Below are 57,671 nucleotides of genomic sequence, written 5' to 3' on the forward strand. Positions count from 1 at the left end.
CCGTGTTACTAATCTGACCGTTATTAATGTCTGATTGCGTCAATACATAAGTAGCTGTAGCCGTTCCGATAGCGCCCGGTGCTAATGTAGCCGGCGTTACCGCTAAGTTGGTTACACCTAATAGTGCGTCGTTGATCACAAGACCGTTAACCGTTACGTTACCCGTATTGGTTACGGTAAACGTATAGGTAATCGTTTCACCTACCTGGGCAAAAGTATCCGCATTGGTATCGTTAAACACCGCTGTTTTTACTAAGGCAATCGCTGGGTTTTGTGGTAAGGTTGTTACTGTTGGCGTATCATTCGTTGTACTGGTTCCTGAGGTATCCTGAACCGGATTACCCTGTGGCGATGTACCGCTTGCAATAGCCGTGTTACTAATCTGACCATTATTAATGTCTGATTGCGTCAATACATAAGTAGCTGTAGCCGTTCCGGTAGCGCCCGGTGCTAATGTAGCCGGCGTTACCGCTAAGTTCGTTACACCTAATAGTGCGTCGTTGATCACAAGACCGTTAACCGTTACGTTACCCGTGTTGGTTACGGTAAACGTATAGGTAATTGTCTCACCTACCTGTGCAAAAGTATCCGCATTGGTATCGTTAAACACCGCTGTTTTTACTAAGGCAATCGCAGGGTTTTGTGGTAAGGTTGTTACGGTTGGCGTATCATTCGTTGTACTGGTTCCTGAGGTATCCTGAACCGGATTACCCTGTGGCGATGTACCACTTGCAATAGCCGTGTTACTAATCTGACCATTATTGATATCAGATTGTGTTAACGTATACATAGCTGTAGCCGTTCCGATAGCGCCAGGTGCTAATGTAGCCGGCGTTACCGCTAAGTTCGTTACACCTAATAGTGCGTCGTTGATCACAAGACCGTTAACCGTTACGTTACCCGTGTTGGTTACGGTAAACGTATAGGTAATTGTCTCACCTACCTGTGCAAAAGTATCCGCATTGGTATCGTTAAACACCGCTGTTTTTACTAAGGCAATCGCAGGGTTTTGTGTCAATGTTGTTACCGTACATTTCGGACAACCAGAATCATATCCGTTATCTCCAGGTTGTGAAGGATTCGTCGGATCTTCTGATTCGTCGGTAACCGGACCTCCTGTTGGATCCTGACCGGTAACAGTCGCTAAGTTTCGAACAAATCCACTATTCAGATCCGCCTGTGTGATCGTATGGGTTGCCGTAACTGTTACACTTTGCCCTTGTGCCAAAGTCGCAATAGTTGCCGGGGAAATACTACCCGTATCCGCATTAGTATCCGTTACCGTAATATTGGTAACTGTTACATTTCCGGTATTGGTTACTACCAAAGTATAGTTGATCACATCACCAACGCTGTCATATGTTCCGTTGGCTGCGTCTTTTGTTAACGTTAATTCCGGTTCCATTACAAAAACCGTTACTACCGCTGTATCACAATTCGTTGGGTTTAACACCTGACAAATCTGATAGGTCAGCGTATAGGTTCCACCAGGTGTTCCCGGAATTACGTCTACGTTTCCATTCGGATTTAAAACTAAATTCGGGTTTGGTACCGTAGTCGTTAAGATTACTTCCGATGGCACTACTGCCGTTCCGTTTAACGTATCATTCGTATATACATTCACAACATTCGTGGCACCTGTGGTTCCGTTGATGTTGGTAGCCGAGTCATTCACTGCGTCGATCGCAGGTGGTACTACCGTTACACTTACAACAGCCGTATCACAATTGGTTGGGTTTAATACCTCACAAATCTGGTACGTCAATGTATAGGTTCCTGCCGGAGTTCCCGGAATTACATCTACGTTTCCATTCGGATTTAAAACTAAATTCGGGTTTGGTACCGTAGTGGTTAAGATAACTTCCGATGGCACTACTGCCGTTCCGTTTAACGTATCATTCGTATATACATTCACCACATTTGTCGCGCCTGTGGTTCCGTTGATGTTGGTAGCCGAGTCATTCACTGCGTCGATCGCCGGTGGTACTACCGTTACACTTACAACAGCCGTATCACAATTCGTAGGGTTTAACACCTGACAAATCTGATAGGTCAGCGTATAGGTTCCTGCCGGAGTTCCCGGAATTACGTCTACGTTTCCATTCGGATTTAAAACTAAATTCGGGTTTGGTACCGTAGTCGTTAAGATTACTTCCGATGGCACTACTGCCGTTCCGTTTAACGTATCATTCGTATATACATTCACAACATTCGTGGCACCTGTGGTTCCGTTGATGTTGGTAGCGGAGTCATTTACTGCGTCAATCGCTGGTGGTACTACCGTTACACTTACCACTGCCGTATCACAATTGGTTGGGTTTAATACCTCACAAATCTGGTACGTCAATGTATAGGTTCCTGCCGGAGTTCCCGGAATTACATCTACGTTTCCATTCGGATTTAAAACTAAATTCGGATTTGGTACCGTAGTGGTTAAGATAACTTCCGATGGCACTACTACCGTTCCGTTTAACGTATCATTCGTATATACATTCACAACATTCGTTGCGCCTGTAGTTCCATTGATGTTGGTAGCCGAGTCATTCACTGCGTCGATCGCAGGTGGTACTACCGTTACACTTACAACAGCCGTATCACAATTCGTTGGGTTTAACACCTCACAAATCTGGTACGTCAATGTATAGGTTCCTGCCGGAGTTCCCGGAATTACATCTACGTTTCCATTCGGATTTAAAACTAAATTCGGGTTTGGTACCGTAGTCGTTAAGATTACTTCCGATGGCACTACTGCCGTTCCGTTTAACGTATCGTTCGTATAAACATTTACAACATTCGTGGCACCTGTGGTTCCGTTGATGTTGGTAGCGGAATCATTCACTGCGTCAATCGCAGGTGGTACTACCGTTACACTTACCACTGCCGTATCACAATTCGTTGGGTTTAACACCTCACAAATCTGATAGGTCAAGGTATACGTTCCACCAGGTGTTCCTGGAATTACATCTACGCTTCCATTCGGATTTAAAACTAAATTCGGGTTTGGTACCGTAGTCGTTAAGATTACTTCCGATGGCACTACTGCCGTTCCGTTTAACGTATCATTCGTATAAACATTTACAACATTCGTGGCACCTGTGGTTCCGTTGATGTTGGTAGCCGAATCATTCACTGCGTCGATCGCAGGTGGTACTACCGTTACACTTACAACAGCCGTATCACAATTCGTTGGGTTTAACACCTCACAAATCTGATACGTCAAGGTATACGTTCCACCAGGTGTTCCTGGAATCACATCTACGCTTCCATTCGGATTTAAAACTAAATTCGGGTTTGGTACCGTAGTCGTTAAGATCACTTCCGATGGCACTACTGCCGTTCCGTTTAACGTATCGTTCGTATAAACATTTACAACATTCGTGGCACCTGTGGTTCCGTTGATGTTGGTAGCGGAATCATTCACTGCGTCAATCGCAGGTGGTACTACCGTTACACTTACCACTGCCGTATCACAATTCGTTGGGTTTAACACCTCACAAATCTGATAGGTCAAGGTATACGTTCCACCAGGTGTTCCTGGAATTACATCTACGCTTCCATTCGGATTTAAAACTAAATTCGGGTTTGGTACCGTAGTCGTTAAGATTACTTCCGATGGCACTACTGCCGTTCCGTTTAACGTATCATTCGTATAAACATTTACAACATTCGTGACACCTGTGGTTCCGTTGATGTTGGTAGCCGAATCATTCACTGCGTCGATCGCAGGTGGTACTACCGTTACACTTACCACTGCCGTATCACAATTCGTTGGGTTTAACACCTCACAAATCTGATACGTCAAGGTATACGTTCCACCAGGTGTTCCTGGAATCACATCTACGCTTCCATTCGGATTTAAAACTAAATTCGGGTTTGGTACCGTAGTAGTTAAGATCACTTCCGATGGCACTACTGCCGTTCCGTTTAACGTATCGTTCGTATACACATTTACAACATTCGTGGCACCTGTGGTTCCGTTGATGTTGGTAGCAGAATCATTCGCTGCGTCGATCGCCGCTGGCACTACCGTTACACTCACAACAGCCGTATCACAGTTGGTTGGGTTTAATACCTGACAAATCTGATAGGTTAATGTATAGGTTCCTGCCGGAGTTCCCGGAATTACGTCTACGTTTCCATTCGGATTTAAAACTAAATTCGGGTTTGGTACCGTAGTCGTTAAGATTACTTCCGATGGCACTACTGCCGTTCCGTTTAACGTATCGTTCGTATACACATTCAACACATTTGTCGCGCCTGTCGTTCCGTTGATGTTGGTAGCCGAATCGTTATTAGCATCGATCACACTAGTTGCGCGTGTTGGCGTAATTGTGGACGTATTGTTAGCTGGATTCGGATCATTTTCAATACCCGAAATCACCGCGCTATTGGTATACGTTCCTGTTGCGTTTACCGTAGCTGTAAGCGTTAAGGTATACGACTGCCCATTGGCCATATTACCAATCGTCCATAATCCGGTTACATTATTAAATGTTCCTCCGGTGGTTGTTGCAGATACATATGTATAACCAGTTGGCAACTGTTCTACAACCTGAACACCGGTAGCATTTCCGGCTCCGTTGTTTGTAGCAACAATGGTAAAGACAATCTGATCCCCTACCGATGGTGTCATGGTAGCGGTCGTTTTGCTCACTGCCAAGTCGGCCGAAACTGTTGGTGTAATGGTATTGTATTTAATATTATTACAATTCTCCACAGCCGTACCATTTAAACACTCCAAATGCGGATCCGTAGGTGGATTCGTTCCCGGGTTGGTTGCATCCGGATCGGTAACGTCTGCCGGTCGTATAATACTGGCTTCTACTGTTAAGGCTTGTCCGCCTGCAGCTGCACCAACAGTTCCGTTAATGGTAAACACCACTTGTCCGCCATTGGTCATATTCAGATTCGCCGAATAGTTACCGGTAACCGGATCGATTGTTCCGTTTACCACGACAACCGTTCCCTGGCTGTTGACATAGGTTACCGAGCTAATGGTAAAACCGGCCGGTACAATAAAGTTAAAACCGGCACCGGTTACGGCACTCGGTCCGTTGTTGGATACGGTTACTGTATAGTGCATATTTTGTCCGGCAATAACTGTAGTCGTCGACGGTACGATGCTCACTACTTCCAGATCGGCAGCAGCAACGACAAGATCCAGATTTTTTACAACAACGGCACCCGGCACAAAACTCCAGGTATCCATTGATTTTTCGTTTCCGAAACTCGATGATCCGGTTCCACTATTTCCACTTCCGCTACTTCCGGAGGTGTATAATCCCCATTTATGACCGTTAGTATTACTTGAAATTCCGTTGCTTCCGGAAGCTGTAGGGTTCGACTTGTGTGTTGCCATTCCTCCCGTCACATCGCTATCATCCCAATATACCAGATCTTTAGTTGGCGAGAATAAATTGTAGCTGCTATCCAGCTGCTCTATAATAATTCCTCCCGGGTTAATTTCCATATCGATAAACGGAAAGTGTACTTCTGCCCCAAATAATTGTACACGGATTTCCCCGATATTCGTTCCCGCCGGAAGGATGTTTCCATTTCCGTCTTTACCGTCCCAAAATACGGTATTGGTTCCTACGATACAGTTTCCTGTGATAGTCCTTGTTGGAAAACCTCCCAGAATCTCAATTTTGTAAGTCCCTGCCAGATTCGAATCAAAACCGATATAAGCGCCTTTATTACCCGATAAATCCGGTGTTCCTTCCACTCCGGTATAGGTAATATTGGATGCTGTTGGCGTTAAAACCGAATTTTTTAACCAGGTAGTGGTTCCGCCACTCATACTGGCACTTGTTGGTAAATCCAACGCCGGTTTTGAGTAGAAAATTTTATGAGTTACATTCGACCCGGAATCCGCGCTTCTCGGATCATGAATCCGGAATTGTGCATCGGTTGGATCCGAAATATTCAAACTTTTATATGAAGAGCTACCCGAAGCGGTCAGGAATCCTTTATTATTTACGAAGAAGGTAAATCCTACCCCATTCGAACCATTGTTCGTAACACGATACGCAATACCATCGCGTGTTAATACATACATATTCCCGTAAAAAGCCTTATTAGCCAAAAACGAAGAACCCGAGATATGCAGGTTTAGGATATTGGTATATACCCTCCCGTTAACCCAGGCCGAATTGGCACTGTTCCGTACCGATACATCCCAGGCGGCAATAAGCTCGGTATTGGTTCCCTGTGTCCAGTTGGCATCGGCAGCAATATCGGTTACACTCGGTGATGACGAGCTGACATCCGATCCAGACGGTAGAAATTCTACCTTCCAGATTCCTTCGTTTCCAGATGTTACTACGGTATTAAAAGGCTGGTAGCGGTTAGCTCCCGTTGCCTGTCCCGAGTATAAAGGACCAGCTAACTCTTCGGCTCTGCTGGCGATTCTACCAATGGCATTATTTGCCGAAAGATAAACCGTACCATCCGGTGCTGTTAGTCGGATTCTACCATTTCCCAACCCCTGTGCACTGGAAGCAGCCGCAATCGTTTCACCGACTTTAGCATACACATAATGTGTTCCCAATGTTTTAAAAGGCCAGGATCGCAGGGTTGTCCCCCCCGTTGATTCATACTGATTACTGTATAAAAATGCACGGTTTCCGGTGGCACCCGAAGGATAAAAATCCCTACTACCATCGGCAAACATTACATTCCATAAACCGGTAATCATAAAAATAAAGAACAAGAAGCTGTATTTTCTCATGTTGGAAAGCAACAATGAAACACTACTACCTCGCTGTCGATAGGACAAATTCTTGTCGCTATAACTGTAATTTTCGTTCATTTTTCTGGTTTTTAATTTTACTCTCTTGTAAGATTTTGCAAGTGCGAAATTCTAAAAACCGAAAGGCTAAAACGTTTCAATCGTGTGGCATGACGTACTTCCCACACGATTGAAACGTTTAAAAATTTTCATAAAAAACTGTAAGACAAATAGTTAAAAATAAACCGTAAAAAAACAGGTAAAAATACGGGCACAAAAAAACCGGATTTTCGATCCGGTTTTTAGTTATTGTTTTGCGTTATTTTTTTAGGGTTATCGGTATTCTGATGGTGTACATCCCATTTGATTTTTAAAATAACGGTTGAAGGTTACTTTGGAATTAAATCCGCTTTTAAATGCAATTTCTTCCAGATTCGTTTCCGGTTCTTCCAATAGTAATTTGCAGGAATGATTTATCCTATACATATTGATGTATTGATAGAACGTCTGATTGATTTTGGTATTAAACAATTGCGTCAGGTGGTGTTTTGGAATTTTGACTTTTCGGGACAAACTTTCTAAAGAGAGTTCGGTATCGAGAAAAACCTGTTCCGTTTCCATGATCGTGTTGAGCTTTTGTTCGTATTCCCGTAATATCTCAACGGTAAGCGCCGATTTTTGATATTGTCGCGGAGCCGAAATTGGGACTGATTCTTCCGATTCTTCATCCACACCGGCTTTTACCAAAAGGTTATTGATCGAATATTTAAAAATCAGAAAAGAAACAAACAACATCGCTCCATATATTATCATTCCCGGTAATAATGACCCGATGTCTTCTTTTCGGAGTATTTTCGAAACAATAATACTGGCAAGCAAACTGGCAATTAACAATAACCAGGTCGCTCCTGAGTTGATCAACTTACGGATGCGGTTATCGGAGATAGCCTTTTTATGGTTTAAGAAAACATACAAAACATAACCAACCATTGATACCACCACCCCGGAATAGAGAACTTCAAAATAATACAATCCGTAATTGCGTCGCCATTCCGGAGAAATCAAAAAAATCACATAACCAATCGTTGCCACTAAAAACGGACTTCCATGTTTTATGACGTTGCTTCGACCTAACCGCTTTTCGTGATTCGAAAACGATAAAAAATACAACATGGGCCCATAAAGCAATCCAAACGGTGCAGCTCGATCGATAAATGGCAACTCTTCAAAATAATAGCGGGATAAAAAGGCGTAAGCCGAATGGAATAACGAAATCCATACTACATAACGGATAACTTTATCAAATAATTTATCAGATTTGGTTTTCAGGAGCACATATAAGGTAAGAGCATTACAGCCAAACACCAGTGCTAACAACAAAAAGAGCATACGATGTCCTATTTATAAATGTTGTACTTTTATTTTATAATAAGACGGTAAATAGCCGGTATATTCTTTAAAATAGCGGTTAAAGGAGGTTTTGGAATTAAATCCGCAATCATACGCCAGCGATTCAATTTTAATTCCGGAATCTTTTTTCAGACAGGAAATGGCATACTCAATGCGCAATTCCGCTATATATTGATAGAAATTTTTCCCAAAACAACCGTTTAACAATTGCGACAAATGATGTTTCGGAATCGTCGTTTCGATCGAAAGCATTTCGAGTGAAATATCGGGATTTCGGTATATATTCGTTTCACGAATGCATTTTTCGAGCGTCTCTCTATACATCAAAGATGTTGCTACATCGATACCCGGCAGTACTACAGGATTCTTTTTTAGTATCCGTCTTCCTTTTTCTTTTTTTCCGTAGAAAACCAGAAATATCAGAATCAACACGCTAAAAATACCCAATTGAAAAAAGAGCATTGAAACCGGATCAAAGCCAAAATCCAGTATACCAAACCCAACACGAAGCGCAAGCAGGACCACTAATAAAGCGGCAAAATAACAACCGTATGCTAATACTTGTAAAAATTCTTTTTCGAAAACAGTTACCAAATGTTCTTTTTTGCATACAACCGTTACCGCCACGGCATACGAACACAGTGAAACCGCCAATGCAAATAAGTAGATGGTATGATACAATTGCCAGTCACCAAAGGCAACAGCATCGACTTTAAAAACAAGATACAGTCCGCTAAAAAGAAAAAAGGGTAATGTGTGCATCCAAAGCGTAACCCGTTCCATTTCACGGACAATCAACAGCAATAGTGGTCCGTATAACAGCCCGAGCGGCACACGTTGATTCCAATAGAAACTGGCAACATGTACAACCGATACTATTAAAATAAGCTTTAAAACACCTTTCAATCGGGCATTGTCAAACAATATTTTGATATACATAATGTTGTATTTAGGATTGACTTTAACATAGACATCGCATTAGTATCAATTCTAAAATTTGGGGAATACAAATATCAGTAGTTCAAAACAATTCCTTTGTACGGATTATTAATCATTTCTGTAGAATTATTTCTACAAAAACAGTTGTTAAATCTTGTATATTTTTTTGTAATATTGGATCTTTCCCGACAACCCTCAGATGATCAGTTTGTCAAAATCGTTCCTATGTCTCTTTTTTCACGTTTTTTAGTACTATTTATAATCAGCGTTATACCGGTATTCGGGCAACAGGATCCTCCCTACAAATGGTATACTTCCGATAATGGACAATTGCCACAAAATAGTGTTAAATCGATTGTTCCGGACGAACTTGGTTTTATCTGGCTGGCAACCGAAGACGGTCTGGTTCGTTTCGACGGACAACAATTTAAAGTATACAATAGTGAAAATATAAAAGGACTGAAATCCAATCGGATGAAGTTTATCAAAAAAAACTACAAAGGCAAAGGCCACTATGTAGCGAATGATCTCGGTCAGATTTTAAAAATTGAAACCAATCCGAAACTATACTATAAAAACGGAAAAGATATTCACCCTTTAAACGAAACCGGACGTTTGTTTGGCAACAATATCAAAATATCCACTTCTTTTTTCAAATACTACCATCGTTATGATGTTCTGATTAAGGATCAAGTATTTCAGTTTTACCCGGATAGTATCCGCTATTATTCCATTACCAATAAAAAACGGATCAGCGGTTACCCGCATAAACTGGCTCTCGATTCGGAGTTCTTTATTCTAAACAATACGCTCTATCTAAAAAGTAAAAAGCAGTATTTTGAAGTCACCCCGCAAAAGCTGATTCCTATAGAAATGGATCAACCAACAAAAGAAGACGGTAGCATCTATATCAACAATGCAATTGATCAGGCTTTTTTGTATGCCGACGGAAATCTGTATTATCTGACAGCCGATCAAAACGGTTTGCATAAAAAACGGGTATTGGATCATTTTGATGTCCTTCAAAATAAGATTTGTGCTTTGTATTATGACGTCAAATTAAACATTCTCTATCTGGGCAGTCTTACCAAAGGTTTTCTAATTGTCCGCCCAAAATATTTTAAAAGTTATATTGACAAGCAGGATCCGGTTACGTATTCCAACATCTTATTGGATTCGACTCATGTACTCACCGGACAAGGACAGATAATTGATTATAAAGGGAACATTACCCATTTAAAGTCACCTTTACAAGGCGAAAAATATTCTTCCCTGATCGACAATAACGGCGATATCTGGACATTAGATATCCGCAACCTGTACCGGTATAAAAAAAGTACGAATTATACCACATCCGACCGTTGGACACTTCAGTATTTTATGAGCGCGGTTTATAAAGACGAAAAAGGCCGGATCTGGATTGGAACCACCGACAGTAAGACGTATAAAAAAGGACAACTGTATACTATTGATCCAAGTGTTGCAGCGCCCAAACTCACGCCGGTTGCCAATCTTGATTTTTCGCCCAACAACATCTATAAAGACGGAAATTCGCGAATGTTGATCGGATCGCCTTCCGGGTTGTACCATATGGATCTGAACACCAAATACATCACGCGAAACAGCGTTATCGACGAATCGTATGTTCGTGGCATTCATTGCTCTGATGGAAATAATATTTGGGTATATACCTATAATAACGGTTTATTTCTGATCCGGAATCACCAGGGAACCACTCACTTCCCTTTCGACAAAAACAAGTACCTCCGTTCGGCACATTGTGTAGTCGAAGACCAGAAAGGTTTTATCTGGATTCCTACAAACAAAGGATTATTTCAGGTATCCCGACAAAGTCTGTTTGATTATGCCGATAAAAAACAAAACACCATTTATTACCACTTTTACGATAAAAGTTCCGGTTTTAGTACCAATGAGTTTAATGGCGGTTGCTATCCGTGTGCTACCAATTTTCCCAATGGTTATATAGCCTTACCGTCTTTTGAAGGGCTGACTTTTTTCGACAGCAAAAAGGTAACTCCTATCCTACCTACCAATCCGATTTATAGTAACGAAGCTAAAGTGGACGATCGTTCTGTTACTTTTAACGACACGCTCGTCATAAACCGGGATTTTAGTCGTGTAGTCATTTCCTTTAACAGTCCGTTTTACGGTAACCCGGAAAACCTCACTATTGAAGTTCGTCTGGATGGAAACGATGTCCATCAAGACTGGACCAAAACCAGCGATAATTATACCATTTCCTATACCACTCTATATCCGGGTGAATATACCTTAACCGCTCGTAAATTAAGAGGATTCGATTCGCAGTACGATTATAAGACCGTCACGATTATAGTTCCTCCTGCTTTTTGGCAAACCATCTGGTTTAAGAGTCTGCTACTACTCACCATAGCCTTACTGATTTATTATGGCTTCCGCCAGCGAACCAAATACATCCGCCATCAGAACCTATTGCTCGAAAAACGAATTTCACACCGTACAACCGAATTAAAAAGCACGATTACAGCACTCACCCAAACACAGACAGATCTGAGCGAACAGATTCATTCGCATAAAAAACTAATCGGTTCCATTACCCACGACATCAAAAGTCCGCTAAAATACATGGCTTTAACCGGGAAATACCTGTATGAAAACCTGGATCGCGATAACCCCGACTTTCAGGAAAACATCAAAACCATGTATACGTCGTCGTTCGAATTGTACCACTTTGTAAACAACCTGTTGGAATATTCTAAAATCTATCTGAATAAAGACAATTTACAAAATGAGACTTTTGCACTTCGTGATTTGATCAATGAAAAAATAAAACTCTTCTATCCGATTGCAAAATCAAAACGCAACGAATTGGAAAATACAGTTTCAGACACCATTTATCTGAACCTCAACAAACAGCTTTTTACGATCATTCTGCATAATTTGCTGGATAATGCGATCAAAAACACGATTAATGGAACGATTCGTTTTAGTGCAGTTCAGGACAAGCACTCCACTCGTATTACCCTTGTGGATACCGGATGTGGCATGCATCCGGAAATGTTACACTATTACCAGACATTGGCTCAGAAAATGAAATCCGAAAGTGACCGGAAACAATTTACCAAAGGAATTGGTTTCCATATTATAATCGAATTACTACATCTGGTTCATGGAGACATCACTTTGGAAAGCGAAGTGGGGAAAGGAACAACCATTACACTAATCCTAAAATAGTCGTTTTTAGTTATTTTCGTAAAGTTTAAAGAGATCAGCCAGAGAAACGACATTTTTGACCTCGAGTTTTTCAAAAATCCGGCCTTTATAAGTACTTACTGTTGACATCTGGATATTGAGGTGATTGGCAATTTCAAGATTCCCATAACCATTCACCAACAGGCGACTAATTTCCAGTTCCCTGTTGGAAAGGCGTTCCAGCGGATTGGTTTGGGAAACATTGTTTAACAGGTCGTTGATCAGTTTGTCTTTCAGACTGTCGCTGATATATTTTCCGGTAGTCAGGACTTTTCGAACAGCTTCGACAATTTCTTCCTCGTTCCCCAGTTTATTCAGATAGCCATTGGCTCCCGAATTAAGGTATCGCATCGCATACAAATCTTCTTCAAAAGCCGAAAACATCAGAATTTTCACATTAGGATCGATTCCTCTGATTTTTTCGATCATTAAAACATTATTGCCTCCGGGTAAATTGATGTCCAGAATAATCAGGTCGAAAGTAGTTACAACCATTTTTTCCAAAACCCCGTTTAAGGTATCGGTCTGGTTGATAATGATATTCGGTAACGAATATTTCAGGATCAACGACACGCCCTGTCTTACCACACTATGGTCATCGGCTATCAGTATGTTATATTCGGAAGTCATGCAGATGGAAGGAAGTTGGTTTCCTCACAAAGATATATTTTTTTATTCCTTTCCTTATATAAGGAACCCTAAAAAGTACTGCAATTATTCCATTGTTTCCTACAAATTGGTATAATAACTGCCATCCGGGTTTTCGCTGGCCGCAAGCAACAACTCGTACTCTTCATTTTTCATTTTATGTACATATTGATTTAGCTCGCGCGTATATAAATTCAACAGATCTGCCGATTCTTTCATTCCCTCGATCAGCATTCGCAACTCGTCCTGATTTAACTGTGTTTCTTTTAACAAATCGGACACGCCTAAAATCTGCGTAACCGGTTGTCGTACTTCATGGGATATTTTAAAAAGAATTTTTTCCAGTCTTCGGATTCTTTTTTCGCGTTGTTCGTCCAGTTTCTTTTTCTCGTCAATCGGAACGCGAATTGAAAAATACTGTGTGATTTTATTATGGACGTCAAAAACCGGAAAGATAATCGAATATACCCAGTAATAACTTCCGTCTTTTGCTTTGTTTCGAATTTCACCATCCCATACATTACCGTTACCAATGGTCTTCCACATGGTTTTAAAAAACGTTTTCGGATGATGCCCGGAGTTTAGTATCCGATGGTTTTTCCCCAGTAATTCCGTTTCTTCATATTTAGAAATTTCGCAGAATTTCTGATTGGCATAGATGATATTTCCCTTGATGTCCGTGATTGAAGAAATAATATTAAAACTGCTGTCTTCCGAATTCTTGTCCAGTAAAATCCGAAGATCCTTTATACTCTTTTGCATTATAAAAATCGTCGATTGTAATTTGCTCAATAATGAAGTTACAAACTTCATCCCCTAAAAACAAATTTACAAAATGCAACCACTGTCCGACTTAAAAAAGGCATCTTTTTAACGATTATTGAATGTACCCTCAAAACAACTACAATTCGTTATATTTCTTCATTTTTTTTAAGATAAAAAACATACTTTACAAAAAACTACTCTTAAAATCACGACACAGCGTTTTACAAAAAGCATAAAAAAAGACAGAATAAAAGTCCGTTTAAAGTTTACAAAAGTCCTTTTCTAAGCATCCGTTTATTTATTCCCGATGATGCACACAAAGTTTGCTTGCGTGCAATGTTCTGTTTTTACATTGTTTCCCTTTTTGGGTTATTCCGTTACAGCGCACTGAAAAACCTTTTAATTCACCACTATAACATTCCTCCAGCGTTGCCAGAATACTAATCCGGTATTCCAGTCCGTTTGTCTGAAATTCTGTAAACCGGTCGTCATTAAAAAAGACACCCTGAAAGTCTTGTATCACCGTATGATCTTCATTCCGGATTTCTTTTAGATATCCTTTTTCCACTTTGATCGTCAGATTGTGTTTGGAAGCATTTTTGGCTTCCGGATCATTAATCGATACCGTAGCACAATAGTCACCGTTAAGGCTTGTATCGGGTTCGTTTATCACGACTACTTTCGAAGGCGTTGCCATGAGTCCGGCGGGGATTGTTTCCGTTTCTTCGTTTAGCAGCAGCTCTTTATCCTGACAAGACACCAGAATAAGTATACAAAACAGATAATAGGGTAATTTTGTTTTCATGGGTTTTGTTTTAATTTGAATATCCGTTACCAATAATTTGCTTCAAATCACAATAGCAAAAAAGTACAACCAATCGGAATATGATCGGAAACTTTTCGGGCCAGTGCCAGGCTTTCGAATTTCGTATAAAAAAGATGCGCTTTTTTATTTAGCAACTTAATTTTCTTTGCATTATAAAAAATATTATCAAATTCCGATGCCAGACAATCCTGAGCTATGCAGCGTTGTCTAAGCGAGGTTTTCTGATTCCGGAACACCGGTTGGAACCCCATTCCTTTTAACGGATTAAAAACGGTATGGGATTCCGGGCAATTAAAGTCGCCGGCAAATACCAAATTATGTTCCGATAACCGCAATGGGATTTTTTTAAAATGTTTGATTTCGGTTTCGGGTTGCCGGCTTTTGGTAATCGCGTGAAAATTGACCACTGTAAACAACTTTCCTTTATAGGAAAATGTGCCGTAATACGGCTCCCGATCGATTTCGAGTTGAAAAACCGGATCCAATTCGGCTTTTACTTTCCTGATACGGGCTGTTTTCCAGAGAAACGCATAGCGTTCGGTTTTATAGGATGATCCGGTCGTTGGTGCGCTCACGGTATAATCCCATTTGTCTCCGGTGCGATTAAGTGCCGTAGCCAATCGGGCAACCGCCTGTGCGCCGCCAAATCCTGCTACAACTTCCTGAATCGCCACCACATCATATTCCTTGACGGTATTTGCTATAAAAGCTATGGTTTCCGGCTGTTTTCGTTTTCCGAAATCGGATAAATTCCAACTACAAAATTTTATCTGAGCCGAAACAAGACAACTGTATAACAGGATAAAAAAGAAAACGCTATGCCTCATATCATTGTAATTAAAAAATCAATTCAACTGGTAGTCGGTTATTTTTGTTGAGCGATAAAATCTTTAATTATTTTTTCCATATTAGCGGGCAATTCAGCACCTCTGACTTTAGGGTTGTTCACCTTCATTTCTTTAAGCCATTTTTCCCAGTACGCTATAATCACCGCTTCTTCATTCGTATTCTTTGTATCCGGATTGATCCCTAAAACCAAAACTTCCAGATTGGACAAATTGGTTGCGGCTTTAATAAATCCGAAATTGCCGGCATCCATTTTTTCTTTCCAGTTGGCATCATTCAGCTTATTATTCCGAATGGTCTTCGAAAGCAGATAATTCGTTCTGTTGCCGTCTTTTAATTCAGATCCTTTATTAAAAATATAACCGTCGGTTAGAATGATTAAAATATTACGGCTATTTGCCTCAATACAATAATCGGCTACTTTGTTTTTAAAGAATCCCCAGATATCCGAACCAACATAAGCTTTATCTTTTATTGCCAATTCGTAAATCTGGATTGGATAATCCGTGTAAATTTTTCGGATCTCATTTAATTTTTCTTTGGATATATTGTTTTTATCCAGTCGGATTTTAAGTTTTTCAGATATCGCATTGATTTTGGTATTTTTAGGCTCCGGGTCAAAAAACAACTGTAACTTATCATTAACCTGGTTTATTTTTCTTTGACTGGCATGATCAGCAAAAGCCTCGGAAATAGCCTTGATATAGCGAATATCTCTTTGATAATAGTCCATTGTCTTATTGGCATGCTTGATCGGGTCGATCCGATCGGACAAATCCAAAAAGATACTGATATTATAATTTTCAGTTGGCTTGGTTCTTTCCGCTGTTTCACTGGCAACCGGTTGTTCTTTTTCGGTAGTATCGGGTGTATTCTCAATACAGGACATCGAAAATAAGGATAGCGCCAGGGCTATCGAAAGTATTATTTTTTGTTTCATGATGTAGTAGGTTTATGTTTCAATCGCTATCTGTGGTTGCAGTTCGGGCTCACCCAATCCAATATCGTTTAAATGTTCTTTTGAAATGATTTCGCATAATTCCAGCAAAAGTGTTTTTTCCCGGTGTGGCAAGGCAATTTCGGCCGATACCGCCTGAAACCACCCTTCTTTATATTTATGGTGATGGTAAAAATATTCCTTAACCGGGATAATAAAACCATCGATTTTGGTTTGCAATTCGGATATGATTCCGTTTATGGCGGTGACTTGCTGTTTGCCTTCGTTTAATTTTTCGGTATTGGCATTTTTTACAGCTTCCAGATTGACCAGTTCTTCTTTTTTTACCTTAATAAAGGTTTTGACTTTATCCAGGCTTTCATATTCTTTCATCATACTATCCAAAACCAATCCCCAAATGATATACACCATAAAGCCCGCAAAGATGATCAGCCAGAATTCGGCTTCAAACAAAGCAATCTTAAGTGTATACGGTTCCGACGACGTCGTTTTATTAAAATCATAGATCTTCTTTTCAATCTGATAAGCCAATATGACATCAAATAAAAACGTCACCAAACCGAGCAGTCCTATTTTAATCCATTTCATTTTTCCTTTTTCTTTTAACAGCATATGAATCAGATATCCTAATCCCATAAACACAAAGGGAATGGTCATGATAAAAATACCCTCCAGTGAGCTGGCCTTAAACGCATTTTTTAAGGCATCGGCATCAAAAATGGCAGCCGTAAGACTATTATCATCAAACTCTTTAAAAAAAGCCGAATAACAAGCCGAAATATAGAATACCAACAGATACAAGGTAATCGGAAACAAAAAAGCCAATCCCATATAAAACTGCACTTTGATACCTTTTCCACCTTCGATCCCGTATTTTTCCGGATGCTGACGCACCTCGACCATATCTTTCCGGGTTCTTTCTATGGTTTCGTTGAGTTCTTTTTCTTTTGCTTCGGCAATTTCAATGGTCGTTTCACATTTTTTAAGTTCAGAACGGTTGCGTTCCTGCTCTTCTCTGTAAATCTGTTTTAAGGACTCCTGTTCTACTTTTTGTTTGCGGCATTGCTCTTCAAAACTCCTGTACAGATTTTGCAGGCAGGCTTTAAAAACGATCGGTTTCCCCATCGCTTTTACGGAAGCGCCAAATCCGCGCTGGTAATGGGTTAAGCGAACCAGTTCCCGGGATCCGGTTTGCGTTTCATCCGGAAGCTGCTGCGACACTTCATCATTTTTTAAACGAAATAACTGTTGTAATGATTTCATCCTTTATGCATTTAACTGGTTAATAATTTCTTCTTTCCGAATCCCTTTTTGTACGCAATCGATAAAATAATCGGTCAGATCTTCGATATTCTCATCGAGGAATTCAAATTTTCTACAGTATTTTTTTAGCGCTTCCCTTTCATTACCGCTAATTCTGCCATTGGCCCAAATCATACGGGTCAGATCATACAGATATTCGATACGGATTTCCAGACGTTCCGGCAATACCATTCCATGCATTACGGGATGTAACAGTAGTCCCCCCAGGTCTTCTTTGGTCAATCCTTTTTCTTCCGCGAGTTGGTAGAGCATTTCCAGCTCCGATACGGAAAAATGATCATCTGACATTGCGATCTGGTATAAACTGAGCAAATGACTTTTTAAAGCAGGAGAGATTGTAGTAGTGGTATCCATCTTTATAATAGCTTTTATTGTAAGACATCGCGATGGACATAACCAACCGTTCCTGTTTTTTCGGATTTTACTTTGAGCCACGGTTCGTTAGCCTCTATAAAAATCACCCGTTGTCCTCTTTTAACGGTTTCGATTATTTTGTAATTTTTTCCCGGACCTTCGTATAAAGCAACAGATACGGCAGTAATATATAGCGGTTGATCCTTATAAAATCCGACTTTTTTGGTAACCGTTACCGTTTTAACTTTTGTACCGGAAGGCGTCTTTTTTTCTTTTCGTTTTACGGTGATTACATCGGTACTTCTATCCCTGCAAACACCACAGGTGCCACCACTTTTACAATATTTACAACCACTACAATTGGTGCAGGCGGTACAATAATCGGATCCGTTACAACCTCTTCCGGCTGTGCCGCAACAGGAAGCCAGTAGTTTTCCCGATTTCGTTTGTGCTATCAAATCATTGCTGCTCCATAGCAATAGACTTAGCCAAAAAATATATTTAATCATCGTTTTTTAAATGTATTAATGGGTTATAATTCCGGTTTATTCCAAACCGGGTTTTAGTATTTTCCAGCCAATGGCTATTCGTTGTCATAAAAACTGAGACTTTCCAACAAGGCCTCTTCAAACTGGTAAATAGCATCGATGGTTTCTATCGGATGACGGGTTTCGTTTTTCGCTTCATCAAATAATCCGATATATTTTTTTCCACCGTTCAGATGTAACCTACAAATCGGTTTCCGGTTGTTATCATCCAACAATATCCCGAAATACGATTTTGTATCCCGGGGAACAATCCGGTCCACTCCTACTTTTCGTCTCAAAATGGCCACCACAATTCGGAAGCCATCCATTTCTTCATCGGTAGTAATCACTTTACTTGTTGGCTCGATGTCCACATTTTCGATTTGTTGTTTTTTAGCTTCTTTATTTAATGCGGCGTTCAATCGATCGTTAATTTGATCATTTATTACCTGATTAAAAGCTTTATACACCAGTTCCTGAAATTCTTCCATCACACGTTCGGTCAGACGACCAGAATAGATACGCTCGGCAAACTGGCGAACAAACTTATGAGAAGGAGTTTGCAGCTCTTCGGCAATCAATTTTTTAATTTCCTTCGTATATTTTAAAGCACTGGCGTTATCCGTTATTTTTTCCACATCGAAATTCGACTTGTGAAACTTATTAATTTCCTGAATTACAGCATCTTTAAGATTGGTAATATCAAACTCAAAAAAAGGTTTCTCGTCCATTTTATTCTTTTCGTCCAGGTCGGTATAAAACTGATACTGAATCCCATTGGTCAGTAAAGCAAACTTCGTTTTAGACACATGAAAATACCGGAATAACTGTGAATTGTGAACTGTCAGGTTTTCTTTCCAGTTTTTACATTCTACGATCAGGATCGGTACCTCATTCTGGAAAATGGCATAATCAACTTTTTCCCCTTTTTTAAGTCCGATATCAGCCGTAAATTCCGGTACTACTTCCATCGGATTAAAGGTATCGTACCCCAAAAGGTTAATAAATGGTAATACAAAGGCATGCTTTGTAGACTCTTCCGTTTCGATCTTGTCTTTCATCTGATCGATTTTATCGGCTAATGATTTGAGTTGGCTTACTAATTCCATCCTATTTGTTTTTTGAATGTTTATCTTATTTTTATATCACACTCCAAAACTAGGATGCCTGTAACGGACTTCATTACGGTTTTACGTAAATGCCAACAAACGGCAAAAAAAACACCCCAAAAGAGGTGTTTAAAAGGGTCGTTATTAAATCAATCCCAGATCTTTCGAAATGGAGACCAGATGCGGATTATTTTTGGCTTTCAGGGATGTTTTTAACCGATTGATTCGCTTTTCGATACTACTTCGGCTATAATGCATATCGTCGGCAATTTCGCCCTGATCAAAACCTTTGGATAACAGGCGAATAATCTGAATATCCTGTTCGTCGATCTCATCCAGTTCGGAATCGGCTTTACCGTATCGTAATTCCGGAGAAACAAACTTTTCATCGCTGGCATAAATCGTCCGGATGGCTTGTTTTAATTCGCGTATACTTTCCCGGCTTTTGTTAATATAGGCATTACAGTCCATTTCTTCCAACAATGTCCGGATTACATACGGTTTTGTCTCAATAGAATACACAATAACTTTGATATCGGGCTGTTCGCGTCGTACAGCCTCAATTAATTCTTCTCCGGAATTGAGCTTGTTTTCCCGGAATTTATTTTCAACAAACGACAGGTCGCTAATCAACAGATCGAACGGTTCCTGATCGATTTTGGCTCTTTTAACTTTTAATAAAGCATCATCACAATATTGTACATGATGGATACGGTCTTCCGTTACAAACTCTTCCAGTAGTTGTTTTACTCCTAAATTAACGGAATCGACATCTTCGGCAATTAAAATCTTTTTAAACATACTTCGTACAATTTACTTTGGAAATGAAAAACTTACTTTAAATCCCTTATTGGGAACAGAATCAAAAGTATAGGTTCCGGAAATGCTTTTGATACGGGTTTCCACATTTTGCAATCCATTTTTTAAAGCGAGTTTATTTTTATCGATTCCCACGCCATTATCGGAATAATCAATCTGAATCCGATTCGCGTCGAGTTGGAAACGAACCACTACAAGCGAACTCTTACTGTGCTTTTTCATGTTGACCAATAATTCCTGTAAAACCCGATAAACCACAATTTTTTTAGTCGGATCGACCTCATCCCAGTTAATCTGATCCATCCCGCTGGACATGACATTGACGCGTTCGCTTTTGTATCCTTTGATCACTTCTTTTAACTGTTCCGGATACAGTGTTCCGGTATCGATGGTACTGTTTTCGCGGGAAATATTCCGGCTTCCGGTATAGATTTTATCCAGAGATTCGAGCAGGATTTCTTTGTTTTCGGCATCGGAGAGATCTTTTATTTCGGCAAAAGTCATCGCATTAAACACATCATTAGCCAATTCGTCGTGTACTTTTTTAGCAATACGGGTTTCCGTTTTATAGGACTCCAGAAGTTTTTCAATTCTATTTTTTTCCCGCATTCTACGGAATACAAAAAAGATAACGCTACCACCAATCAGAATCAGAATTGCCAATCCGAGTTTTTGGGTTTCGGCTTTTGCCAATTGTGCCGTTTTTTGTGCTTCGCTGGCTTTTCGGCGTAAATTTTCTTCCTGGGTATCTTTATATTCGTATTTGATCTGCGCAAACGTGTTCTTTTTGGACTGTCGCACCCGACTGATACTATCGTTTAATTCCTGAAATTGTAACGAATAGGATTTTACAGCCACTCCGGAACTTAAAGCGGTTAAACGTTTAAGCGCCTCCAGTCGGTCGTCGATTCGTCGCATTTTGGTTGCACGGTCGTAGGCTGTAGTCGCATATTGTCTTGCCAGTTCCGGATTACTTTTTTTATAATAATCGGAAAGATGCAACTCGCTCACAATTCGATCGCTTGCTAACATCGGATTATTGGATCGGATTTCATACCCTTTTTTATAATACTCCAAACTTTTGGCATCTCCGGCTTTATAGTACATAAAACCCAGATTATCATAGGCTCTTGCTTTGGTCGCGTCGACGGTTGTTTTTTGGATAACCGATTCGAATATCGGGCGTGCTTTGGCATAATCGCCCAAATAAGTATAACTCAATCCGATATTATTTTTGATGATCCAACGATCTTCCGGTTCATCAGTACTATCGGCGGCTTTTTCAAAATTTTCGATCGCCTTTCTGTAATTATGCATGGATTTATCGGCAATTCCAAGATTATTATTCGCCGAAGCATAATAGTATCGATTATTATTTTTTTTATTCAGTTTCAGTACATCGACATTCAAATCGGCTACCATACCATAATCGTTCGATCGTTCGACAATATCCGACTGTAATAACAGTATATACATTTCCTGATCTTCCTTTCCGCGGTTGTCCAATAACTGTTTGGCATTATTAAGTAAGCCATAAGCAAGGGTATCTTTCCCTTTAGTCGCATAATATCTGCCCAAGTCACGTTTTGCCATCGCGATGTAAAAGGTATCTTTTTTTAGTTCTGAAAACTGCAGAAAGTCCTTTGTATACGATTCGGACTGGTCTGTAAAATACCAATTAAGCGTTTCCGATTTTCCGGCAATGGCTTTTAACTGTAGCGAATCGATTTTGGCAGCAACGGCAAGTTCTAGCGCTTTATTGATTTCGGCGATTCTATAGGTTCCCGAACTATCGGCATCGGTAGCACTATTTGCAATATGCTTTTGGATCTGACGGACCACTGGAGCCACCTTGCTATTTTTGTCAGATTCTTTAGAACACGAACCCAATAAAATCGCAAAAAGTGATAAAAAAAACGGGGAATAAAACTTTTTAAGTATCATTCCCCGAAGTTAATAAAATTACAATAAGATTATGCGATCATTTTTTATGGTTTTTTTGGCGGTTTTACCGGAATCGTACCATCTTCTCCGGTTCCTCCTCCTCCTTCCTGATTCGGCGGAATGGTATCGCCTGGTTTTGCGGCAAGATAATAATCCTCACTTTGATACAGATTTTGTAACAATTCATCCTGTTGCTTTGTGGATGGTGCAAAAAGTTCCTCTGCACTATTTTCTGTTGAACACGATACTAACGACAATCCCAGTACAGCAAAAGCTGCGATATAAAAATTTTTCATAATTTTTAGCTTTAAAAAAATTGGACATGGGCGTGGCTGTTCGGAACCTTGTTCCGAAGTGTAGCTTTGATTACGCCATTGATTTTTGTATTGGGAAGTGTTGGTGAGACAGAAAAAGCATAAGGGTATTATACTTCCCGGATAACGACATTACGTTTTTCCGTATCACCAGGTTAGAAGTAGTCATGTACATTTGTCCGTGAATGCATATCGGGACGGAACTAATTCTGAGGCAAATTAAAGGGCTATTTTTCAGCTTGTTGCAATCGAATTCTGGTAATTCCGATTATTCGAATGAATTCTGATAAATACTGATAAATACCGATACCACTATGAAAAAGAGAACTGTTGAATCCTATATAGAAGCTATAAAAGCACAATATGAAAAAGCTAAGACTGGGCCATATGCTGCATTTCTAATACGCCCTTCACCGGCACAATTACGAGACCTAAGTTTTCATATTTTAAGACAGCATCAAAACGAAAATGATCCATCTGCATTTAGGGATTTTTGGGAAATTGAATTTAAAGATGAACAGATTAGAGCTATTACTAATAGCATTGATATCACCCGGTTGATTCCGATTCGACGTTTTTATTTAGGTACAAGTACACCTGCCGATTTGATCACCATCGAAATGGCTGCTCTTTTAGTTGACTTTCCGGAAAGGCCCTATAGAAGGTTTATAAATGATTTACCAGATACGCCACCTGAACCACCAAATTCACCTGGAGGACCTGGAACAGTTATTATCGTTACTTCAGGAAACAATACTGGAGGAAATAATACGGGACAAACAACCCCTCCAGAAATGGGAGGTGGCTCCAACCAAGGTAATAAAGGCGGAAAGACGACAGCGGATACAAATCAAACTGATATCATACAGTCATTAAAAAATAAACTTCAAGCTATTTGGAATACTATCACTCGTTTTTTCCGGAAACGCCAATTAAGCAAAATCCATTACGGATTGACTACCGTTGCAATTATGGTACTTTTAGTATGGAATCTGAACAAGACGGTTTTCACACCGAAAAACTGTATGGTATGGATGGAAGATCATTATGAGAAGATTGATTGTAATGATCCGGAAATTAATGGAGAAATCCGGCCATTAGACGAACAACTATTGGAACACTTCCGGAAGGTAGCCTATAGTGATACACTGACTTGTTTTGATCTTTATGGGAATCCTCTGATCTGGTATTCCAAGTCAAATGGTGTTTACGAACTGTTTACCCATCACGGCTTACATCCGGTTACCGAAAAAACACTAAAGCCAATCACTCACACCATTATTAACAATTTAAACAGTGATCCGAATCAGTAATCGATAAAAACAAAAAGGCCTCCGTCGGGAGGCCTTTTTTAATACCAGTTTTGTTTTTTCTTTTTGGAAAGTTTCTTTCCATGGTGTCTTTTTACATATGAGTCGCTTCCAAAACTTAATTGTTTTTTCCTGCTTCTTGTAAAAAACCTGATAATCGATTCAAGTAAATTAGACATGGGAGTTTAAATTTGCGCATCAAATATATAAAATCACAACATATTAAACATTTTAACAGATAGTTTTTAAGATAAAAAGCACATAATGATCGATGAACTCACATTTTAACACAATTATTTAAAAATACAACAATTAATAGCTATTCTAAATAGGTATTTTTCACCTTTCTTACGAGCTTTCTTACAACACAATCGGATCGCAATAAAGCTGGTTTTACGTCTTATTTATGGATTATGGAAAACCGTAATTCCTTCTTTGCTTTTGATCCTAATTTTGCCATACCACTATAACATTTTATATAATAAAACTTTTATTTCATTATGGCATTCCTTACAGACTTAGCAAAAAGTTTTGCATACTCAGCAGCAAGACAGGCCGGACGCAATTACGCCAATTCACAAAACAATTTATATGTTACTCCCATAAATCAATCACAATACCAAAATGAAGCAGTAAAAAATAAAGCTTTAAAACAAGACAAAGAATACATTGCCATTAAATGGTTTTGGGCCGCAGTACTTGCTTTCCTTATACCTTTTATCGGTTCGGGAATCCTACTATACCGAAGCTATATAAACTTTACCAAAGATTACAAATTAATGTACTATATGGAACGGCAAAATGTTTTTAAAAGTGATGCTCGTTATCGTAATGGTTTAAGACCTTTGGGCTACCGCGATGTTAAGGTCGAAACTAAAGTAGCTATTGATCAAGAAAAGAAAGCCAGCAACAGGATTAAAGCCTGGGGTTACTTTACAATTGGTTTTACAACCCTCTTCTTCTATATCATTGTACTTAGCTAATAATCCTGTCAATATTGGATTACAAGTTCCCGTAAGTAATCTTTCTAATAATCCACACACAAGCTGCCGCGATTTAAGGCAGCTTTTTTTTGGCTCGTATTCGCCACAAATGCATTTTAGTTATACGATAATTTATTCCAATAAAAGCTAACATTTATCATATTTTATATTCCGGATACGGTTTTATTTTGCTCTTCCTAAGCATATTAATCGCAATTAATAATCATAAAAATAATTCCGTTATGAAAAAGTTTATACGTCTCTCGGTTCTGGTCAGTATCATCACAATGGCTACCGCCTGTAAAAATCGAAACGAAACAACCGTTCCCGAAACCACTCCAACAACCGAACAAAACGAAACGGTTTCCACTTCAGAAAACACATTGGAAATTGAATCCACCGATCAGATGCAATATTCTACAAACGAGCTAAAAACCGGTGTTGGTACTGTAACATTAACACTAAAACATACCGGTAAGATGGATAAAGCCGTTATGGGACACAATCTGATCATTCTTAAACCAGGTACTGATATTGCCGCATTTACGCAAAAAGCCGCTTTGGCAAAAGCCACCGACTATATTCCGGAATCGGAAAAAGCAAGCATAATAGCCCATACCCGATTACTGGGCGGAGGCGAATCTGACACGATTGAATTTAGCATTTCCGAACCGGGAACTTATGATTTTTTATGTTCCTTCCCGGGTCATGCTGCCTTAATGAAAGGGAAACTTGTTGTAGAATAAACCGGCTATCGTCTAAACTCCCGAATAAAATATCATGAACGAAACCGCCCTCATTGCCGAAATCAACCGGTTACGACAGAAAAAAAATGCCGTTATTCTGGCGCATTATTATCAGGAAAAAGCCATTCAGGAAATCGCCGATTTTGTAGGTGACAGTCTTGAATTATCCAAAAAAGCCGCCACAACCGATGCCGATATTATCGTATTTGCCGGTGTGCATTTTATGGCCGAAACAGCAAAAATCCTAAACCCGGATAAAAAAGTGCTACTCCCGGATTTCAACGCCGGTTGTTCACTTGCTGACGGCTGCGATCCGGATGATTTTCAAAAATTAAAAGACCAATATCCGGATCATACCGTTGTGACGTATATCAATTGTTCGGCTCGAATAAAGGCACTGAGTGATATTGTTTGTACATCGTCGAATGCCAAAAAAATCATCGCTTCGATTCCAATAGATCAGAAGATTATTTTTGCCCCCGATAAAAATCTGGGCAAATACCTGATTCAGGAAACCAACCGGGATTTAGTCTTATGGGATGGTTCCTGTGTGGTACACGAAGCCTTTTCGTTAAACAAGCTAATCGATCTGTACAACCAATATCCCGGTGCCAAAATTGTAGCCCATCCGGAATCGGAAGACCATATTTTAAAAGTAGCCCATTATATCGGATCCACATCCGGGATCATTAATTTTATTAAAGAAGATCCGGGAACTGTTTATATCGTAGCTACCGAAGTCGGAATACTTCATCAACTTTCCAGAGATGTACCGGATAAAACGATTATTGCCGCGCCATCATTACAGGAAAACAGCTGTTCCTGCAGTGAATGTGCCTATATGAAAGTGAATACGCTTGAAAAACTATTTCGATGTCTTCAAAACGAATATCCTGAAATAAAAATCAGTGATACACTACGAACCGAAGCGCTAAAGCCAATTCATCGCATGCTTACACTTTCCTAATTTCAATACCTATATTATGGAAAAAACGGATATACTTATAGTCGGTTCCGGAATTTCAGGGTTATTTTTTGCCATTAAAATGGCTAAAAAACGTCCCGATCTTTCCATTACCATTTTGACAAAAGCATCGGCCGACTCAACCAATACCCGCTATGCACAGGGAGGAATTGCTGTCGTAACCAATACGGAAGAAGACAGTTTTGAGCAACACATTCGTGATACACTCCAGGCCGGAGGTGGTAGTTGTAATACGGAAATTGTTCGTATGGTTGTGGAACAGGCTCCGGAGCGATTACAGGAATTACTAAATCTCCAGGTCGATTTCGACACCACTGTTTCGGGAGCGTGGGATTTAGGACTGGAAGGAGGGCATTCCCATCACCGGATTCTGCATTATAAAGATCAGTCCGGACTGGAAATGGAGCGAAAACTATTACGTCAACTAAGCCGGTATCCCAATATTGTACTGTTCGAAGACTATTTTAGTATTGATCTGACAACAGAAAACAATTGCTGTACCGGAATGTCCTATTATGATAAAACCCGTGGTACGATAAAACATATCCGGTCCAGAATTACAGTGCTTTGTACCGGCGGATGCGGACAACTTTTCCAGAATACCACCAATCCGGAAATTGCCACTGGCGATGGTGTAGCGATGGCTTTCCGAGCAGGAGCTGTTATAAAAGATATGCAGTATATTCAGTTTCATCCCACCGCTTTATATGAAACCGGCAAAAATCCCCTTTTCCTGCTATCGGAAGCGGTAAGAGGTTTTGGTGCGTATATCATTAATCATAATTACGAACGTTTTCTTTTTAAATACGACACCCGCGGCGAACTGGCCACGCGTGATATTATTTCGAAAGCAATCGGAACGGAACTACTCAAAACAAGCGAAAAGCACGTTTACCTCGATTGTCGCCATCTTAACGCCAAACGTTTTTACGAACATTTTCCATCTATTACCGATTATTGTCTGAAATCGGGATTTGATCCGGCCAAAGAACCGATTCCAATTGTTCCGGCGGCACATTACCAGTGTGGCGGTATACAAGTGGACAAAAATGCGCGGACTTCGATACAAAATCTCTATGCAGTTGGAGAATGCGCCCAAACGGGATTACATGGAAAAAACAGACTCGCATCTAACTCCCTACTGGAAGCCTTGGTTTTTGCCCATCAGGGCATGCAATCGGCACTTAAAACAATCGACTCCATTCGATTTTCAACAGTAATCACTTTAAATCAACAACCTATTGCCTCCTATTCGACAACACCGTCAATTAAGCCTCTAAAAGCGTTATTACAAAAAACGATGACGGCGTTCTTTACTACAGAGGCATCGGATATAAATACCGTTCGGAATACACTAAAAAAACTAAAACAAAAAGCCGATTCACTATTTCAAAGTCATGATCGGAATTCTTTCCCCTCTTATATTGAATTCAGGAATATGCTAACGGTTAGTATGATCCTGCTGGAACACAGTTATAGCACTCCAGAAATCGAGTCATTCACTACATCTTAATTTTTAAACGTATGAAAATTAACAATCAGACCACTATCGGAGCAATTGTCGCCTATGATTTCAGAACTGCGGCTTTATTCTCAAAATACAAAATTGATTTTTGCTGTAAAGGCGACCGTACACTGGAAGCTGTTTGCACTAAAAAGAACATCTCTCAAAAAGAGCTGATCGACGCGTTGGAAGCCCTTTTAAACAATTCGCAATCGTATATTTCCGATTACGGACAATGGTCTTTGGATTTACTGATCGATTATATCGAAACTACCCACCATCATTATGTGGAAGAAAAAACACCGGTTCTACTCCAATTTCTGGATAAGCTTTGTAAAGTACACGGAGAAAAGCACCCGGAACTACTTAAAATCAATGCCCTTTTTAGCGAATCGGCCGGAGAATTAGCGATGCATATGAAAAAGGAAGAACTGGTACTTTTTCCTTTTATCCGACAAATGGTAAATGCTAAAAAAGAGGGTTCCGAACTAAAGCGCCCTCATTTTGGTTCGGTTTCGAACCCTGTGACCATGATGCGACACGAACACGATACCGAAGGGGAACGTTTCGATAAAATCGCCACACTTACGAATCAATATACACCACCAGCTGATGCGTGTAATACCTATAAAGTTACATATGCGATGCTTCAGGAATTCGAAAACGACCTGCATAAACACATACACCTGGAGAACAATATACTGTTCCCAAAAGCGATAACACTGGAAGCAGACTTTAACAACTAGCATCCAAACACAGAAATTACTTCGCTTTAATTTCTGTGTTTTTTATAATTTTAAAACCCGGTCTAATTCTATCTGATGCCGAAAAGTTGGTTTATTATAAGTCTTCTGAATTTTTTTGTTGCAGTGCTAATGGGCGTTTTACTGCGACTGGCAGCTATCGTGCCTGTAAACTGGAACTATCTTTTTCTACTACACGGTCATTCCCATACCGCTTTGCTCGGATGGATATACCAGATGTTATACCTATTACTGCTTCATAACTTTCTACCGGAAACAAAGCGAACCTCTCCCTATTATTCCCGTTTATTCTGGATCACTCAGATAGCAGTATTCGGAATGATGATTAGTTTTCCGATACAGGGATATGCCTTATATTCTATTATTTTTTCCACGATACATATTTTTTGCAGTTATTTTTTCTGCTCTAAAATCTGGAAAGACCTGTCGGGAAACAAGTCTTATGATAAAATACTACTTAAAATCGCACTGTTATTCCTGTTACTGTCGACTTTTGGAGTGTGGAGTCTGGGAATAACCGGTGCTAAAAATGCTCCGCTTTATCAGGCCGCTATTCAGTTTTTTTTACATTTTCAATTTAATGGCTGGTTTATGTTTGCCGTGCTTGCCCTTTTTGTCAACCAATACCGAAACTTTTTCCATACTATCAATTCCCGTAAATTCCATTATTGGGTTGGCCTACTTATAGTCGGCACAGTTTTTACTTATGGCTTACCGTTAAGTTGGTACTTTCCACATGCGCTATGGCTTTGGATAAATGATATCGGTTTAGTCTGTCAATTTTTTGCATTTGGAAGTGGTATGCTTTACTTTTTAAAACGCAGCATTCCATCTGACCGAAAAACACCGTTAACGATCCGTTTCATATTACTTTGCGGTTTTATTTCCCTATTGCTAAAGATCCTTATACAATTGACTACATTTTGGTCGGAAATAGCAGCTTCATCTCATTATATCCGGAATTTCACAATTGGTTTTATACATCTGATCATGCTTGGAATAATCAATAGTTTTCTATTCTTTTTTGCGATACGTTTTCAATCGTTTTCATTTCTAAAAAACCGGATTTCCCGAATTGGATTGTACCTGTTTCTTATCGGTTTTACAACAACCGAAATACTGCTGTTTGTACAAGGCTTTTATTTTTATATCGGAAAAGGAGCCATTCCGTATTATAACATATCTCTTTTTATGGTTTCACTTCTATTACCTATAGGATTATTTTTAGTACTTATCGGAACCTTATTTTTTAGAAAAAAGCATAAAACTAATTGGCTTTACTCACTTCCCCGATAATTTTAGAAACGATTGTATCATAGGATGTAGTGAAACCCTCCTGTTGAAAGACCAACTCCCCTTTTTTATTAAATACACTGATAATATTGGAATGTGAAAAATCGATCGGTGCTATTTTTTTATAATTTACGCCCAAAACAGCCGCAAATTCCCGGGTATTTTCTTCAGTTGACTGTAGAAATAGCCATTGTTTGCTCATCATCTTGTTTTTAATTGCAAATGCTTTTAAACGCTCCGGAGTATCCGTTTTCGGATCGATACTAATTAAAAGAAAACACACATCCGATTTATATTTTTCAGGTAGCAGTTGTTCAATCTGCCGCATATCAGCTACCAAACGCGGGCATGCGGTTTTACAGGAGGTGTAAATCATCACCATAACCAATACGTTACCTTTCAGCTCTTTTATTTCAATATGTTTATTATCTTGTGTCGTCCATTCAGACGGAAGGTTAAAAACCGAGAGTTCCGAAATAACTTCTGTTTCGATTTTCGTATTTGACTCTTCTTTTTTCGAATTACAACTTTGTAATCCTACCAAAATCACCAATACAACCATCATTAACTTTTTCATTATCAATACATTTTAACAACTTATCTGGTTCGTTTTACTTTACATCACATGCGCATCGGAAACCAAGATTTCGTGACGAATAATTTGCTTTTAAACTGGATCGAAAAGCATAGCGCATAAAAGCAGCATAATTCATTAAATCGGTTGCATTAACAGAAGCTCCCCCACAAAACAAACTGACATCAGTATTCCTATCTTTTCGGGATTCACCCGAAAGGAAAATACTATTAAAATCAAAAGTCCATTCCCAAATCAGACCATGCATATCGTATAATCCCCAATAATTCTTACATGTTTGTCCTACGGATCTATTAAATGTGTTCCTTTTTTCGTACCATCCCAGAATATCGTTATTATAGGCCACTTTGGTTCTGGCGTCCCGATGCTTTTGATCGGCCATAGCGGCATATTCCCATTCATCCAGTGCAGGTAACCGCTTTCCCTTATATTCACAATATTTTTTTGCAGCAAACCATGAAACATTCGTGACCGGTGCTTTACCATTATTCTCGCCATAATCCAAATCATTCTTCCAGTACTCCAAATAGCTTATATCGGCAAAAATCCTTTTAATCACCGAACGTCTGTAGGATGCTTTTTCCTTTAAAAAGGACAAATACTCTTCATTTGTAACCGGATAAATATCCATTTTAAACGCGTCTATCGTTACCGATTTTTTGTTTACATCACCGTAAAGTGGCACAAAACTTCCTTTTTTTATCAGAACCATTTTGGTATTCTGAGCATTCAGAGAAACGAACAGCAAAAAGAATAGTAGCAAAAAGAACGCTTTTTTATCTCCTTTATACATTTTTATTCTTTCTTCTTTGTCTTTTGTTCTTTCACCATCGCAGCGGTAACGTTTGTTTTATTATTGTTCCAGCTGTCGTAAACATAGGTGAGAACATCTGCAATTTCATCATCGGTCAGGTTGAGACTGGTCATTATATTGTTATATGTTTTTTCATTTACTGTGATTGTACCGCTTAATCCATTCAGCACCGTTTTGATAGCTCTGTTCACATCCTTATTCAGATAGTCCGACTTTGCCAATGGCGGGAAGACATTCACTACGCCCTGTCCTTCCGATTGATGACAAGGCAAGCAGGTTCTGCTGTATATGTTTTTTCCTGCGGTAATCCGCGCATCAAGTGTTTGCACCCTGTTTTTTTTCGGTGTGTTTTTATCTGTAGGTAAATGTTGTATCGTTCCTCCTTCCGGAAGGTAGACCCCTTCCTGAGTCGTTCCCGAATAAATGGTCTTATCTTCAGGCCCATCTACCTTTAACATTCCCAGGGCTCCTTTATTAAAAGCTCTGAAAATAGAATGATCGACAAGAATAAATGTTCCCGGCACGTCTACTTTAAACTCCACAATAGCAGCTCCACCTGCCGGTATTAATGTTGTTTGAATATCCTTATTGATCACACTACCTCCTTCAATATGGACGCGATCAAAAATTTCACCAATTACATGGAATGAAGACACCAGATTGGGTCCTCCATTCCCCACAAACAACCGAACTGTTTCCCCGACATTCGCCCTGAGTACATTGTCTCCTGTTAACGCCCCTACTTTACCGTTAAAAACGACATAATCCGGATTTTCACGAATCGCTTTTTTCATATCAAAAGTTTGTATGCCCGGTTCGCCATAATTTCCTTTTGTATAAAAATCACCCTGCATAACATAATATTCCCGGTCAACTGCTGGCAATCCTCCCTCCGGTTCTACCAATATCAACCCATACATCCCATTAGCTATATGCATTCCTACAGGAGCCGTTGCACAATGGTAGACATACAAACCCGTATTCAAACATTTAAAATCAAATACTTTTTCGTGTCCGGGTGCCACCAGCGAGGACGTTGCTCCACCACCACTACCCGTTACAGCATGTAAATCAATATTGTGCGGTAATTTATTATTCGGATGGTTTTTTAAATGAAACTCCACTTCATCGCCAATTCGGGTTCTGATAAAACTACCGGGTACCGAACCTCCAAACGTCCAATAAACATAGGTAACGCCATCGACCATTTGCCCTTCCATTTCTTTTACCTCCATGTTGACAATTAACTTTGAAGCCTTTCTGTTTGCCACCGGTTTCGGAACCATTGGTGGTGGCGTTAGGTCGGCAATTATTTTTTCCGGTAGTGCAACACTGTTATGTTCTTTAGCCGGAGTAGTTTCTTTACAACCGATCATTACTATCATAACGATCAAGATTACACCATAAATCCTTTTAACACTTTCTCTCTTTGTTTTCATATTGCGATACTTTTCTTTAAAATTCAACTTTATCTCTGTTAAAATTAAAGTTGGAAAATGCTATTTAGTATGATTTTTATCATTCTACACTTTCTTAACTATAAGCAATATTCTAATAACCCTGTTTTTTTTAGTATGAGGAGCGTTATACAGCAATCCAATTTGTCTTGTTTCTGTTCCAAATATTACCTACAAATGCTATAACTCAAGAGGTCAAAAAAATACCCGTAAAAGACATTACGGGTAAATTTTTAGTATTTGCTATTCTGATTAATTATTGTGAATCCGGTATTCGTTAGGCGATTGTCCTACATGTTGCTTAAATGACCGGCTAAAATGTTGCGGATATTTGAATCCCAATTCATAAGCAATCTCACTCACCGATTTATGCCGGTCGAACATTCGCTCCTTAGCCGTATTAATCACTTTTGACTGTATATATTCCTGAGCAGATTTACCGGTTTCTTTTTTGATCAGATCTCCAAAATAATTGGCCGATAAAAACAACTGCTCGGCACAATATCCCACAGAAGGTAATCCCAAGGTCTGTGGTTTGTCCGATTGGAAATAGTCGTTCAGTACGGTTTCAAAACGCTCCAATATTCCTTTATGAGCCGTATCCCGGGTAATAAACTGTCGGTCGTAAAAACGTACGCAATAATTCAGGAACAATTCGATTGTATTTACAATCAGTTTTTTACTGTGTTTATCGATAGGTTGTTCCAGTTCCTGATTGATTTTTTGAAAACAATCGATGATAATTTTCCGTTCATTTTCAGACAAATGCAGCGCTTCGTGTACTTCATATGAAAAAAAGCTATACGTATCGATATGGCGTCCCAATGCCGTTCCGCGAATCAGATCCGGATGAAAAACCAGTGCATATCCCTGAGGCTGGTATAAATTACCGTTATTTTCGATTCCCATAACCTGCCCGGGAGCAAGGAAAACCAGAGTTCCCTCCTGATAATCATAATAATTACAACCATAACGTAGATTTCCGCACTTTACATCTTTTAGAAAAATGGTATAAAATCCAAAATTCAATCGGATAGTAATCTTTTTATCCGACTTCGAAAGGTCGATTACACTGACCAACGGGTGCCTGGTATCCGTATTGCAATAGGCATTGTATTCGCTTACGCTATCAAATCGTACGATATTTTCCATGATCATTTTATTTCGGGAATCAAAGTTATTGCATAATTTTATTGTATGTACCATGCCATTATTATAATAAGTGATATTGGTAGGTAATTCCGTAATCCATATACGCCCCGTTTTAAAAATAGATTGGAATTTTGCAACGTTCGTAAGTATATCACCAAGCTAAAAACAAATCATATAAAAACTAAAAATCACTATGGAAAAATTTAATGTAAAGGCATACGGTACCCATGCTATCGAAGCCGATTTGGAATTACTAACGATTCCGCGAAGAGAGGCTACGCCTAATGATGTAGAAATTGACATTTTGTACTGTGGTGTTTGCCATTCCGATTTACACACGGCTCGTAACGATTGGGGAGGTACGGTTTATCCGGCTGTTCCGGGACATGAGATCGTGGGAAAAGTTACAAAAGTAGGTAGTGCCGTAACCAAATTTAAAGTAGGCGATCTGGCGGCTGTAGGCTGTTTGGTGGATTCCTGCCGCGAATGTGAGCATTGTAAAAATGATCTGGAACAATACTGTATTCCGGGATTTACCGGAACATATAACAGTCCGGACAAACACCTGGGGTTACAGACCTATGGCGGCTATTCTGAAAAAGTTGTTGTTGCTGAACATTTTGTATTAAAAGTACCTGAAAATCTTGATCTTGCTGCCACTGCTCCATTACTTTGTGCCGGAATTACCACCTGGTCACCATTACGCCACTGGAAAGTAGGCAAAGACAGTAAAGTAGCGGTAGTTGGTTTAGGCGGATTGGGCCATATGGCGATCAAACTGGCCAAAGGATTAGGCGCTCATGTGACTTTATTCTCCCGATCACCTAAAAAAGAAAAAGATGCTTTTGCTTTGGGTGCAGATGAGGTGATCATTTCAACAGATAACGCACAAATGGATACTGTAAAAGGCAAGTTCGATTTGATCATCGATACAGTTCCTTATGTTCATGATGTGAACCATTATATCCCGAGTCTAAGCGTTAGCGGTACTATTGTATTAGTTGGTTATCTTGGAAATCTGGAACCGATGCTCAACACTGTTCCGATGATTTTGGGTCGAAAATCAGTTGCCGGTTCGGTTATTGGTGGAATCGCCGAAACTCAGGAATTACTGGATTTCTGTGGAAAACACAATATCACTTCCGATATTGAGATCATCAAAATGCAGGACATTAACGAAGCGTATGAACGGATGCTAAAAAGCGACGTACGTTACCGTTTTGTAATTGATATGGCTTCGTTGAAAAACGAATAAGCTGAAAAACAAAAAGGATGGGATTTTAGAGGGCATCCAAAATTTTAGACACTATTTGGGGTTCGTTCATTTTTCCATCCTTTTTTATTACAAAATTATCATAGAATCATTTTTCGATTGTTTTCGACATTTGTTTCCAACAGCAAGCCATTCGGATCCAATACTACAGTAATGATTTTTTGTTTTTGTTTTAGTGTTAACCGGTATTTACCAAACTGTTTTTCGCAATAACCACCGTTTTAGCCGTTCCGTTTTTATAGCTTAATTCCATTCCAACAGCTTCCTCAAATACCCTAATTCTCCGGTTACCGTTATTTATATATATAATTAAGTATTATTTTTATTTTGACGACAGGTGGTTTACAGCCACTTCCATTACCCGATCTACAAAAGTATCGGGAGCATTTTCCATCTGTGTTACTTCAGCATCGGTCGGAGGTGCTACATAGATGTCTGGTTTTATCCCGATACCTTCTATCATTTCACCATTAGCATCTTTTACAGCAGAAAAAGGCATATAAAAATAAAACCAATTATCGGCGATATTACCAACGACTCCACCATTAAAATCTGCGGGATTGGAGGTAACACCGGCTGTTGCACCATAAGTATAATCTCCGATAGAAACAACATGATTCCCCTGACTTTTGAGCAATAACACCGTTATTTCCGACATGCTGGCACTATAATTATCCGTCAAAATAGCAATAGGGATGTTAGACGGAATACCGCCTAATTTATGAGGTTTTGTTTTTTGTGGAATCCAGGGAGTATAATCAAATCGTCCATTTCCTTCTTTTGTTCTTTCATAAGACCATATAGTACTTTTTGTGACCAAACGTTCTATAAAAAATTGTAAATCTTTTACAGCTCCACCACCATTACTTCTTAAATCAAGAATCAGCTTTTTAATCGTTCCTTTATGCAATGGATTCAGAAGATTCTGATAGAAAGGAGCCCGCTCAATAACAGCCATAGCGGCTGTTTCAAAATCATTCATATTGCGTTCATTTCCAATATACTGTTCCATTTCACTTATAAACCAATCCATATAAGGCTTACTTTCAGGAGTCAGAACAGTGGCATAGGTCTCCTCCTCATAATAAACCGGCAGCTCATCATATTTTATCAATGCGGATCGTGCTGCCTCCAACAAATCGTCAGATACGATTTCCGTCGCCATAAACTGTCTGCACAGGGTTCTGAAAACATTTAGCTCCGGAGCTATTGTAAAAGCCTCCCACTTACTTTGTATAGCACGAGTAAGCTCTTTTACATTTTCTCTAACTGTAAGATCTGTGATTCTTCCCAGCAAAGGGTTATTTTCAATGTTACGAGTTCGTAATCCCAATTCATTCGGATTGCTATCGTTTAAAAATTTAGAGCTTAGAAATTTTGTCAGGTCGCTTAAATACAGTGAAAACGAATCATAGGTCAAATAATAGATATCCGGATTTTTTTTTACACTTCCCATCAGGTAAGTAATAGAAAGATCACTCTTTTTTACCCCCGGTATCAGCGTATATTTCTGACATATGGTATCATTTCCTAAATATTTTTTTATATATCCAAGCTTCGATGAAAACATATAACTATTTGCGTGTTGTTCTTTCATACCTCCCTGAAATCTAAAAATACCATACTGATAACGATTTAAAGGTATCTTTATCTTTACAAAAAAATGCCTGTCAAAAATTGGATTTATAATATCGACAAAATAGTGTATGGCTTTAACTTTGTCAGTATCGATTTCATTTTTATCGTCTGTACTTCTGCCAAAAGTTTTTAAAGCTGAAAATTTCGGATAATATTCATTGTAAATAGCGTCCCAATCCTTGCCATCCTTTCTTTTTTGCTCATAAAAACAACTGTAACGCTGATCCATAACGGTCCAGAATACTTTGAAAAGATCTGCATAAGATTTAACATCATCCTTAGTATACTGTTCCGGTGCGCTAATTGGATATTTATCATCCAGTTCACAAGCGTTAAAAATCAGTATCGCTAGTAGTACTCCTAAAACAAAAGCTGTTTTTTTATATAATTTTAGATACATAATCCATCTTAATTAAATTGATAAGAAGTTCCGGCGGCAATCATATAAGATTGAATTGTTTTTTGCCTATTTTTATTCGTGTTAGCTATACTGATATCAGACAATCCATACTGATAATTACAGGTCCCATAAAATGTCCACTTTTTAAAAGAATATCCCAGACTTAACTCCCCTTGCAAACCATAACCAAACCGATTTAGCATATTTTCATTTTTTTTAAAATCATACGTCTCCGAAACTTTTTTATATCTATTTTCTGTTAGCGCGATATACTGTCCTTTCCGTTGCAAACGCATCAGGTACTCGATATAGGTACCACCGGCTATTTTAAGCCATAAACCCTGGCTTATATCAGCGGAGCCCAATACCGTAACGCCTACCAGAAAAGGTATCGAAAGGAAATCGTTATAATATTTTGTATACCATCCGAGTCGGCTACCTGTTCGCCTGAACGTGTAGTTTTTTTGCAGGAACGATACTGCTGTTTTCAGAAAAATCGGTTTCCGTATCGTATATTCTCCCGTAAGACTAGCACCAAAACCATAGTCTCCGCTATATTTCGATTCCACTAAGTTAGACAGGTTGGCATTGAGGTTACTATAAGTATATCCCATATCGAATCCTACCTTAAATTTACTTTGCGCCTGCAATGCTATACTTGAAAGAAAGAAGTAAAAACAAAAAAAATAAACTACTTTTTTTACCATAATTAACCGAATATAAAACCTTTAATAATCCTAAAAGTTATTATAATATGAGAAGCATCTATTATTTTCAGCATTCTTTGTCTATGCAAATTCCTTATTAGTCTAATTTACTTACACAATATCATTTGATCACAAACTATAAAAAAGCCGATCCTGCTACAGACCGGCTCCAAAACGAACTAATTATTCCTGTAATAGTTTATGAAAAAAGATTGTATTGATACGATTTCAGCGGTATTGATGCTTTCGTTTTAGCCCGGTATTCATTTTCCGGATGCTTTTATACACCACACTTTGAACGGCCTTACGCTTTTCTTCGTACCAACACACATTAGTATTTTACTTACATTAGGAGGAAATTAAAGGAAATATCACGGGGCAAAAGCAGTCCAAATAATTTTAAAAAAAGCTGCCCGATCGGAAACATTACGATAACAATGGTGCTGGTGTTCTAAATCGGAAGTCGATATAAACGTGATGCGCAAACATCAGAAATTCGTTATTTTTCACCGAATGTTTTTTGAGATACCGGAGTGTTTTGGAAGTCTGGTTGGCCACGGCACCGGGTGTCATGTACATTTCGGAAGCGATCTCTTTATAACTGCGCTCCTCGAATTTGAATAATGTAAATATTGTACGTCTTTTTCGGGAATCTGACGTAGCAACTGTTCGATCTGTTCAAAACGGGAGTCGAGTACCTCATCCGATTCGTAGGTAATATCCATTTCGGAAATAATCCGTTTTTTTCGGTTGTCAAAATCCGATTCTGTTTTTGATACCATTTGGAGATTTCCTGCTTGGAGCTTTTAAACAATACCGATTCCAAGGCAAACTTCGGATTGAGTTTGTTCCGGTAATTCCATAAATAGATAAAGACATTTTGGGTCGCATCTTTGGCATCGGCAAGCTGTTTGATATATTTCTTTACAAAGCAATACACTTTAAAGGCATACAGATCATAAATTTCCCGGAAACAAGATTCGCCATCTTCGCGTAACCTTATAATCAAATCAGCACGCATATTGCCCATAATTATAGGTAAGTATGCGTAGAAAAACAACACAAACTATCATCAATAATTGGAGCCGTCGGATATTTAAAGATTTATTAATCTTAAAAAAAGGTCGGCAATAAAGCCGACCTTTTACTAGGACAAATCTTCTACCGTAGCGCCCGGTGCATTATTTTTTACCGAAGTAATTCCGGTTTCACGAGCCGATTCGGATTGATACATTTGACTGGTTCCGATAATTTCACCATTACCCGCTTTCAGGTTAAAATACAGCCTCCCGTCTTTCGCCGTTTCTCTTGCATAACGGGCATCCAATTGTGAGTTTTCGCGTACCGATTTGATCCCATTCAAACAACCTGCTTTAGCAGTATAACCTTCGCTGGTAAGGATTACCAGTCCGTTGTTTGCTCTCAGATTAAACTGAAACTCATTGTTTGTTCTTCTTGTAATTACAAATGTTCCCATTGTTCTAATTTTATAGTAATAATTGACTACAATAGTATCGCAGCATTTTCTATAAAAATTACGGGTTATAGTAAAAACACTTCTTATAAGCTGAAAAATTTCATACCTCTAAAACGACTTATAGCATCAATCCGCGCCATATCTTTTTTGAAACAAGTCAATGTCGAACCGATTCGTATACCGGAAGTTTGTCTGCGCGTCAAACACTATTTTCAAAACGAACGACTTGGGCAGCTGTCAGCACTCCGTGTCAAGGCATTCTGGCAATAATACCGGGAAACATTCTGATTTTTATAGTACCTTCGCTTTATCATATCCGAATGTATGTCGAAAGCAACCCTTACCCGAATGTCTATACTCGAAAAATCTTTCGAACTGATCTACCGAAAAGGTTATCAGTCGACTAGTATCGACGATATCATCGCGACCACTCAGGTTACCAAGGGTGCTTTTTACTACCACTTTAAAAATAAGGACGAAATGGCTTTGGCATTGATCAACGATTATATGCGCCCGAATATGTATCAGGTAATGCTTCGCCCATTGGAACAAGCTGAAAAACCATTGGAAACCTTTTACGATATGATGCGGAACTTATTACACGACACCGATTTTTTTGATGTACGCTATGGTTGTCCGGCGATTAACCTGATTGAAGAAATGGCACCGCTAAATGAAAAATTCCGGGAAGCACTTTCCGTTTTGATGACCGACTGGAAATTGGGCATTGCCGACTGTATCCGATACGAACAACAGCAAAAAACCATTAACCCGGACATCGATCCGCAGCAAATTGCGTTGTTTTTAATTTCCGGTTATGGCGGTATCCGTAATATCGGAAAACTAGAAGGCACTCAAAGCTACGAAAGCTATCTCGTCACTTTACAAAAATACCTTCAGTTTCTGAAGCCTTCATTTTCAGTATCGTCCGGCAATTAATCCTTTTTTGCTGTTTTCAGATCGATCAGAAATGGTTTTAGGCGGATTCCGTCTTTATTCCTAAAATTTACCGTAGCCGTTGACTGATAGTGATTCCCCGGTTGTAATTCGGTTTCAAAACGAAACGAACGTCCATCATCCGAAAAACCGATTACTTTCGAAATCCGCAATACATGGCTTTCTCCAAGCGGACCGAAATCGAATCCCCGGAATTTTTTATCCATTTCTTCCGAAAATGTCAACGTTACCGTAAGCGGGCCGGATGGTACTACCCCATTTTCCCCAACAGCTTCCGATAGTTTCATGTCGATCACCGTCGGTCGTATTCTTTCATAATCCGCTTTAAGCTGTGCGAGTGTTCCGGAAAAGAAACCGGTACTGTTTACCAAAGCATCAACTTGCTCCGGATTACTATAATCCAGTTCAATAAGCGTTTTGATGGCCTGTTTTTTATCTGTTGCCTGATCGTAATATTTTTCGCAAATCGCATAACCGATATAATAGCCCAGATCCCTTTCTTTTAATTCATTCTGATTGGTTCCCCAAAGCCAGTTGTAGGTCGTTTCGATATGCTGCATATCCCTTACGAATAAAGCCTTAACCCGGTCTTCATTCTTTTTTCCAAACGCAATCGCCGGTGTATAAGACGGTTTTCCGGTAACTTTAGTCGAAATAAATTCAGCCACCCCTTCGTACAAACAATAATACAATAGGTTATCGACCATTTCTTTTTGCTGCGTATGTACATATTCGTGCGTACATAACAATCCGATATCATCTATCGGGTTGAGGTCTTTATAATACGAATGCAGGTATTTCGGAAGTGCATCGGTATTTACATTCCGGTCCGACAATGCCATTTCACTTCCAATAAGTACTTTTCCATTTGAAATCGTTCCGTTTGTTCGGAAAACACCTACCGTAAAATAAATCGGAGCCGGTTGTAATTCCGGATAAGCCTTTTTTAATCGGGCAATATTTTTTTGGATTTCCGGACTTACCTTTTTGACCGAAAGTGTATTTTTTCGGATCGTTTTCCAGAAATCCGGATACTTTTTAATAGCGTCGATATACTCTTTTGCCGTATAACGTCTGCGTTGCCGTATCGCTTCGAGTCCTTCCGTACCGCTGTCGAAATACAACTTTTGTAACAATTCATACTGACCTACACTATCGGGTGTTGCGACAATCGCATCATAGGCTTCCCAGAAATGATCAATATCAGACGAAATGATTTCTGTTTTTAGTTTTTGTCCGTATGATACGGATAACGATAGCAAACCCAAACAAATAATAACGTTCTTTTTCATGGTAAGTAATTAATCATTAAAGATAGTCGGCTTGTTTTTATTGACCTATAAATAACGTATTTTCTTTCATTTTAATATCTGATTAAAAAAACATACTAATTAGTATGTTTTTTTAGTTATCTTTGAAACATAAACTTTAAAAAGCATGTACTCCGTACTTCTACCACTTCATTCTGTAATCCGTTGGTTGGTGTTGATCAGTCTTCTTATTACAATCGGGAAATCCCTTTTGGGTTATTATAAACATTCCGTTTTTTCGAAAACCGACAACCGTTTACGGCATTGGACCGCTACTTTTTCCCATATACAACTCCTGATCGGGATGCTGCTTTATACACAAAGTCCGTTTGTAAGCTATTTTTATGACACCTATAAATCGGGAAATCTGAATACAGAAGCATTATTTTTTGGTGTTATTCATATTATACTGATGTTTATCGCGATCCTATTTATTTCGATCGGATCGTCTAAAGCCAAACGAATAGCCTCCGACAAAGAAAAACACAAAACGATACTGATCTGGTTTGTTTTGGGATTAGTACTGATATTTCTGGCAATCCCATGGCCATTTTCTCCATTGGCAGTACGACCTTTATTACGTCCGTTATAAATCCTACTTTATTGAGATGAAAGCTTCTAAACTGGTTGTAACCGGCATGCTCACTTTTTCCATAACCATCGTTTATTTTGGACTGCGAAATACCGGGAGCATTGAAAACAATTATACCTTTCCCGGCAAATTATCCGACCTGAAATTATTCAAGGGTCCATTAAAAGAGCGTATTCCCGATGATAACGTCCGGCTATTGGAACTTTCCAGCACACTCTATACCGATCATGCCGACAAGCAACGCCTACTAAAATTACCACCGGGAACAAAATTAAAAATCATAGATGACGGATTGCCACAATTCCCGGAAGGAAGCCTGTTAGCCAAAACTTTTTATTATCCGAATCAACCTATCGAAACCCGGATACTCTACCTGAAAAACGGAAAATGGAATGCCGCAACCTATCAATGGAATGTCACACAAACAGAAGCGTTACTGCTAACCAACGGTGCCACGGTGCAAATAAAGCAGAACAACAAACCGGATATCAACTACCATATTCCAACTGCAACGGAATGCATCAGTTGTCATCGTAGTAACGGTACACTGCAACCGATTGGTCCGAAAATCCGGAATCTAAACAGAATGATCATACGAAACAACAAAAGTGTTTCTCAACTGACCGATTTACAACAGCAACAATTACTACACGCCACTTCCTTAAAAGAAATAACCACCTTTCCCGATTATAATGATCCTGAACAAACACTGACATTACGTGCCAGAGCGTATATGGAACTAAACTGCGCCCATTGTCATCAAGCGGGCGGTATGGCTGGTTATACCAATTTACTGCTGTCTTATGAAATACCTTTTGGAAAAACCGGCCTTGCCCGGCAGCAACCCAATATTATTTTCCGAATGGAAACTTCCGGTGCTTTACATATGCCCAAACTGGGCACCACCACAACCGATCCGGTAGGTCTCGCATTGATTAAAGCCTATATCAAGAGTCTTGATCGCAGCTAAACAGGCATAAAAAAGCCGGCATATAGCCGGCTTCGTCTCCTTTAAAAGGAATTATTTTTTAGACCATTCCAAGATAGAGTCTTTATTCATTTTCACATAGTCAGCGTTGTTTGCTTTTTCTGCACTTGCCTGTGATAATTTAGCGGTTTCGATCGCTCCTTTTTTATCTCCTAATTTTGCCTGAATCAATGATTTCAGACGTAAATACCAGAACGGAGCTTCTTTTTCCATTGCAACGGCTTTGTTCACCCACTCCAATGCTTTGTTCATATCGCCACCTGACTGGTAGTAATATTGAGCAGATGAAAAATAATCATTACCGGTAGGTCCCGCTAAAGCACCTTCGATGCTCTTCATCGCGATTTTTTGTGTTGGTACTGTAAATTTAACGGCTACCAATGTTTTTTCCCATGAAATTTCAAGACTTCCGTTATCGTTATCTATATTATTAACTGCAATGGTAAACGTTTCTACTTTTCTCCCTAATGTCTCCGGTTTAACCGTAGTACGCAACGCTACTTTCGAATCATCCCATTTTTCAGGAGTTCCCCAGTTGTTTGTATCGGTATAGAAAATCACATCCCATGAATCTGCTTTAGGCAACGTATAAAGGGCATATTTTCCTTTTTTCAGTGTTTTTCCGTCAATTACAACATCATCTCCGAAAGAAATGGTCGTATTGGCATTAGCACCGGTTCTCCATACTTTTCCGTAAGGAACCAATTCACCAAAAACGGCTCTTCCTTTAGAACTCGGGCGGGAATAATCCAATTCAACCTGTGTTAGTCCTACAACCTGTTCCAATTCTGCTTTAGGACTGGCCTGTGGCGTTTTTACCTGAGCCTGAATCGCTAGAGTAGCCATAAAAAAAGCTGCAGTAATAATAATTCTCTTCATAACTATTTTGTTTATTTGCGAACGAATTTACTAAAAAAACACACTTTAAATGTTAATTTTAATTTAAAAGAAAAAACCATCCAACAGGTATCGGTCCGAAACGCAAACATTTGTAATTTTGTTTTATATGAGGCTATATACCCTACATACCCGCCAAAAGCTACCGGTTTCACTAAAGGAAGCCTGGGCTTTTTTTTCGGATCCGTCGAATCTCAATACGATCACACCCGAAAACATGAAATTCCAAACCCTTTCGGGCGACGACCGGAAGATGTTTTCCGGACAAATCATTCACTACAAAATCAGTCCGTTTCGCGGTATTCAGCTGCAATGGATAACGGAAATTACCCATGTGGAACCGACTGCTTTTTTTGTAGACGAACAACGATTTGGTCCGTATAAATTCTGGCATCACAAACATTTTTTCAGGGAAATCGACGGTGGCATCGAAATGAAAGATCTTATCCATTATCAGGTTCCTTTCGGTTGTATCGGAAATCTGTTCCACCCATTACTCGCCCGACCAAAACTTAAGGCCATTTTCGACTACCGAAAAAACAAACTGGAACAATTATTCGGCCGTTATCCCGGCTAAACAACTGTACATTTTATATGCAAAATACGATCTCTATTTTTTGGTTTCGAAGAGACCTTCGGCTAACCGATAATACGGCACTATTTCACGCTCTTAACAGCGAACTTCCGGTGCTGCCCATTTTTATTTTCGACACCAGTATCCTTTCTCAGTTACCCACTAATGATGCGCGGGTTGGGTTTATCCATAACCTACTCGTTCAGATGCAACAGCAGCTTTCGAAATCGGGGAAATCTCTGGCTGTTTTTCATGGTGATCCTGTCAGCATTTTTCAAAAACTGATCCACGAAAATAAAATTGCTACCGTTTACACCAATCACGATTACGAACCATCGGCTCGCAAACGGGACACTGCGGTTTATAACCTGTTAAAAGAAAACGGCATTGTTTTTAAAACAGCAAAAGATCAGGTTATTTTTGAAAAAAGTGAAGTTGTAAAAGACGACGGTACGCCCTATGTGGTCTATACACCTTATTCTAAAAAATGGAAAGAACATTTCTATAAAACAACTGTTCATCATTATCCATCGGAAACCGTTCTGGAAAATATAGTAGCGCACGATTATCCTTTTTTAAGTTTGTCTGATATCGGATTTGAATCCTCCAAAATCACGGTTCCCACTTTTGACGTTTCGGAAAAGTTAGTCGAAAACTACGAAGACACGCGCAACTTTCCGGCTATTCCCGGTACTTCTTTACTAGGACCGCACCTACGCTTCGGATCGGTGAGCATCCGACAAATGGTGCTTTTAGCGGCTGGTTTCCAAAATCAAACCTTTTTAAACGAACTGATCTGGCGGGAGTTTTTTATGCAGATCTTATGGCATTTCCCACATACCGTTCATCGTAGTTTTAAAGAAAAATACGATGCTATTCAATGGGAGAACAACGAAGACTTATTCCGGAAATGGTGTAAAGGTCAGACCGGCTATCCGTTTGTCGACGCCGGAATGCGCGAACTGAACACTACCGGACATATGCACAACAGAGTCCGCATGATTGTAGCCAGTTTTCTCTGCAAACATCTTTTAATCGACTGGCGTTGGGGCGAAACCTATTTTGCTCAGAAATTACTTGACTACGAACAGTCCAGCAATGTTGGTAACTGGCAATGGGCCGCCGGATCGGGTGTGGATGCTGCACCGTATTTTCGAATATTTAACCCGACCGAACAAATCAAAAAGTTCGACAAAGATCTTAGCTATATCAAAAAATGGATCCCGGAGCTTGGAACCGAAGCTTATCCGCTACCTATCGTCGATCATAAAACGGCACGTGAAAAATGCCTGACAACTTATAAAAAAGCCGTGGAATAATCCACGGCTCCTATACTATTAGCGTTGTTTAATTTGGGAAATGATCTGATAATTGATCGCATCGAAATGTGCGATTTCATGATCGGCTTCCGACAAATCCTGTAGTTTGGAATTGATACTGTTATATGCCAGACAAAATATGCCCGCCGCTTTCGAAGCTTTGATACCATTAGTACTATCTTCGATCACAATACAATGTTCGATTGGAGCCACCGACAAAGACGCTGCATGCAGAAAAATAGCCGGATGCGGTTTGGATTGCGGAAAATCTTCGCCACTAACCGTATGGGTAAAATACGGATGCAATTCAAAACGGTTAAACACTTTTTCGATTGTTCCTTTGGAAGCCGATGAAGCCAGAATGAGTTGCATACCATTTCCATGAAGATCAACGATCAACTTTCGAACCCCGTCAATCAGTTCCAAATCTTCTTTGGTATCGAAAGCATCGTTAAAAAGGAAACGTTTCCGCAGGATTAATTCTTCCACATCGTGTTGCAGCGTAAAACTTTCTTTTAATTTCTGAAACACATTTCGGGTTGAATTCCCGGTAAAAGAAGCATACATTTCTTCCGAAACATCAATTCCCAATTCGGAAAAGTGTTTATAATAAGCATATTTATGAACGGGTTCTGTGTCGACAATCACGCCGTCCATATCAAAAATTACGGTCTTAACCATGGTGTGTTGTTATTTTTTACAAAAGTACGCTTTATTCCAGTATCCCATTGTCGCCACAAAAAAGATATTTTCGATTAAACTTTTTCGGTTATCTTTAGTCTAAATCATAAAAACAGTCAGTTTGCAGGACGAAGCGCTTTTTATCCGTCAGTTACTCGATCCGAAAACGCAAAACGAAGCGTTTCGACGGTTATTGACCGAATACCAACGGCCATTGTACCGTCATATCCGAAATATAGTACTGGATCATGACGATACCGACGACGTACTGCAAAATACCTTTATCAAGATTTTTAATAACCTAAAACACTTTAAAGGAGAAAGCAAACTGTTTTCCTGGATGTATCGTATTGCAACCAACGAAGCGATCACCTTTATCAACCAACGCGCCCGGAAAGCGGGAATCAGCAACGAAGAATTGCAATCGAAAGCCGTGGGTAAACTGGAAGCCGATGTGAATTACGACGGTGATGAAATTCAGTTAAAACTGCAAAAAGCCGTCGCCACCTTACCGGAAAAGCAACAGTTGGTTTTTAAGATGAAATATTTTGAAGAGCTGAAATACGAAGAAATATCGGAGATCCTCGGAACTTCGGTTGGCGCCTTAAAAGCCTCGTATCATCATGCGGTAAAAAAAATTGAAGAATATTTGAATTCCGTTTAAACCTTTAGATTGGAAATTTGTCAAATAAATAACAAGAATAGGAAATAACGCTATTAAAATTCACAAATAGTGTTAGCGAAGAACGAAAAATGAGAATAATGAAAAAGTTTAATTTAGAAAACGATCCGAAAATTACCTCCGGTTTTACCACTCCGGATCAGTATTTCGAGCAAATGGAAGCCCGTATTATGGACCGACTGTCGGCACCGGAAACGAAAGTAATTCCGTTATGGCATCGTAGTAGTGTATGGATGTCGAGCATCGCGGCCACACTTTTACTGGCCGGCGGATTGACGATCTATTACAACAACCAGCCCATTCCGGCAACTTCTTTAGACGATGCTACGGTGGAAACCTATTTGCAGGCGAATGTGAATTCGTATGATCTTATCCAGCATTTGGATGAAAGCGACATTCAGGCGTTGGAAAAATCGATCGTTTTAAACAATGATGCGGTTGAAGCGTATCTGTCCGATCACAACAATTTAGACCTTTATTTAAATGAATAATGCCATGACTATAAAACGAATCCTACCCTTTCTATTGTTATTGCTGTCCGTTACGGTTTTCGGACAGGGTTTTAGAGAAAAAAGAGAGCAGATCAAACAGTTAAAAGTAGCTTTTATTACGACCGAATTAGGTCTCACGACGGAAGAAGCGACTAAATTCTGGCCGATTTACAACAATTTTGATGAAAAACAATTTGAATTACGCCATAAAAAAATGCGTGTTTTTCAAAGCAATATGGATGAGGGAGCCATCGATAAAATGAGTGAAAAGGAAGCACTGGTATTTCTAAACCAGATGGAAAACACCGAAGAAGAACTTTTTAACCTGAAACTGAAGTTTATCGCTGATCTGAAAACCGTAATCAGTCCGACAAAAATTTTAAAACTCAAAAAGGCGGAAGACGATTTTAACCGGAAACTTTTACGACAAATGAAAGACCGCGGAAGATAATAAAAAGGAGCTTTTTTTATTAGGAAACCTGCATAGGCGTTGCAAAACCCTGGCAGGTTTTTATTTTATATACGCTTTCCAAACCTGACAGGTTGATTTCCATTACGCTGAGAAACCGATCAGGTTTTATTAGTAACCATTATACATATATAGCGTCCTGAAACCTGTCAGGTTTGTTACTTTGCGCTGAGAAACCTGACCGGTTTTACTAAAACTGAAATCGCACTATTTTATTATTCCCGGCTGCTACAATGGTTTTCCGATTTACAAAACGGATTGTAAACAGATCCTTATAATCGGCTATTTTTTGCCAGTTTTCACCAAAATCAGCCGAATAATATACCCCACTGGCTCCAACGGTTAGTAATTCCTTACCATTGCTTCCGGGAAAAAACTGTACACAGGAACCATACCCAAAGCCTTTGTTTTCGGCCACTATTTGCCAGGTTTTCCCACCATCGGTTGTACGGATTTTATTGCTGTGATTCTGATTTGGCTTATCATAATTTCCACCTACCGCAAAACCAGTATTCTTATCGTAAAAATCGGCCGAAAAAATACCCGTCATTGCTTCTCCCTGAACAATTGGTGTATCGACTACTTTCCAACTTTTTCCTTTATCCGGTGAGAAAAAAACCCGCGAACGCTTTCCGCCCGATACCACCCAGGTATTGCTTTCCTTCACAATAATATTGGTGTTACTGGCTGCAAAAAAGGCCTCGCCTTCGGTAATACCTGGTAATTGATCACAACCGATTTTTCTCCAGGTTGCTCCGCCATCCCGGGTGATCAGGAGCGAAAAACAATTGTCGGTCGGATCGCCTACCACAATACCTTCCTGGTCGTTCCAAAACTGCATACTATCGTAAAAAACCTTTTCCCCTTTTTCTTCATATACCAACTGAACATGGCTTCCGTCTTTATCAACCCGATATAACAATCCGGGATTGCCGATACTGATCATAAAAATATACGCTTTTGTTTGCGCAATACTTCGAAATTCGGGTTTCAGATCATTTTTTTCGATATGTCCCTTAAAAGCCTTCGAACCGTCTAACGCAACATAGCCGTATTTTCCATTACTTCCAGCATACCAAATGCGGTTACTGTCGACTGTAATGGCCCGGATACTGATTTTATCCGTTAGCAGCGTATCGATAGTAACCGCATTTGGGTTGGTTAACGTCACAGATGAACCGTTTTCGGTCGTGTCGGTTGTAGGTTTTAATTTATTGCAGGAAAAGCAAATGAATATTGTAAACAATAGTAGCCTTATTTTCATTCCGAAGGGATTTAAAAGGCTAATTTACAAACATTTTTGACTATAAGCGTTTGTTTTTTCCATCCAGCAGATACATCCACAACATACGGGACAATCTGAAATTAAAGGTACTTAACAGAATCGACATAATTCCGATAAGCACCACAATTGTAACGAAACTATCCACAAAAAACTGGATGATCAGGAAAAAGGCAACCATTTCGGCCACGGCTACGGCATAACTCACAAACATGGATCCGAAAAAATATCCGGGTTCCTTTTCAAATTTATGATTACAGTTGGAACAATGCGTATTCATTTTGGGCATCTGAAAAAGCAATATATTTCCTTTCTTTTCAAAAACCTGTCCCTGATGACATTTAGGGCATTTTTCCGTTACTATGTTCTTTAAAATTGACATAACTCTTTTTTTATACAAATTTCACAAGAATTCGGCAACAAGCTATAGACGATTCACACAAGTTTTTGTACTTTTAGGACATCAAAAATCCCGATACCCGTTTTATGAAAACAGCTATTCTCGACATAAAACAATTCGAACCGGGCGAAACCCGTAAGGAATTCTACACAAATACAATTGAAAATCACCTAATTACCAATCACCGTAATATTCATAAACCGCACAAACACAATTTTTATCTTACTGTACTTTTTACGCAGGGAAGTGGCATTCACGAAATTGATTTCACCACGTATACCGTAAAACCCGGCAGTCTTTTTTTCCTAAACCCCGGACAAACACATCATTGGGAATTATCGGATGATATCCGCGGTTATATTTTTTTCCATACGCAGGCTTTTTATGACCTGCATTACAATCGGATCAAAATTCACAACTATCCGTTTTTTTATAGTGTACAAAACGCACCGTTTTTATATCTTGACAACGATGCGACCGATTTCGAATCTTTATTTCGCGAAATTTTAAAAGAAAATCAAAATGAGGCCGTTTTGAAGATGCAAAAAATACTCAGTCTGATCGATCAGATTTATATTGACAGTACGCGTTTGTATATTGAAAAGAATGCAACCGCAACCGCTGTACAACATTCGTATGCCTTGCGATTTCAGGAACTCGAACGGTTGATTGAAAAGCACTATAAATCCGAAAAATCACCCTCGCAATATGCCGAATGGCTCAATGTGAGTCCAAAGCATTTAAACCGCATCACGCAATCGATGGTCGGTAAAACCACTTCCGACGTCATTTTAGATCGGGTATTTCTGGAAGCCAAACGGGAATTGATCCGGTTTAAAAACAATTTTGCAGAAATAGCCACAGCATTAGGCTATGATGATTATGCTTATTTTTCGAGACTATTCAAAAAAAAATGCGGCGAAACGCCCTCTTCATTTATTAACCGATACAGATAGGCTTGTAAGTAAATAAATTAACTATCTTTGCAAGCTGATTTTTACACAAATGAGATTACACAGAAACCTGGTTTTTACCGTTATTGATTCGATAATGGCTATTTTCAATGAAGGAGAATATGCCGACAAAGTAGTAGCACGCGCCTTAAAAAAAGACAAACGATGGGGAAGCCACGACCGAAAGTTCGTTGCCGAAACCATTTATGAAATTGTACGCTGGAAACGTTTATACGCTGAAATAGCGGAAGTTAAAGAACCGTATGACCGCGACAATGTATGGCGTATTTTTGCCGTTTGGGCTGTTTTACGCGGCTATACTTTACCGGATTGGAAGTATTTTGAAAGTACTCCGGTGCGAAAAATAAAAGGTCGTTTTGACGAATTGTCAAAAATCAGAAAATACAGAGAATCCATTCCGGACTGGATGGACGAAATTGGTGTACAGGAATTGGGCGAAGCATTATGGTCTACAGAAATCGCTGCGCAAAATGAACAGGCAAAAGTAATTTTGCGTGTTAATACATTAAAAACGACCAAAGAAAAGCTTCGTGCGGTCTTAATGGACCTAAACATCGAAACAGAATTCCATAAAGACTATCCGGATGCCCTAATTTTAAAAGAGCGTGCGAATGTATTCCTTACAGATGCGTTTAAAGAAGGTATGTTTGAAGTACAAGATGCCTCATCGCAAATGGTGGCTCGTTTTCTGGATATCAAACCAGGAATGCGCGTAGTCGACACTTGTGCCGGAGCCGGCGGAAAAACATTGCATATGGCTTCCTTAATGGAAAACAAAGGTCAGTTGATCGCGATGGATTTGTATGAAAGCAAATTAAAACAGCTAAAACTTCGCGCTAAACGAAACGGTGCATTTAATATCGAATACCGTATCATCGACAGTACGAAGGTGATCAAAAAATTACACGAAAAAGCCGACCGCGTATTAATCGATGCGCCATGTAGTGGTTTGGGTGTTTTAAAACGTAACCCCGACAGTAAATGGAAACTACAACCGGAGTTTATCGACAACATCCGTAAAGTACAGGCGGAAGTATTGGAAAACTACTCTAAAATTGTAAAACCAGGCGGAAAAATGGTGTATGCCACCTGTTCCGTATTGCCTTCCGAAAATCAGGAACAGGTTCAGAAATTTCTGCAAACCGAATCCGGAAAGCAATTTGAATTTGTAAAAGACATTAAGGTTTTGGCGTCGGAATCCGGATTTGACGGATTTTATATGGCACTTTTCAACCGAAAACCCTGATAAACAAATTGTATAAACTGACTTAACATGAAAAAATTTTACTCACTTGCGTTAGCCCTTTCTCCTCTATTGGGCTTCGCACAAGCAGGTGCTCCGGCTTCTCCGTATTATAACGGATTCAACTGGACCGTGACCGGCAGCAGCTTAAAAAGTGCATTGTCGACAAAAATCACGAACACCCACACCAAAACATTGAGCTATGACGACATCTGGGATGTAGACAAAATTATTGATCTGGATCCAAATGATGCCTCGAATGCCAACGTATTATTACTATACGGATTTAGCAACAACATGTGTCCGGCGTCTACTTCAGATAACAACGACCACAGAAGACGTAACAAGAATAGCAATGGCGGTGGTAACACCTGTCAGTGGAACCGTGAGCATACCTTTGCCAAATCATTGGGAACCCCGGATTTAGGAACTTCGGGACCTGGTGCTGATGCACACCATTTGCGTCCTGCCGATGTAACCCGTAATGGTAATCGTGGTAATCTGAAATTCGCAGCCGGTTCCGGTAATTCCGGATCTGTTGCTGGCGGATGGTATCCCGGTGACGAATGGAAAGGCGATGTAGCACGTATGATCATGTATATGTATTTACGTTATCCAACCCGTTGTTTACCTAAAAATGTAGCCACAGGATCGACGGTTTCGTCCGACAGTAACATGATTTCCTTATTATTACAATGGAATGCGGAAGATCCGGTTTCGGAATATGAAGACCGCAGAAACACCTATTTAGGAAATGCCAGTAATACCTACGGACAAGGAAACCGTAACCCATTTATCGACAACCCGTATCTGGCAACAGTAATCTGGGGCGGACCAGTAGCCGAAAACCGTTGGCCAGGTATGTTAGCTGCGGATAGTTTTGATCTATTGGCGAATGTTATGGTATATCCAAACCCGTCCAACGATCAGAAAATCAATATTTATTCGGAAAAAGAATTGGATGAGATTGAATTGATCAACATCAACGGACAAATGATACAGCAAATCAAAAAACCGGTACACAATCAGGAAGTATATACTTTAGAGAATTTACCACAAGGTTTTTACCTGATTCGTATTTCGTCTGAAAATATGAGTACAACCAAAAAAGTGATCATCAACTAAATACCGTTTTACCTATAAAAAGAACCTGCTTTTCAGCAGGTTTTTTTATGTCATTTTTTTACAAGCATCACAAAATGTTAAAAGTTGATCACATATTTTCCTACAAAATAAACCTTACAGAAACTTTTTTTGTAATTCACTCGTTTCTAAATAGTTAAAATTCTTTTTTTGTAACGACAAACATTCTACATTTGAATCCTAAATATTATTTCTTTTATGAAAAAACTCTACACTACCGCACTATTATTGTCGGTATTTTTGGGATTTAGTCAGATCCCGGCAGGGTATTACAATTCGGCCACCGGTACCGGATATACCTTAAAAACCCAGCTTTATAACATTATTAAGGGACACACAGACAGAACTTATAATGGTCTTTGGACAACCTACGGTACATCAGACCGTGATCATTACTATGAAAACGACAACACTATTTTAGACATTTATTCCGAAAAACCAGCCGGTCCGGATGCCTACAGCTATACCTACCAAACCGACCAATGTGGAAATTATACTGCAGAAGGCGCCTGCTACAACCGGGAACATACCGTTCCGCAATCGGTTTTCGGATCACAGACACCGATGTATTCCGATGCACACCATATTCCACCAACCGACGGATATGTAAATAACAGAAGAGACAACTGGCCACACGGTGTTGTAGGAACCGCCACGTGGACCTCCACCAACGGATCCAAACTGGGATCGGCTTCCAATAGCGGCTATGCTGCGGGATATACCGGAACCGTGTTCGAACCAATCGATGAATTTAAAGGCGATATTGCCCGTATGTATTTTTACTTCGCCACCCGTTACGAAAATACCGTATCCGGCTATACTTATGCCATGTTTAACGGCACCAGCAATCAGGTATTTACTACTACATTTCTTAGAATTTTATATACCTGGCATACACAGGATCCGGTAAGTCAGCGTGAAATTGATCGCAACAATGCGATTTATGCCCGTCAGAACAACCGTAACCCATACATTGATCATCCGGAATACGTACAAATTATCTGGGGACCTACACTAGCTAAGGATAGTTTTGAAGCAATTGCCAATGTATCGGTATATCCAAACCCGTCAACCAATCACACCATCAACATTTATTCGGAAAAAGAACTGGACGAAATTCAGTTGATCAATATTAGTGGTCAAATCGTACAGCAAATCAAAAAACCGGCACACAATCAGGAAGTTTATACGTTAAACGAACTGCCACAAGGTTTTTACCTGTTACGCCTTTCTTCCGAAAACCAATCCACCACCAAGAAGATAATTATTAATTAATAATCGAGGTTAGTTATAACTGAAAGAGCACCCGTAATGGGTGCTCTTTTTTATTATATGATGCTCCTATGTTATTACATATTTCTTCGGTATTGTCCACCTACTTCAAACAAAGCTGCAGTGATCTGACCTAAAGAACAGTATTTCGCAGCATCCATCAGTTTTTCGAAAATATTCTGATTCTGAATCGCCGCTTCCTGGATAATTTCCAATTGTTTTACCACTTCATCCGCATTTGCCTGATGTAGATTTTCCAGCGTATGAATCTGGAATTGTTTTTCCTCTTCCGTCGCACGGATAACCTCAGCCGGTACCACCGTTGGCGAACCTTTGGAACTTAGGAATGTATTCACACCGATAATCGGGAATTCACCGGTATGTTTCAGGGTTTCGTAGTACAAACTTTCCTCCTGAATTTTAGAACGCTGATACATGGTTTCCATAGCACCCAATACACCACCTCTTTCGGTAATTCTGTCGAATTCGGCTAAAACGGCTTCCTCAACCAAGTCGGTTAGTTCTTCGATGATAAACGATCCCTGAATTGGGTTTTCGTTTTTCGCCAATCCTAACTCTTTATTGATAATCAACTGGATTGCCATCGCACGACGTACCGATTCTTCAGTTGGCGTAGTAATCGCCTCATCGTAGGCATTCGTGTGTAACGAGTTACAGTTATCGTATATCGCATATAGCGCCTGTAAAGTCGTACGGATATCGTTAAAATCGATTTCCTGAGCGTGTAACGAACGCCCGGAAGTCTGAATATGGTATTTTAACATCTGCGCTCTTTCGTTGGCTCCATATTTTAATTTAAGCGCCTTTGCCCAAATCTTACGCGCCACACGTCCGATAACCGCATATTCCGGATCGATACCGTTTGAAAAGAAGAACGACAGGTTTGGTCCAAAATCATTGATGTTCATACCACGGCTCAGGTAGTATTCCACATAGGTAAATCCGTTTGCCAATGTAAAGGCCAACTGTGTAATCGGGTTAGCACCTGCTTCGGCGATATGGTATCCGGAAATTGAAACCGAATAGAAGTTTCGTACGTTTTTCGTAATAAAATACTCCTGAACGTCACCCATCAAGCGCAACGCAAATTCGGTAGAGAAAATACAGGTGTTTTGTGCCTGATCTTCTTTTAAGATATCCGCCTGAACGGTTCCACGTACTTGCGCTAATGTTTTTACTTTGATGTCATTATAAATATCCAATGGTAAAACCTGATCTCCGGTAACACCCAATAGCATTAATCCCAATCCGTCGTTACCTTTAGGCAGATCACCGTTATAACGCGGACGCGCTACGCCTTTTTTCTTGTAGATCGCCTCGATTTTGGCTTCCACTTCTTTTTCCAATCCGTTTTCTTTGATATACAATTCACATTGCTGATCAATAGCGGCATTCATAAAGAATCCTAACAACATTGGCGCCGGGCCATTGATGGTCATACTCACCGATGTCATTGGATGTGCCAGATTGAATCCGGAATATAATTTTTTCGCATCGTCAAGACAACAGATCGATACTCCGGCATTTCCGATTTTTCCGTAAATATCCGGTCGGTGACCCGGGTCGTTTCCGTATAAGGTCACACTATCGAAAGCGGTTGACAAACGTTTTGCCGGCATTCCCAAACTTACATAGTGGAAACGACGGTTGGTTCGTTCCGGTCCGCCTTCTCCGGCAAACATACGGGTTGGATCTTCTCCTTCGCGTTTAAACGGATACAATCCGGATGCAAACGGGAATTCTCCCGGTACGTTTTCCTGTAACGACCAACGTAAAATATCGCCCCATGCCTGGTATTTCGGCAATGCTACTTTTGGTATCTGCGAATGCGATAAACTTTCGGTATGTGTCGCAATTTTGATCTCTTTATCACGAACCATAAAACTATACACCGGGTTTTTGTATTTGTTTACTTTTTCATCCCAGGTTAGAATAATTTCCCAGTTGTAGGGATCCAGGTTCATTTTTACTCTGTCGAATTCTTTTACTAATAACGACAGGAATAGTTTTTTATCCTCATCGGAAGTTGTTACAGAAGTCTCGTCGATTCCTGATTTATTGATCAATGGTTTTTGACCCGAAACGGTTTCGATGGTTTTAAAAATTCCGTATAATTTTTGAGCCACATCCTGCTGACTAGCTGCTACTTCGTCGTATTTACGGTTATTTTCGGCGATTTCCGATAAATAACGGGTACGATGCGGTGGAATCACGAAAATTTTCTCGCTCATCTCGCGGGTAATTTCAAAAGTCGACTGTAAAGCGACACCCGTTTTTTCCACTACTTTATCCATAATGGATTTGTAAAGCGTGTTCATTCCCGGATCGTTAAACTGAGAAGCGATGGTTCCGAAAACCGGCATTTCATCCGGGTTTACGTCCCAAAGGTTATGGTTGCGCTGGTATTGTTTCTTTACATCGCGAATCGCATCCAACGCACCTCTTTTATCGAATTTATTGATCGCAACCAGGTCGGCAAAATCCAACATATCGATTTTTTCCAACTGTGTCGCG

Annotated in this window: 51 protein-coding genes (1 of these 51 running past the window's edge); 21 read left to right on the forward strand and 30 right to left on the reverse strand. The window is 39.6% G+C overall.

Going from position 1 to position 57,671, the window contains the following annotated elements; translation table 11 throughout:
- The 3 genes from E6C50_RS16740 to E6C50_RS16750 form a co-directional block, all read right to left on the reverse strand.
- The coding region (locus E6C50_RS16740) for a DUF7507 domain-containing protein (protein ID WP_136404396.1) at positions 1–6,811 on the reverse strand (6,811 nt) is incomplete at its 3' end.
- 252 nt (positions 6,812–7,063) lie between these two features.
- Complete coding sequence (locus tag E6C50_RS16745) at positions 7,064–8,119, reverse strand: AraC family transcriptional regulator (RefSeq protein ID WP_136404397.1); 1,056 nt, start codon at positions 8,117–8,119, stop codon at positions 7,064–7,066.
- A 12-nt stretch (positions 8,120–8,131) separates the two neighbouring features.
- Positions 8,132–9,079: an AraC family transcriptional regulator gene (locus E6C50_RS16750; protein WP_136404398.1), complete on the reverse strand. Its 948-nt coding sequence runs from the start codon at positions 9,077–9,079 to the stop codon at positions 8,132–8,134.
- A gap of 225 nt (positions 9,080–9,304) precedes the next feature.
- Here E6C50_RS16750 and E6C50_RS16755 point away from each other — a divergent pair, with 225 nt between their 5' ends.
- Positions 9,305–12,313, forward strand: coding sequence for a sensor histidine kinase (locus E6C50_RS16755; RefSeq protein ID WP_136404399.1), 3,009 nt, complete (start codon positions 9,305–9,307; stop codon positions 12,311–12,313).
- Positions 12,314–12,319: 6 nt separating this feature from the next.
- Here the strand turns inward: E6C50_RS16755 and E6C50_RS16760 are convergent, their stop codons facing one another.
- The 12 genes from E6C50_RS16760 to E6C50_RS16815 all read right to left on the reverse strand — a co-directional run bounded on the left by E6C50_RS16760 (position 12,320) and on the right by E6C50_RS16815 (position 22,746).
- Positions 12,320–12,961, reverse strand: coding sequence for a response regulator transcription factor (locus tag E6C50_RS16760; RefSeq protein WP_136404400.1), 642 nt, complete (start codon positions 12,959–12,961; stop codon positions 12,320–12,322).
- Positions 12,962–13,060: 99 nt separating this feature from the next.
- Complete coding sequence (locus tag E6C50_RS16765; RefSeq protein WP_211089561.1) at positions 13,061–13,792, reverse strand: PAS domain-containing protein; 732 nt, start codon at positions 13,790–13,792, stop codon at positions 13,061–13,063.
- Positions 13,793–14,042: 250 nt separating this feature from the next.
- Positions 14,043–14,549 (reverse strand): hypothetical protein, encoded by a 507-nt coding sequence (locus tag E6C50_RS16770; protein WP_136404401.1) that lies wholly within the window; start codon positions 14,547–14,549, stop codon positions 14,043–14,045.
- Between the two features lie 47 nt (positions 14,550–14,596).
- Complete coding sequence (locus E6C50_RS16775) at positions 14,597–15,397, reverse strand: endonuclease/exonuclease/phosphatase family protein (protein WP_136404402.1); 801 nt, start codon at positions 15,395–15,397, stop codon at positions 14,597–14,599.
- 38 nt (positions 15,398–15,435) lie between these two features.
- Positions 15,436–16,356, reverse strand: a complete 921-nt coding sequence (locus tag E6C50_RS16780) for a hypothetical protein (protein ID WP_136404403.1) — start codon at positions 16,354–16,356, stop codon at positions 15,436–15,438.
- A 12-nt stretch (positions 16,357–16,368) separates the two neighbouring features.
- The gene (locus E6C50_RS16785; RefSeq protein ID WP_136404404.1) at positions 16,369–17,637 is read right to left on the reverse strand and encodes an ABC transporter permease; all 1,269 of its coding nucleotides are present in this window, start codon (positions 17,635–17,637) and stop codon (positions 16,369–16,371) included.
- 3 nt (positions 17,638–17,640) lie between these two features.
- On the reverse strand, positions 17,641–18,051 hold the full coding sequence (locus E6C50_RS16790; RefSeq protein ID WP_136404405.1) for a hypothetical protein: 411 nt from the start codon (positions 18,049–18,051) through the stop codon (positions 17,641–17,643).
- A 14-nt stretch (positions 18,052–18,065) separates the two neighbouring features.
- Positions 18,066–18,560, reverse strand: a complete 495-nt coding sequence (locus E6C50_RS16795; RefSeq protein ID WP_136404406.1) for an SH3 domain-containing protein — start codon at positions 18,558–18,560, stop codon at positions 18,066–18,068.
- 74 nt (positions 18,561–18,634) lie between these two features.
- The gene (locus E6C50_RS16800; RefSeq protein WP_136404407.1) at positions 18,635–19,687 is read right to left on the reverse strand and encodes a type I restriction endonuclease; all 1,053 of its coding nucleotides are present in this window, start codon (positions 19,685–19,687) and stop codon (positions 18,635–18,637) included.
- 144 nt (positions 19,688–19,831) lie between these two features.
- Positions 19,832–20,488 (reverse strand): response regulator transcription factor, encoded by a 657-nt coding sequence (locus E6C50_RS16805; RefSeq protein ID WP_136404408.1) that lies wholly within the window; start codon positions 20,486–20,488, stop codon positions 19,832–19,834.
- Between the two features lie 12 nt (positions 20,489–20,500).
- On the reverse strand, positions 20,501–22,357 hold the full coding sequence (locus E6C50_RS16810; protein ID WP_136404409.1) for an ATP-binding protein: 1,857 nt from the start codon (positions 22,355–22,357) through the stop codon (positions 20,501–20,503).
- 137 nt (positions 22,358–22,494) lie between these two features.
- The gene (locus tag E6C50_RS16815) at positions 22,495–22,746 is read right to left on the reverse strand and encodes a hypothetical protein (RefSeq protein WP_136404410.1); all 252 of its coding nucleotides are present in this window, start codon (positions 22,744–22,746) and stop codon (positions 22,495–22,497) included.
- Between the two features lie 332 nt (positions 22,747–23,078).
- On the opposite strand from E6C50_RS16815, the gene E6C50_RS16820 reads away from it, so the two are divergent.
- The 7 genes from E6C50_RS16820 (at position 23,079) to E6C50_RS16850 (ending at position 30,352) form a co-directional block, all read left to right on the forward strand.
- Positions 23,079–24,077, forward strand: a complete 999-nt coding sequence (locus E6C50_RS16820; RefSeq protein ID WP_136404411.1) for a hypothetical protein — start codon at positions 23,079–23,081, stop codon at positions 24,075–24,077.
- A 497-nt stretch (positions 24,078–24,574) separates the two neighbouring features.
- Entirely contained in the window at positions 24,575–25,057 is a 483-nt protein-coding gene (locus E6C50_RS16825) for a hypothetical protein (RefSeq protein WP_136404412.1), read from the forward strand.
- A 242-nt stretch (positions 25,058–25,299) separates the two neighbouring features.
- On the forward strand, positions 25,300–25,803 hold the full coding sequence (gene azu, locus E6C50_RS16830) for an azurin (protein ID WP_136404413.1): 504 nt from the start codon (positions 25,300–25,302) through the stop codon (positions 25,801–25,803).
- A 34-nt stretch (positions 25,804–25,837) separates the two neighbouring features.
- Positions 25,838–26,770, forward strand: a complete 933-nt coding sequence (gene nadA / locus E6C50_RS16835) for a quinolinate synthase NadA (RefSeq protein ID WP_136404414.1) — start codon at positions 25,838–25,840, stop codon at positions 26,768–26,770.
- A gap of 16 nt (positions 26,771–26,786) precedes the next feature.
- The gene (nadB, locus tag E6C50_RS16840; RefSeq protein WP_136404415.1) at positions 26,787–28,301 is read left to right on the forward strand and encodes an L-aspartate oxidase; all 1,515 of its coding nucleotides are present in this window, start codon (positions 26,787–26,789) and stop codon (positions 28,299–28,301) included.
- A gap of 11 nt (positions 28,302–28,312) precedes the next feature.
- The gene (gene ric / locus E6C50_RS16845; protein WP_136404416.1) at positions 28,313–29,038 is read left to right on the forward strand and encodes an iron-sulfur cluster repair di-iron protein; all 726 of its coding nucleotides are present in this window, start codon (positions 28,313–28,315) and stop codon (positions 29,036–29,038) included.
- Between the two features lie 75 nt (positions 29,039–29,113).
- Complete coding sequence (locus tag E6C50_RS16850; RefSeq protein WP_136404417.1) at positions 29,114–30,352, forward strand: hypothetical protein; 1,239 nt, start codon at positions 29,114–29,116, stop codon at positions 30,350–30,352.
- Here E6C50_RS16850 and E6C50_RS16855 read toward each other — a convergent pair.
- The 4 genes from E6C50_RS16855 to E6C50_RS16870 form a co-directional block, all read right to left on the reverse strand.
- Positions 30,324–30,926 carry an SCO family protein gene (locus E6C50_RS16855; RefSeq protein WP_136404418.1) on the reverse strand — a complete coding sequence of 201 codons (603 nt, stop codon included), beginning with the start codon at positions 30,924–30,926 and terminating at the stop codon, positions 30,324–30,326. The two genes, E6C50_RS16850 and E6C50_RS16855, sit on opposite strands and share 29 nt — an antisense overlap.
- 34 nt (positions 30,927–30,960) lie before the next feature.
- A complete protein-coding gene (locus E6C50_RS16860) occupies positions 30,961–31,737 on the reverse strand; it encodes a formylglycine-generating enzyme family protein (RefSeq protein ID WP_136404419.1) in 777 nt (258 codons plus the stop codon).
- A 2-nt stretch (positions 31,738–31,739) separates the two neighbouring features.
- Positions 31,740–33,197, reverse strand: coding sequence for a copper-containing nitrite reductase (nirK, locus tag E6C50_RS16865; RefSeq protein ID WP_136404420.1), 1,458 nt, complete (start codon positions 33,195–33,197; stop codon positions 31,740–31,742).
- 270 nt (positions 33,198–33,467) lie between these two features.
- Positions 33,468–34,367, reverse strand: coding sequence for a helix-turn-helix domain-containing protein (locus tag E6C50_RS16870; protein ID WP_136404421.1), 900 nt, complete (start codon positions 34,365–34,367; stop codon positions 33,468–33,470).
- 193 nt (positions 34,368–34,560) lie between these two features.
- Here E6C50_RS16870 and E6C50_RS16875 point away from each other — a divergent pair, with 193 nt between their 5' ends.
- Positions 34,561–35,622 carry an NAD(P)-dependent alcohol dehydrogenase gene (locus tag E6C50_RS16875; RefSeq protein WP_136404422.1) on the forward strand — a complete coding sequence of 354 codons (1,062 nt, stop codon included), beginning with the start codon at positions 34,561–34,563 and terminating at the stop codon, positions 35,620–35,622.
- 340 nt (positions 35,623–35,962) lie between these two features.
- Here the strand turns inward: E6C50_RS16875 and E6C50_RS16880 are convergent, their stop codons facing one another.
- The 5 genes from E6C50_RS16880 to E6C50_RS16895 form a co-directional block, all read right to left on the reverse strand.
- Positions 35,963–37,678 (reverse strand): S41 family peptidase, encoded by a 1,716-nt coding sequence (locus E6C50_RS16880; protein WP_136404423.1) that lies wholly within the window; start codon positions 37,676–37,678, stop codon positions 35,963–35,965.
- Positions 37,679–37,686: 8 nt separating this feature from the next.
- Complete coding sequence (locus E6C50_RS16885; protein ID WP_136404424.1) at positions 37,687–38,385, reverse strand: outer membrane beta-barrel protein; 699 nt, start codon at positions 38,383–38,385, stop codon at positions 37,687–37,689.
- Between the two features lie 426 nt (positions 38,386–38,811).
- A complete protein-coding gene (locus E6C50_RS17995) occupies positions 38,812–38,964 on the reverse strand; it encodes a hypothetical protein (RefSeq protein WP_230979030.1) in 153 nt (50 codons plus the stop codon).
- Between the two features lie 16 nt (positions 38,965–38,980).
- Complete coding sequence (locus E6C50_RS16890) at positions 38,981–39,406, reverse strand: RNA polymerase sigma factor (protein WP_230979031.1); 426 nt, start codon at positions 39,404–39,406, stop codon at positions 38,981–38,983.
- Positions 39,407–39,532: 126 nt separating this feature from the next.
- Positions 39,533–39,862: a YegP family protein gene (locus E6C50_RS16895; RefSeq protein WP_136404425.1), complete on the reverse strand. Its 330-nt coding sequence runs from the start codon at positions 39,860–39,862 to the stop codon at positions 39,533–39,535.
- Positions 39,863–40,186: 324 nt separating this feature from the next.
- On the opposite strand from E6C50_RS16895, the gene E6C50_RS16900 reads away from it, so the two are divergent.
- Entirely contained in the window at positions 40,187–40,801 is a 615-nt protein-coding gene (locus E6C50_RS16900; RefSeq protein WP_136404426.1) for a TetR/AcrR family transcriptional regulator, read from the forward strand.
- Here the strand turns inward: E6C50_RS16900 and E6C50_RS16905 are convergent.
- On the reverse strand, positions 40,798–42,111 hold the full coding sequence (locus E6C50_RS16905; RefSeq protein ID WP_136404427.1) for a DUF2268 domain-containing putative Zn-dependent protease: 1,314 nt from the start codon (positions 42,109–42,111) through the stop codon (positions 40,798–40,800). The genes E6C50_RS16900 and E6C50_RS16905 overlap by 4 nt on opposite strands.
- Positions 42,112–42,256: 145 nt before the next feature.
- On the opposite strand from E6C50_RS16905, the gene E6C50_RS16910 reads away from it, so the two are divergent.
- Positions 42,257–42,721: a hypothetical protein gene (locus E6C50_RS16910; protein ID WP_136404428.1), complete on the forward strand. Its 465-nt coding sequence runs from the start codon at positions 42,257–42,259 to the stop codon at positions 42,719–42,721.
- Positions 42,722–42,737: 16 nt separating this feature from the next.
- Positions 42,738–43,691: a hypothetical protein gene (locus tag E6C50_RS16915; protein ID WP_136404429.1), complete on the forward strand. Its 954-nt coding sequence runs from the start codon at positions 42,738–42,740 to the stop codon at positions 43,689–43,691.
- Between the two features lie 51 nt (positions 43,692–43,742).
- Here the strand turns inward: E6C50_RS16915 and E6C50_RS16920 are convergent, their stop codons facing one another.
- On the reverse strand, positions 43,743–44,588 hold the full coding sequence (locus tag E6C50_RS16920; RefSeq protein ID WP_136404430.1) for a DUF2911 domain-containing protein: 846 nt from the start codon (positions 44,586–44,588) through the stop codon (positions 43,743–43,745).
- Positions 44,589–44,715: 127 nt separating this feature from the next.
- Between E6C50_RS16920 and E6C50_RS16925 the strand changes: the two genes are divergently transcribed.
- Both E6C50_RS16925 and E6C50_RS16930 read left to right on the forward strand, forming a co-directional pair.
- A complete protein-coding gene (locus E6C50_RS16925) occupies positions 44,716–45,183 on the forward strand; it encodes an SRPBCC family protein (RefSeq protein WP_136404431.1) in 468 nt (155 codons plus the stop codon).
- Between the two features lie 17 nt (positions 45,184–45,200).
- Positions 45,201–46,499, forward strand: coding sequence for a cryptochrome/photolyase family protein (locus E6C50_RS16930; protein WP_168732846.1), 1,299 nt, complete (start codon positions 45,201–45,203; stop codon positions 46,497–46,499).
- Between the two features lie 18 nt (positions 46,500–46,517).
- On the opposite strand, the gene E6C50_RS16935 is transcribed toward E6C50_RS16930, so the two are convergent.
- Positions 46,518–47,180 carry an HAD family hydrolase gene (locus E6C50_RS16935; RefSeq protein WP_136404432.1) on the reverse strand — a complete coding sequence of 221 codons (663 nt, stop codon included), beginning with the start codon at positions 47,178–47,180 and terminating at the stop codon, positions 46,518–46,520.
- 121 nt (positions 47,181–47,301) lie between these two features.
- Here E6C50_RS16935 and E6C50_RS16940 point away from each other — a divergent pair, with 121 nt between their 5' ends.
- The 3 genes from E6C50_RS16940 to E6C50_RS16950 all read left to right on the forward strand — a co-directional run bounded on the left by E6C50_RS16940 (position 47,302) and on the right by E6C50_RS16950 (position 48,804).
- Positions 47,302–47,844, forward strand: a complete 543-nt coding sequence (locus E6C50_RS16940) for an RNA polymerase sigma factor (protein ID WP_136404433.1) — start codon at positions 47,302–47,304, stop codon at positions 47,842–47,844.
- A 98-nt stretch (positions 47,845–47,942) separates the two neighbouring features.
- The gene (locus E6C50_RS16945) at positions 47,943–48,353 is read left to right on the forward strand and encodes a hypothetical protein (RefSeq protein WP_136404434.1); all 411 of its coding nucleotides are present in this window, start codon (positions 47,943–47,945) and stop codon (positions 48,351–48,353) included.
- 4 nt (positions 48,354–48,357) lie between these two features.
- Complete coding sequence (locus tag E6C50_RS16950; protein WP_136404435.1) at positions 48,358–48,804, forward strand: sensor of ECF-type sigma factor; 447 nt, start codon at positions 48,358–48,360, stop codon at positions 48,802–48,804.
- A gap of 208 nt (positions 48,805–49,012) precedes the next feature.
- On the opposite strand, the gene E6C50_RS16955 is transcribed toward E6C50_RS16950, so the two are convergent.
- Positions 49,013–50,086: a WD40/YVTN/BNR-like repeat-containing protein gene (locus E6C50_RS16955; RefSeq protein WP_136404436.1), complete on the reverse strand. Its 1,074-nt coding sequence runs from the start codon at positions 50,084–50,086 to the stop codon at positions 49,013–49,015.
- Between the two features lie 40 nt (positions 50,087–50,126).
- Positions 50,127–50,486: a DUF983 domain-containing protein gene (locus E6C50_RS16960; protein WP_136404437.1), complete on the reverse strand. Its 360-nt coding sequence runs from the start codon at positions 50,484–50,486 to the stop codon at positions 50,127–50,129.
- 104 nt (positions 50,487–50,590) lie between these two features.
- On the opposite strand from E6C50_RS16960, the gene E6C50_RS16965 reads away from it, so the two are divergent.
- From E6C50_RS16965 to E6C50_RS16980, 4 genes are all read left to right on the forward strand, one after another.
- Positions 50,591–51,460 carry a helix-turn-helix domain-containing protein gene (locus E6C50_RS16965; protein ID WP_136404438.1) on the forward strand — a complete coding sequence of 290 codons (870 nt, stop codon included), beginning with the start codon at positions 50,591–50,593 and terminating at the stop codon, positions 51,458–51,460.
- 49 nt (positions 51,461–51,509) lie between these two features.
- Positions 51,510–52,724 (forward strand): RsmB/NOP family class I SAM-dependent RNA methyltransferase, encoded by a 1,215-nt coding sequence (locus tag E6C50_RS16970; protein ID WP_136404439.1) that lies wholly within the window; start codon positions 51,510–51,512, stop codon positions 52,722–52,724.
- Positions 52,725–52,751: 27 nt separating this feature from the next.
- A complete protein-coding gene (locus E6C50_RS16975; protein ID WP_136404440.1) occupies positions 52,752–53,846 on the forward strand; it encodes an endonuclease in 1,095 nt (364 codons plus the stop codon).
- A gap of 216 nt (positions 53,847–54,062) precedes the next feature.
- Positions 54,063–55,139, forward strand: coding sequence for an endonuclease (locus tag E6C50_RS16980; protein ID WP_136404441.1), 1,077 nt, complete (start codon positions 54,063–54,065; stop codon positions 55,137–55,139).
- A gap of 74 nt (positions 55,140–55,213) precedes the next feature.
- Here the strand turns inward: E6C50_RS16980 and E6C50_RS16985 are convergent, their stop codons facing one another.
- A protein-coding gene (locus E6C50_RS16985; RefSeq protein WP_136404442.1) for a methylmalonyl-CoA mutase family protein crosses the window boundary here: on the reverse strand, positions 55,214–57,671 show its 3' portion. Its footprint extends 971 nt past the window's final position; 2,458 of the gene's 3,429 nt are visible here — the last part of the coding sequence; the start codon falls outside the window, past its right edge — the gene reads right to left on this strand; the stop codon is at positions 55,214–55,216.

The sequence above is a fragment of the Flavobacterium supellecticarium genome (assembly GCF_004801375.1).
Classification (GTDB): Bacteria; Bacteroidota; Bacteroidia; order Flavobacteriales; family Flavobacteriaceae; genus Flavobacterium; species Flavobacterium supellecticarium.

Coding starts and splice junctions, on each gene's coding strand:
- nadB (WP_136404415.1), top strand. CDS start 26,787: ATGGAAAAAACGGATATACTTATAGTCGGTTCCGGAATTTCAGGGTTA.
- E6C50_RS16760 (WP_136404400.1), bottom strand. CDS start 12,961: ATGACTTCCGAATATAACATACTGATAGCCGATGACCATAGTGTGGTA.
- E6C50_RS16870 (WP_136404421.1), bottom strand. CDS start 34,367: ATGGAAAATATCGTACGATTTGATAGCGTAAGCGAATACAATGCCTAT.
- E6C50_RS16930 (WP_168732846.1), top strand. CDS start 45,201: ATGCAAAATACGATCTCTATTTTTTGGTTTCGAAGAGACCTTCGGCTA.
- E6C50_RS16755 (WP_136404399.1), top strand. CDS start 9,305: ATGTCTCTTTTTTCACGTTTTTTAGTACTATTTATAATCAGCGTTATA.
- E6C50_RS16920 (WP_136404430.1), bottom strand. CDS start 44,588: ATGAAGAGAATTATTATTACTGCAGCTTTTTTTATGGCTACTCTAGCG.
- azu (WP_136404413.1), top strand. CDS start 25,300: ATGAAAAAGTTTATACGTCTCTCGGTTCTGGTCAGTATCATCACAATG.
- E6C50_RS16900 (WP_136404426.1), top strand. CDS start 40,187: ATGTCGAAAGCAACCCTTACCCGAATGTCTATACTCGAAAAATCTTTC.
- E6C50_RS16850 (WP_136404417.1), top strand. CDS start 29,114: ATGCCGAAAAGTTGGTTTATTATAAGTCTTCTGAATTTTTTTGTTGCA.
- nirK (WP_136404420.1), bottom strand. CDS start 33,197: ATGAAAACAAAGAGAGAAAGTGTTAAAAGGATTTATGGTGTAATCTTG.
- E6C50_RS16775 (WP_136404402.1), bottom strand. CDS start 15,397: ATGAGGCATAGCGTTTTCTTTTTTATCCTGTTATACAGTTGTCTTGTT.
- E6C50_RS16895 (WP_136404425.1), bottom strand. CDS start 39,862: ATGGGAACATTTGTAATTACAAGAAGAACAAACAATGAGTTTCAGTTT.
- E6C50_RS16785 (WP_136404404.1), bottom strand. CDS start 17,637: ATGAAATCATTACAACAGTTATTTCGTTTAAAAAATGATGAAGTGTCG.
- E6C50_RS16780 (WP_136404403.1), bottom strand. CDS start 16,356: ATGAAACAAAAAATAATACTTTCGATAGCCCTGGCGCTATCCTTATTT.
- E6C50_RS16905 (WP_136404427.1), bottom strand. CDS start 42,111: ATGAAAAAGAACGTTATTATTTGTTTGGGTTTGCTATCGTTATCCGTA.
- E6C50_RS16915 (WP_136404429.1), top strand. CDS start 42,738: ATGAAAGCTTCTAAACTGGTTGTAACCGGCATGCTCACTTTTTCCATA.
- E6C50_RS16815 (WP_136404410.1), bottom strand. CDS start 22,746: ATGAAAAATTTTTATATCGCAGCTTTTGCTGTACTGGGATTGTCGTTA.
- E6C50_RS16750 (WP_136404398.1), bottom strand. CDS start 9,079: ATGTATATCAAAATATTGTTTGACAATGCCCGATTGAAAGGTGTTTTA.
- E6C50_RS16890 (WP_230979031.1), bottom strand. CDS start 39,406: ATGCGTGCTGATTTGATTATAAGGTTACGCGAAGATGGCGAATCTTGT.
- E6C50_RS16805 (WP_136404408.1), bottom strand. CDS start 20,488: ATGTTTAAAAAGATTTTAATTGCCGAAGATGTCGATTCCGTTAATTTA.
- E6C50_RS16935 (WP_136404432.1), bottom strand. CDS start 47,180: ATGGTTAAGACCGTAATTTTTGATATGGACGGCGTGATTGTCGACACA.
- nadA (WP_136404414.1), top strand. CDS start 25,838: ATGAACGAAACCGCCCTCATTGCCGAAATCAACCGGTTACGACAGAAA.
- E6C50_RS16980 (WP_136404441.1), top strand. CDS start 54,063: ATGAAAAAACTCTACACTACCGCACTATTATTGTCGGTATTTTTGGGA.
- E6C50_RS16880 (WP_136404423.1), bottom strand. CDS start 37,678: ATGTATCTAAAATTATATAAAAAAACAGCTTTTGTTTTAGGAGTACTA.
- E6C50_RS16965 (WP_136404438.1), top strand. CDS start 50,591: ATGAAAACAGCTATTCTCGACATAAAACAATTCGAACCGGGCGAAACC.
- E6C50_RS16970 (WP_136404439.1), top strand. CDS start 51,510: ATGAGATTACACAGAAACCTGGTTTTTACCGTTATTGATTCGATAATG.
- E6C50_RS16820 (WP_136404411.1), top strand. CDS start 23,079: ATGAAAAAGAGAACTGTTGAATCCTATATAGAAGCTATAAAAGCACAA.
- E6C50_RS16945 (WP_136404434.1), top strand. CDS start 47,943: ATGAAAAAGTTTAATTTAGAAAACGATCCGAAAATTACCTCCGGTTTT.
- E6C50_RS16955 (WP_136404436.1), bottom strand. CDS start 50,086: ATGAAAATAAGGCTACTATTGTTTACAATATTCATTTGCTTTTCCTGC.
- E6C50_RS16960 (WP_136404437.1), bottom strand. CDS start 50,486: ATGTCAATTTTAAAGAACATAGTAACGGAAAAATGCCCTAAATGTCAT.
- E6C50_RS16975 (WP_136404440.1), top strand. CDS start 52,752: ATGAAAAAATTTTACTCACTTGCGTTAGCCCTTTCTCCTCTATTGGGC.
- E6C50_RS17995 (WP_230979030.1), bottom strand. CDS start 38,964: ATGTACATGACACCCGGTGCCGTGGCCAACCAGACTTCCAAAACACTC.
- E6C50_RS16860 (WP_136404419.1), bottom strand. CDS start 31,737: ATGTATAAAGGAGATAAAAAAGCGTTCTTTTTGCTACTATTCTTTTTG.
- E6C50_RS16800 (WP_136404407.1), bottom strand. CDS start 19,687: ATGGAATTAGTAAGCCAACTCAAATCATTAGCCGATAAAATCGATCAG.
- ric (WP_136404416.1), top strand. CDS start 28,313: ATGAAAATTAACAATCAGACCACTATCGGAGCAATTGTCGCCTATGAT.
- E6C50_RS16825 (WP_136404412.1), top strand. CDS start 24,575: ATGGCATTCCTTACAGACTTAGCAAAAAGTTTTGCATACTCAGCAGCA.
- E6C50_RS16790 (WP_136404405.1), bottom strand. CDS start 18,051: ATGGATACCACTACTACAATCTCTCCTGCTTTAAAAAGTCATTTGCTC.
- E6C50_RS16855 (WP_136404418.1), bottom strand. CDS start 30,926: ATGAAAAAGTTAATGATGGTTGTATTGGTGATTTTGGTAGGATTACAA.
- E6C50_RS16925 (WP_136404431.1), top strand. CDS start 44,716: ATGAGGCTATATACCCTACATACCCGCCAAAAGCTACCGGTTTCACTA.
- E6C50_RS16910 (WP_136404428.1), top strand. CDS start 42,257: ATGTACTCCGTACTTCTACCACTTCATTCTGTAATCCGTTGGTTGGTG.
- E6C50_RS16950 (WP_136404435.1), top strand. CDS start 48,358: ATGACTATAAAACGAATCCTACCCTTTCTATTGTTATTGCTGTCCGTT.
- E6C50_RS16765 (WP_211089561.1), bottom strand. CDS start 13,792: ATGAAGTTTGTAACTTCATTATTGAGCAAATTACAATCGACGATTTTT.
- E6C50_RS16770 (WP_136404401.1), bottom strand. CDS start 14,549: ATGAAAACAAAATTACCCTATTATCTGTTTTGTATACTTATTCTGGTG.
- E6C50_RS16875 (WP_136404422.1), top strand. CDS start 34,561: ATGGAAAAATTTAATGTAAAGGCATACGGTACCCATGCTATCGAAGCC.
- E6C50_RS16745 (WP_136404397.1), bottom strand. CDS start 8,119: ATGCTCTTTTTGTTGTTAGCACTGGTGTTTGGCTGTAATGCTCTTACC.
- E6C50_RS16795 (WP_136404406.1), bottom strand. CDS start 18,560: ATGATTAAATATATTTTTTGGCTAAGTCTATTGCTATGGAGCAGCAAT.
- E6C50_RS16885 (WP_136404424.1), bottom strand. CDS start 38,385: ATGGTAAAAAAAGTAGTTTATTTTTTTTGTTTTTACTTCTTTCTTTCA.